Raw genomic sequence first — 53,439 nt, forward strand, 5'->3', positions numbered from 1 at the left:
GCACACGTACACCGCCTGGTTGCCACGCATCTTCTGGAAGCGCACCCAGATGTCGGTCTGGATGTACTCCAGCATGTGACCCAGGTGGATCGAACCATTGGCGTAGGGCAGGGCGCTGGTGACGAGGATCTTGCGGGCTTCGGACATGATGATCGGCCGTTCCGGTTAAAACGAGGGAATCGGCAACTATATAGGGGCGGGGCGAAATTTTCATCCGTGGCCCGCTTGGCTGTAAGGGCTGATTCACCTTTGAGCATCAGGCGCTCGGGCTGTTCGCGAGCAAGCTCGCTCCTACAGTCCGGGCTCGCGCAAGGCTGCTCTTAGTAGGGGCGAGCTTGCTCGCGAACCTCGCCTACCCCCGATGATCCCGAGCAAGGCGGCGGCGAGAGGCGTACTATGCCCGCCTATTCTGCTCAGTCTTTCATCGGGAGTACCCATGGGCGCCGCCAACCGAGCCACGGTGGAAAACCTTCTCCGCCAGATCAACGACCCTCACACCGGCCAGAACCTGCTGGACGCCGGCTACCTGCGCGAGCTGGACATCCAGGGCGGGCGCATTTCGCTGACCCTGGAGCTGGGCTACGCCGCCGGGCTGTTCAAGAACGGCCTGGCGCAGACCGTGCAGATGGCCCTGGAAGCGCTGGACGGCGTCGACTCGGCCCAGGTCAAGGTGGAAACCCACATCGCCGCGCACAAGGCCCAGGCGCAGGTGCCGGGCATGAGCAACGTCAAGAACATCATTGCCGTGGCCTCCGGCAAGGGCGGCGTGGGCAAGTCCACCACCGCCGCCAACCTCGCGCTGGCGCTGGCCCGCGAAGGTGCCAAGGTCGGCATCCTCGACGCCGACATCTATGGTCCGAGCCAGGGCATCATGTTCGGCATCCCCGAAGGCACCCGGCCGAAGATCCGCGACCAGAAGTGGTTCATCCCGCTGGAAGCCCACGGCGTGGAAGTCATGTCCATGGCCTTCCTCACCGACGACAACACCCCGGTGGTGTGGCGCGGCCCGATGGTCTCCGGCGCGCTGCTGCAGCTGATTACCCAGACCGCCTGGAACGACCTGGATTACCTGGTCATCGACATGCCGCCGGGCACCGGCGACATCCAGCTGACCCTGGCGCAGAAAGTTCCGGTGGCCGGCTCGGTGATCGTCACCACCCCGCAGGACCTGGCCCTGCTCGACGCGAAGAAAGGCGTGGAGATGTTCCGCAAGGTCAACATCCCGGTGCTGGGTGTGGTCGAGAACATGGCCGTGCACATCTGCTCCAACTGCGGCCACGCCGAGCACCTGTTCGGCGAAGGCGGCGGCGAGAAGCTGGCCGCGCAGTACGGCGTGGAGCTGCTGGCGTCGCTGCCGCTGTCCATGGCCATCCGCATGCAGGCTGACGGCGGCAAGCCCACCGTGATCGCCGACCCGGAAAGCCAACTGGCGATGATCTACCAGGAAATGGCCCGCTGCGTCGGCGCGCGCATCGCCTTGAGCGAGAAGGCCGCGCCGGACATGCCGAACATCTCCATCAGCGACGACTGATACGCAGGGACTGCCATGCGCAAGGATGCGAAACGCGCCGCCGGCTGGCTGTTGGCGGCGTGCCTGGGCCTCGTCGGCTCAGTGGCCTGGGGCGCCGACGAGGACTCCGCCAGCTGGCAGGCCCCGTGCGTGATCGGCGGCCAGCCGGTGACCCTGGACTTTCGTTCCGCCTCGGGCGATGCCTTCGAGGACGACATGGCCGTGCAGGCGCGCCGGGCCGACGGCTCCAGCATGACCCTGCCGCTGCCGCCAGCCCTCTACCACGCCACCGGCCTGCTCGGCAGCCCGACGAGCGCCTGCGACCCAGTGCCGCTGCTGGACATGGGCAATGGCCTCGGTCTGCTGCTCGTGGTGCGCGACAACCGCCCCGGCCTGCCGGTGGTGGATGCGCTGCTGCTGGACCTCGCCACGCTCCAGGTGGTGGACAAGCGCCTGGGCGATCCCGGTGCGGTGGAAGGCCTGCTGAAAACCGCCAGTCTGGTGCTGCGCCAGTCGCCACAAGGCGTCGACCTGCGCCTGGTGCGCGAGGCCGTGCCCGGCGCCGAGTGCGATTGCGCCGACGGCTATGCCGAAGACTGGCTGCGTTTCTCGGTGGACCAGCGCAAGCTGCGCACGCACTGGCTGCCCTGAGGGCTTACGGAAACCATTCCGTCCCGGCACCGGCGGGAAACTGACCGCTGCGCAATTCGTCCTGGGTGAGCTCGCGCCCGGTCCAGAGGCGCACCTTGCGCGCTCCGGCCCCGCGGCAGAGCTCATACAGCCCGCGGACTTCCACCTGCGTCAGGCCGCCTTCGAGGAGTTCCTGCGGGTGCAGGATCAGCACTGGCGCGGCCTTGAGCAGAGACCTGGGCACGAGTCGGCCGACCAGCAGCTTCAGGGTCATCTCGGCGAAGGAGAAATTGGCCAGCAAGGAGCGGGGATGGTCGAAGCCGTTTACGATTTCGACGCCCTCCTGGCCCTGGAGCTGCTGGGCGGCCTCGCCGGACGCCAGGACCCTGGGTTTGCCATCCTCGTAGCGCAGGGCCAGCAGGGGCGGTTCGCCAAATACTTCGCCGGCAGGGAGCGCCACGCCGCTGATCCACTGTCGGGAGAGTTTCAGGTACAGGGTGGACGAAAAATGATCAAGCATAGGCGGCCTCTTCCATGAGTCGATGCACAGCAGGTTACGCAAATCCACGCTTGAGCGTCGACCATCCGGCCGCACCCTTTGCCGGAAATTGTGACGCCCGGTAAGATTCGCCTTCTTTTTTCAACCGCCGCACAGGACACCCGCCATGAGCATCAAATCGGACAAGTGGATTCGCCGCATGGCTCAGGAACACGGCATGATCGAGCCGTTCGTCGAGCGCCAGATTCGCGGTGCCGATGACAGCCGGGTGATTTCCTACGGTGTTTCCAGCTACGGCTACGACGTACGCTGCGCCGCCGAATTCAAGGTGTTCACCAACATCCACTCGGCCGTGGTCGATCCGAAGAACTTCGACGAGAAGAGCTTCGTGGACATCAACAGCGACGTCTGCATCATCCCGCCGAACTCCTTCGCCCTGGCCCGCACCGTCGAGTACTTCCGCATCCCGCGCGACGTGCTGACCATCTGCCTGGGCAAGAGCACCTACGCGCGTTGCGGCATCATCGTCAACGTGACCCCGCTGGAACCCGAGTGGGAAGGCCACGTGACCCTGGAATTCTCCAACACCACCAACCTGCCGGCGAAGATCTACGCCCACGAAGGCGTGGCGCAGATGCTGTTCCTGCAGTCGGACGAAGCCTGCGAAGTGTCCTACCGCGATCGCGGCGGCAAGTACCAGGGCCAGACCGGCGTCACCCTGCCCAAGGCCTGATCGCGCCGCACAGAGAGAAACGGACATGACCTCGCAAGGATTGCGGGGCCTGCTTTGCGCCCTGTTGCTGGGCGCCAGCGGCCATCTGACGGCAGCCGAACTCAACGTCACTCCCGGTGGCGAAGTGTTCGGCCTGCCGTCCAACGCTCCCCTGAGCCAATTCGTCGAGCGCCTGGGCGAGCCCACGGCGCGCTTGCCCATGCGTGGCGGTGAGCAGGGCCTGCTCTACGGCAACGCCACGCTGCTGGTGTTCAAGAACCAGCGCCTCACGCAGGTTCGCTGCTGGCTGCACAGCCGATTCACTCCTTCGCTGTTCCTTGGTTGGCTGGATCAGGTCGAGCCGGGCAAGGACCCGCTGACCTTCGCCGTGGAGGGCACGCTGCATCTGGGGCAGGAGCGCGGTGCCGCCTCCGGCTGGCTCAATGGCCACGAAGGTGACGGCGACGAGCTGTCCGATGTCCGCATGAGTGGCAACAGCGAAGTCTGGCTGGGCTATGGCAACTCCGACGACTACGGCATCCAGGGCGAGAGCCGTCAGGTCGTGGTGTCCCTCAGCGTGAGTATTCCCGAACCGCCTGCCGCTGCTGCCTCAATGGGCGTGATGAACCGTCCCTAGGACTTCCAGCACAAAGGCCGCTCGTTCCTCCAGGCCCGCGAGCGGCAAGCGCACGACTCGATATCCCCACTGCTCGTACACCTCGGCCATCACCGCCGCCGTTCGCTGCGCTTCGATGAAGTCCTGCCGGCGTTCGGCGTCGTTGCGGTAGATGGCTTCCCACGCTGGCGCCAGGAACACGGTCCGCCGGTAGCGCAGTGCCTCGGCAGCGGTTTGCAGCGCTTCGGGAACCGGCAGGCCGCAGAGCCGCGCATAGCCCAGCACATCCGGCAGGCCGCGATCGAACAGCCATAGTCCACCCGCAGCGAGCGCTTGCTCGCGGGTCGTCAATGCGTGCTCGAACATTTTCCGGCAGTAGGCCTCCCGGTCTGCCCACGGCAGTGCATCGCCGCCATGGGCCAGTTGCTCGCGGATGATAGCCCGACCGCCTTCCTCGACGACGTTCAGGTCGTGATGCTGGTGCAGATGGTCGAGCAGCGTGCTCTTGCCGGCGCCGGGGCCGCCGGTGATGACGATGAGGGATTCGGACATGGCGATGACTCCTGTAGGAAAGGATGCGAGGGAGTACCAGCCGGGGAAGGGGGTGCGAAGGGAGGTGCAGCGGAAACGGGGCGGGGAAAAAAGAAAGGCACCCAGAGGGTGCCTGAAAATGATCATGGAGTAAGTCGACAAATCTGATTCCGGGGCGGGAGCCAAGTTCCCGGCTCCCCGGAATATTTTTCAGATCATCACTTCTCCGGTACCAGCGTCAGGCGTTTCACGCCGTAGACCTTCTCCAGGTTCTGCGACTGGAAGGGGAAGCTCATGTAGTTGCCCTTCAGCCAGGCATCGATGCCGTCGGCGTAGTGCGGGCTGGCCGGGTTGCCGGACTGGCCGCTGCTGTTGAGGCCCATCATCGGCTCGCTCTGGCCGAAGTCGACGACGAGGCGCATGGCCGGGATCAGCCAGGTGTTGAAGTCCTGGCCCCAGTGGTAGGCCGAGACGTTCAGCGTGCTGTGGTCGCCGCCGGCCGGGTAGGGGCCACGGTCCAGGTAGCCCTTGATCGCGCCCAGGCTGGCGCGGTCGCCGGCGCTCAGGTTCGGCGCCATCTTGGTGCTGTCGCTGACCCACTCGTAGGTGTGCAGCTTGCCCCACTGCCAGGCGTGGCGGTCGCTGCCCAGCTTCTGCTCGCAGAAGGCGGTGGCGGCGGCCAGGCTGCGGGCGAGGATCGCCGGCTTGTCTTCCTTCTGCGGGGTGCGGGTGTCATCCCAGAACGGGCTGTCGTCGCGGCCCAGCAGGTGGTCGGCCTGGGCCGAGTAGGAGAGGTTGGCAGTCTCGACGAAGGCCTTCCAGGACGGGCTGTCTTCCGGGCCCAGTTCGTCGAGGAAGATCTGTTTGGTGCTTTCCTGCAGGAAGGCTTCGTAGAGCGCGGCATCACCGGAGGTGGCCGAGAGCTTGCCGTCGAAGGCCATGATCCGGTCCAGCGCTTCGCGGGCGCGGGCGCGCTGGTCGGCGGGCAGGGCGTCGATGGCTTTCTTCAGCGGCTGCGCCATGCCCGGCGCGTCCAGCATCGACTGCAGCTTGCCGGCGAACGGCGTGGTCTGGTCGTACTGCATGGCGATCATGCTGCGGTAGTCGTGGCTCTTGCTGCCGCCGGCGAGCTGGGCGATGCGCTCGTAGCGCTCCGGGTAGTACCAGGAGCTGGACAGCTGCGCGCCGTAGCCCGGCTGCACGCTGCGGTGGTTGGCGGTGCCCAGCCAGCCCTGCGCTGGGTCCTGGTCGGACGGGTGCAGGATCGGGTCGGCGTAGCCGTCCCAGTCATAGCGACCGTCCCAGCCGGGGGAGGGCAGCAGGCCGCGGCCTTCCTTGCGGTTGGGGAAGCGCCCGGTGACCTGCCAGCCGATGTGCTTCTCGTCGGCGAACACGATGTTCAGCGCCATCGCGCGCACGTCGCGGGTGGCGTCGAAGGCCTGCTCGACGTTCTTCGCGCGGGACAGGTCGAAGAAGGCGTCGAGGGTGCGGTCGGTTTCGCCCTGGATGCTCTGGTAGGCGATGCCGTAGCCGCTGGACAGCGGCAGCGGTTGCAGGTCGTGCTTGCGCTCGCCCAGCGCGCTGTTGAGCAGCGGGCCGTGGCGGGTCTCGTAGATGACTTCGCGGATCGGGCTCTGACCCTTGATGAAGAAGGTCTCGTTGCGCTCGATGGCGGGCTTCCACTGGCCGTCGGCGAGGTAGTAGAGCTTGCTGCCCTGGCGCTTCACCTGCTCGAGGAAGAGGTCCTGGTTGTCGCCCATGACCATGGTCATGCCCCAGGCCAGCTTGCCGTTGAAGCCGGCGACCACGCCCGGCACGCCGGCGATGGAGACACCCGCGGCGTTGTACTTGGGCGAGCGGATCTGCACGTAGTTCCACACCGAGGGCATGGACAGCGGCAGGTGGGTGTCGTTGGCCAGGATGCTCTTGCCGCTGCGCGTGCGCTGCGGGGCGATGGCCCAGTTGTTGGAGGCGGCGACGCCCATCATCTGCAGCGAGGCGACTTGCCCGGCGGCGCGGTCGAGGGCGTCGAGGCCGGCGATGCTGCCGTCCAGGCGCAGGCCCTTGAGTTTCTCGGCTTCCTCGAAGGGCAGCGCTTCGTCCGGGTAGATCGGCGTCAGCCAGGGCAGCTTGTCGGCGCCGACCTTCTGCGCGAGCACCAGGGAAGCGATCTCCTCCTGCAGGTTCACCGCCAGGCCGAAGTTCAGCAGGCTGAAGACCAGCGCGGAGTCTTCGGCCTTCCAGTACTCGGGACGGTAGCCGGACTCGGCGAGGTCCATCGGCAGCTTGTCGCGGTAGCGGTACAGGTAGGCGTTGACGCCGCGCGCGTAGGTCTCGAAGAAGCGCTTCAGGCGTGGCGAGGAGCCGGCATAGAGCGCATCGGCGGCCTTCTTCAGGTTCACCGTGCGCATGAAACGGTCGGTCTCCAGGGCGCCGGGGCCGACCATCTCGGACAGGCGACCCTGGGCCATCAGGCGCAGGCCGACCATCTGGCTGATGCGGTCGCTGGCATGCACGTAGCCCAGGGTGAACAGCGCATCGTGGAAGGTGCTGGTCTCGATCAGCGGCATCCCCAGGCTGTTGCGGCGGATCGACACGTTGTCTGCCAGGCCCTTGATCGGCTGCACGCCGTAGCTCGGCGGCAGACTGCCTGCATAGCGGTCGTTGAGCCAGCCCTGGCAGCCGGTGAGGCTGACAGCGGCGCTGAGGGTGGCGGCAAGGCCGAAGCTGGGAAGCCGGCGGAAGGCTCGCGGGGCCATGGGGATGTGCTCCTGCACGAAGAGGGTCGCGGAAAAGGCGCTACGTTAGTGAGCCGAGGATAGCTGCGCAAGCCGCGCGCGACGGGATTTTCAGCAGCCGACGAATAGTGAGGCCGGACAGCAGAAGGCCCGCGCTGGGCGGGCCTTCTTCGCAGTGCTCGGGGCCTGGGTCAGGCGCCGTGGCACTTCTTGTACTTGCTGCCGCTGCCGCAGGGGCAAGGATCGTTGCGGCCCACATCCTTGAGCGGGTTACGCGCCGGCTCCTGGCTGTGGTTGCAGTGCGGGCCGTGCACGTGGCCGTGATCATGGTGGTGGTCATGATCGTGGTCGTGGTTGCAGTTCGGACCGTGTACGTGGGGTTCCTGGCTCATGGTGACGCTCACTCGGGGATGAAATCGCCGGGAATTATCTCGCCATTGCGGGCGATGTGCACGCTCTGTCCGAAGAGCAGGCCGGTCTTCACTTCACCGTCGAGGCGATAGCGGATCGGCTTGTCCGGGTCTTCCAGCAGCTTGACGATGTACTTCATGTGCCGCCACAGGTTGGTGGTCACCGGTACTTCGAAGGTTTCGTGGCCGTTGGCGGGCACTGTGAACCAGTTATTCGACTCGCCTTCGGCCAGGTCGATATCGTTCAACTTGACCTTGTAGGCCAGGCCGCGAACCGGAAGGCTGAAGTCGTTCGGGTTGTCGATGCGGAAATGCAGGACGAACTCCTGCTCCAGCAAACGAGCTTTCACGACGTCTACTTTTTGCAGCTTCACGTCGGGTTGCTCGAAATTGCCTGACATCCAGCCGCAGCCGGAGACGAGGCTGAACAGCCAGAGCAGGCTGAGAATTCTTATCATTTGCGCCTGATAATTCATGTCTACCCCTCAAGACGCCCCAGTGTACCAAGCACCTGCTCGGCCGCAAGTTGTTGTTACGTTAAAAGAAGCTGCACCATACTGGCCGAATGTAACCGGCGGGTTAACACAGGAGAGTGAAGATGAGCCGCTATGAGATTGCCTTTTCGGGACAGACTGTCCCGGGTGCTCAGCTCGAGACGGTGAAAGCCAACCTGGCCAGGCTGTTCCAGGCCGACGCACAGCGCATCGAACTGCTGTTCTCCGGTCGCCGCATGGTGATCAAGAACAACCTCGATGCCGAGGCCGCGGAAAAGTACCGCAGTGTGATCGAGCGCGCCGGCGCTGTCGTCGAAGTGGTCGACATGGACGCCCAGATCGAGGAGATCGAGCTGGCCCCGCCGCCGCCCGCCGAGCCTGTCAGCGCACCGGTACAGCCGGCAGCGTCGCAGGGGCGCCTGACGGTGGCGCCGCGTGACGAGTACATGGCCGCTTTCGCCGATGTGGATGCGCCGGACTTCGGCCTGGCCCCGGTGGGCACCGACCTGCAGGACGAGAAGCCCGAGGCCCAGGCGCCACGGGTGGACCTCAGCCAGTTCAGCGTCGCCCCGGTAGGCAGCGACATGGGCCAGGCCAAGCCGGAGCCGGCAGCGCCTGCGCCGGACACCAGCCACCTCAAGCTGCAGGACTGATCAGTCGCCCTGGTGCGGGTCGTCCTTGTAGACGAACTTGGGCATTTCCCAGCGGAAACGGATCGCCAGCATGCGGAACAGGAAGCCGGAGAACAGGGTGATCAGCATGGCCTGCTCCTTGGGCAGGTCGATCTGCAGGCAGATCAGGTAGCACCAGGCGCTGGCGAAGGACACGCTGGCGTACAGCTCGCGGCGGAAGATCAGCGGCACGTCGTTGCAGAAGATGTCCCGCAGGATGCCGCCGAACACCCCGGTGATCACCCCGCTCACGGCGGCGATCAGCAGACTGTGGCCCATCTCCAGGCTGACCTGGCAACCGATCAGGGTGAAGGCCACCAGACCCACGGCGTCCAGCGCGAGGAACATCGAGCGCAGGTGGCGCATCAGCGGGGCGATGAACACGGTGAACAGCGCGGCGCCAGCCGTCAGTGCCAGGTACTCCGGGTGACGCACCCAGGTCAGCGGGTAGTGCCCCAGCAGCATGTCGCGCACCGAACCGCCGCCCAGGGCGGTGACGCAGGCCACCAGCACCACGCCAAACAGGTCCATGCTCCGCCGGCCGGCGGACAGCGCGCCGGTCATGGCTTCGGCGGTGATGGCGATGATGTAGAGAACGGTCAGCAGCATGGCGAGGTCCGGCAGGGGTAGCCGGTGCGGCAAAACTCCGCCGCCCCGGAAAAAAGCGCGGATTCTAGCCCAGACACCGAACGCCCCCAAGTGGGGCGAGTTCGCGCCTCACTCGATGCTGTCCTACTCAATCCAGGGCCCGCAGCATTTCTTCAGCTTGCCGCCGGCGCCGCAGGGGCACGGGTCGTTGCGTCCCAGCTTCATCGCTACGGTGGGGTCGAGGAAGTACCAGCGCCCGTCGCGCTGGACGAATCCCGAACACTCGCGGTGGCTGTGTTCGCCGCCGGCATCGTGCCAGCGTGCAATGAAGGTCACTCGTGCATGTTCCGGCTGGCCGCCGAGCACTTCATGGCTCACCACTTCCAGGCCCAGCCAGGTGCTGCCCAGGCTCCAGGTGCGGATCGCGTCGAGGTCCAGGCCCTGTTGCTGGGCGGGCAGCGTCGTGTCGCGCAGGTAATCCACCAGGCCCAGCGCGTAGGCGCTGTAGCGCGAGCGCATCAGCGCCTCGGCGGTGGGCGCCGCGACGCCGGCATGGAAGCGCCCGCAGCAGTCGGGCAATGGGCGGCCACTGCCGCAGGGGCAGGTCGGTTCGATCATGGTCACCACCAGTACTTGCCGAAGTTTTCCGGGTTGGCCCAGAACTTCGCGTTGAGCCAGTCCGGGACCTGTTTGTATTCGTGCAGATCGTAGGTGAACAGGGTGATCACCTGGGCGTCGCGCTGGAAGCGCTCGCTGGCCTGCATGGCCAGGGCGTAGAAGTCGGCGTCCTGCGCCTGGGCGGCGTCGAGGTCGACCAGCACGGCCACGCGGCTGCTGTTGAGGTTGCGGATGCCGCCCACCAGTTGCTGCGCTTCGCGGCGCGGCAGGTGTTCCAGGCAGTCGGCCAGCAGCGCGAGGTCATAGCGCTGGCCGGCGAGTTCCGCCGGCAGGCCGCCGGCGTCGGCGTGAAACAGCTCGCAATCCGGATGCGCCGCGAGGAAGGCGTCCACCGCCGGGATCTGGCTGGCACCCACCAGCAGGAGGCGCTGCGGCGCGTAGCGATCGAGCAGGGCGGCAAGGGCTTGTTGCGGCGTGCGTGTCGAAATCATGAGGCTCGTCGAAGGCGAAAAATAATGAACGAAGACTAGCGTGTGACACCCATATGGCCTAGTGCTGGCGCATTCTGTCAGTCACGTCTTTACTCGGTAATTGTCGGTCAAGACCCGATCATTAGAGGAGACATAACTTTATGAGCATCACAAGGACCGCTTTACCCCTGCTGCTGGTAAGCACGTTGCTCACCGGCTGCGCAGGGTTGCAGAAGTCCGATTGGCCAACCTGCGCCGTGGTTGGCGGTGTCGGCGGCGCCGGTCTGGGTTCCATCGAAAGCAGCGCCTGGGCCGGTTGGGGGGCCCTGATTGGTGGTGTGCTGGGGGCGTCCTACTGCTGGGTGCATGGCGCCGAGGAGCAAGTGGCCGAAGTTCCGCCGCCTGCACCGGCTCCTGAGCCTGCTCCGGCTCCGCTGCCCAAGGAAGAGACCATCGTGGTGCGTGACCTGCACTTCGCCTTCGACTCGTCGAAGATCGATGCGCAGGACAAGGACAAGCTCGACACCATCGCTACCCGCCTGAAGGGTGAGGCCGCGAGCACCGAGCTGAACATCGGCGGTCACACCGACAGCATCGGTACCGACGCCTACAACCAGAAACTGTCCGAACGCCGCGCCAACGCCGTATCCAACTACCTGGTCGACTCTGGCGTACCTGCCAGCAGCATCAAGTCGGTCGTCGGTTATGGCGAGAGCCAGCCGGTTGCGGACAACAAGACCAAGGAAGGCCGCGCCGAGAACCGTCGCGTGGAAATCAAGATCACCCGTCAGTAAGTCCGGCGTGATCTGCGCAAAGGGGGCCCTCGTGGCCCCCTTTGTCATTCCCGGTTGCCACTGGCACAGGCCGGAGCAGAGGCGTATGTTCCCCGGCAAAGAAAAACACGGGGGCATTTCATGAAAGCGTTGTTGGGGCTGGGCAAACTGATTGCCCTGTTGTTCTGGCTGGCGGTGCTGGCGAACCTGATCCAACCCTTCGCACATCCCTTCGCGCTGCTGCTCAATGCGGCGGGTGCGCTGATCCTGCTGATCCACATTGTCGAAGTCGCGGCGCTGCGCAAGCGTCTGCAGGGCCGCCCGCATCCGGGCATGGACCGCCTGCAGATCCTGCTGTTCGGCGTCTTCCATTTCGCTACCCTGCCGCAGCCGGCAGCGGCGCAACCGGCATCCGCAAAAGTAGAAGGAGATACCCATGCGTAAGTCGTTGCTGGGCCTGGCGCTGTTCGCCCCGCTGGCGTGTTCGGCCGCCGGCACTGTCTCGGTGGAGGCCAATACCGTGCTGCGCCTGCCGGTGAAGGGTGAGAGCCTGAGCCTGGACCGTATCAGCGTCGGCCCGGAAGGCGCGCTGCTGATCCCTTCGCGGGTCAAGGAGCTGAAGATCGGCGAGCTGGACCTGGCGAAGAATGCGCGGATCGGCGTGTTCCCCGGCGACGATGCGCTGGAGATCGAAGTGCAGCACGGCAACCTTGCCGACGGCAGCGTGATCGCCGCGCAAGGCAGTTCCGGCAGCTTCGAGAAGACCGCCAGCGGCGGCCGCAACCTGGTGCTGCGGCTGCAGGATGTGGCGGTGGAAAACCTGCTGATCGACGTCCGCGGTGGCGTCGGCGCGCCGGGCTATGACGGCCTGGACGGCGGCAGCGCGCAGACTTCCGGGTGCCTGTGGGGCAGCGGGAAGTCCGCCGGTGACGGCCAGAACGGCGCCGACGGCCAGACTGGCGCCTCCGGCGGCGTGGTGCGTCTGGAAGTGCCGGAGCAGTTCGACGTCGAGAAGGTCCGCGTGCGCCTGGAAGGCGGCGCTGGCGGAGCCGGCGGCAAGCCCGGCAAGGCCGGTCCGCGCAGTAGCGAGAAGGGCTGCTGGTTCTATTCGGTGGCGGGCGAGAAACCCGGCGCGGAAGGTCAGGGCGGAGCGGAAGGCTCCAAGGGCAGCGAAGGCCGCCTGGACGTGAAGCGCTTCTGAATCGACGTGCCTGAAAAAAAGCCCGCCCGGTAACCGGGCGGGCTTTTTTTTGCGGTGCGGGTCTTACCAGTGCGGGCGCGCGGCGACGAATGCCACCAGCGCCATGCCGATCAGCAGGTTCAGGCCCACGGTCTTGCGGATCTTGCCCAGCGCGGCGCCGCCGGCCGGCCAGTCCTCTGCGCCCACCGCGCGGCGCAGTTCCGGCAGCTGCAGCGCCTGGATGCGCAGGAACAGCGCGAGCATCGCCACGTACAGGCCCATCATCACCTGCACATAGCGCGGTGCGCCGGCCATGCCGTTGAAGCTCAGGTGCAGCATGCCCACCCCGGTCACCGGCAGCAGGATCACCGCCGCCCACACCCAGCGGAAGAAGCGCGGGAACACCTCCAGCCACAGCTTCAGCCGGGGCGGTGCCTCCAGCGCGGCGACGGCGGCCGGGCGCAGGATCATCCAGGCGAAGAACATGCCGCCCACCCAGACCAGGGCGGCCAGGACGTGCAGGGCATAGACGAAGGCAAAGGGTGTCATTCGGACGATCTCCGCTGGCGATTGAAGTCAAGCGCGCTATCATAGCCGCCGATTCGAACCACTGAAAATTTATCCAGCATCCGGATGTGTCCTCAAGGCACGCTCCGGGGCCCGGGAAGTCCATGCTCAGCACCGAACTCAAGGCCACGATCCAGGGCGCCTACTCGCGCTTCCTCGAGGCCAAGGAACTCAAGCCGCGCTACGGCCAGCGCCTGATGATCGCCGAAGTCGCCAAGGTCCTGGGGACCATCGCCAGCGACGAAGAAGGCCATCGCCTGGGCGATGCCGCCGTGGTCGCCGTGGAAGCCGGCACCGGCACCGGCAAGACCGTCGCCTACAGCCTCGCCGCCATCGCCTGCGCCAAGGCCGCCGGCAAGCGTCTTGTAGTCGCCACCGCCACCGTCGCCCTGCAGGAGCAGATCGTCCACAAGGACCTGCCCGACCTGCTGCGCAACTCCGGGCTGTCGTTCAGCTTCGCCCTGGCCAAGGGACGCGGGCGCTACATGTGCCTGTCCAAGCTCGACCACCTGCTGCAGGAAGGCCAGGCGCAGAGCGCCACCGCCCAGCTGTTCGAGGAGGAAGGCTTCCGCATCGATGTGGACGAGACCTCCAGCAAGCTGTTCAACCAGATGATCGAGCGTCTGGCCGGCAACCGCTGGGACGGTGACCGCGACTCCTGGCCCGAGGCCATCGAGGACGCGCAGTGGGCGCAGGTCACCACCGACCACAGCCAGTGCACCAACCGCCATTGCCCGAACTTCCAGCAGTGCGCCTTCTACAAGGCGCGCGAAGGCATGACCAAGGTCGACGTGATCGTCACCAACCATGACCTGGTGCTGGCCGACCTCGCCCTGGGCGGCGGTGCGATCCTGCCGGACCCGCGTGAAACCCTCTACGTGTTCGACGAAGGCCACCACCTGCCGGACAAGGCCATCGGCCACTTCGCCCACTTCACCCGCCTGCGCGCCACCGCCGACTGGCTGGGCCAGGTGGAGAAGAACCTGACCAAGCTGCTGGCGCAGAACCCTCTGCCAGGCGACCTCGGCCGCCTGATCGAACAGGTGCCGGAACTGGCCCGCGAGCTGCGCACGCACCAGCAGTTCATGTTCACCGCCTGCGAGGAAGTCGGCGACTTCCGTGCGGGCGAGGACATGGAAGGCCGCGAGCGCCCACGCCATCGCTTCGAGGGTGGGGTGATCCCCGAGCACATCCGCGAGATGGGCATCGAGCTGAAGAAGGGCTTCTCCAAGCTCACCGACCTCTTCACCCGCCTCACCGAACTGCTCAAGGAAGCCATGGACGGGGAGGGCAGCGTCGGCATCGCCAGCCACCAGGCCGAGGAGTGGTACCCGCTGTTCGGCAGCCTGTTGTCCCGCGCCCAGGGCAACTGGGAGCTGTGGACCGCCTTCACCAGCGAGGACCCGGAAGACAGCCCGCCGATGGCGCGCTGGCTGACCCTCGCCGAGAGCGGCACCTTCTACGATATCGAGGCCAACGCCAGCCCGATACTCGCCGCCGAGACCCTGCGCCGCAACCTGTGGAACGTGGCCTACGGCGTGCTGGTGACCTCCGCGACCCTCACCGCGCTGGGCACCTTCGACCGCTATCGGATGCGTGCCGGCCTGCCGCGCGCGGCCGTCACCGCGGTGGTGCCGAGCCCGTTCCACCATGCCGACGCCGGCGTGCTGCGTGTGCCGGACCTCAAGGCCGACCCGCGCGATGCCGCCGCCCACACCGCGGCGATCATCCGCGAGCTGCCGCAGATCGTCGAAGGCTCGCGCGGTTCGCTGATCCTGTTCTCCTCGCGCAAGCAGATGCAGGAAGTCTTCGACGGTCTGGACCGCGACTGGCGCAAGCGCGTGCTGATCCAGGGCAACCTGTCCAAGCAGGAAACCCTGAACAAGCACCGCTCGCGGGTCGACGATGGTGAGCCGAGCGTGCTGTTCGGCCTGGCCAGCTTCTCCGAAGGCGTGGACCTGCCCGGCGCCTATTGCGAGCATGTGGTGATCGCCAAGATTCCCTTTGCCGTGCCGGATGACCCGGTGGAAGCGGCGCTGTCGGAATGGATCGAGGCGCGCGGCGGCAATCCCTTCATGGAGATCGCCGTGCCCGACGCCTCGCTGCGCCTGGTGCAGGCCTGCGGCCGCCTGCTGCGGACCGAGCAGGACCGCGGCACCATTACCCTGCTGGACCGCCGCGTGGTGACGCAGCGCTACGGCAAGGCCATTCTTAACGCGTTACCGCCGTTCCGCCGAGAAATCGCCTGATTGGAGTTTGATCAGCTGCGCGTCGGCGTAACTGCGTTGGAAGCTGGCCCGGAATGCTCATTTACTGCGTGTAAACTCCGCTCCCGGGCCAGCTTCCGCCTTGTTCTGCTCTAGCTCGCAAGATCCTTGAGTCCTGAGCGGAAAATGCTTCCTGGTTGAATTCAGCGCCCGCCTTGCGGCGGTGTGTAGTAAGGACAAGGACAAATGATTGCTCCACGTTGGCATCTGCCTCTGCTGCTCAGCCTGGCCATCGCCAGCGCCCCGGCCTGGTCGGCTGGCGGCAATGAAACCCTGTTCAACTTCGTCAAGCCGATGGCCGTGGTCAGCGTCACCACGCAGAACGCCGACCTGCCCAGTTCCACCGCCGAGGCCACGCCCGAAGGCGAAATCCTCCGCCGGGTGAACTTCAACCCCGCGCCGCAACCGACCCTGCGTCTTGCGCCTTCCACTGGCAGTTGGGACTGGTCCCAGGCCGACAGCGTCAGCCTGCGCCTGCAGAACGCCATGGACTGGGCCATCACCCTGGAAGTGGAAATCGAAGGCGTCGCCGGCGCTCCCGGCCTGCGCGCGAGCATCGCCCTGCCGCCGGGCCCGGCGCAGACCCTGGTGATCCCGCTGCACGCCATCGCCCCGGAAGACTTCGGCATGCGTGCCGGCGTGCCCATGCCCGTCACCCAGGACGGCCAGCGCCTGCTGCTGGCGAGCAAGGTCACGGGCGAGCTGAACCGCAGCCAGGTCGGTGCGGTGAAGTTGTTCCTCACCTCGCCCAAGGCGGCGCAGGACATCCTCGTCGGCCGCTTCGGCACCCGCGCCGGCAACGACGAATACCACAAGGCGTACACCGGTATCGTCGACGCTTTCGGCCAGTCCACCCGCAGCGACTGGCCGGAGAAGATGAAGAGCCCCGAACAACTGGCCAACGCCTGGAAAGCCGAAGGCGAGCAGTTGAAGAAGTGGCAGCCGGCGCCCGGCCGAGACGCCTTTGGCGGCCTGCTGGACGGCCCGGCCTTCGAGGGCACCGGCTTCTTCCGCACCGAAAAGCGCAACGGCCGCTGGTGGCTGGTGACGCCGGAAGGGCATTCGTTCTGGTCCATGGGCGTCAACGCGGTGAACGCCGACAGCAGCCAGACCTATGTGGAAGGCCGCGAGTACATGTTCGCCAGCCTGCCCAAGGAAGACGAGCCGCTGGCCACCTTCTACGGCCAGCGCGATGACCGCAGTGGCGTCGGCGCCCAGCAGGGCCGCGCGTTCGGCAACGGCCGCTGGTTCGACTTCTACGCCGCCAACCGCTTCCGTGCCGACGGTGGCCTGAGCGCTGACGCCGCGGCGGCGGCCTGGCGCGAGCGCACTGTGCAGCGCCTCGGTTCCTGGGGCTTCAATACCCTCGGCGACTGGAGCGATCCGGCCTTCGCCGACGATCCGCGCATGCCGTACAGCGTGCCGCTGTCCATCAGCGGCGACTACGCCACCGTCAGCACCGGCTACGACTGGTGGGGCGCCATGCCCGACCCGTTCGACCCGCGCTTCGCCATGGCCGCCGAACGCGCCATCGCCATCGCCGCCCGCGACCACCGCGAGGACGCCTGGCTGCTGGGTTACTACGCCGACAACGAACTGGCCTGGGCCGGTCGTGGCGACGATGACCAGGCGCACTTCGCCCTGGCTTTCGGCACGCTCAAGCTGTCCACCGACAGCCCGGCCAAGCGTGCCTTCATCAAGCAACTCAAGGACAAGTACGAGGATCACGATCAGCTCGCCGAGGCCTGGGGCGTGCAGCTGGGCTCCTGGGAGGACCTCGACGCGCCGGGCTACCAGGCGCCGGTGCCGAGCGAGGCGCACCCGGCCATCGCCCAGGACTACAGTGCCTTCCTGCGCCTGTACGCCGACCAGTACTTCAAGACCCTGAAAGACTCGCTGCAGTGGCACGCGCCCAACCACCTGCTGCTCGGCCCGCGCTTCGCCGTCAGCACGCCGGAAGCACTGGCCTCCTGTGCGCAGTACTGCGACATCCTCAGCTTCAACCTCTACGTGCCGCTGCCGCAGCAGGGGTTCGACGCCAACTACGTGCGCAGCCTGGACAAGCCGGTGCTGATCACCGAATTCCACTTCGGCTCCCGTGATCGCGGGCCGTTCTGGGGCGGTGTTGCCGAGGTGTACAACGAGCAGCAGCGGGGCGAGGCGTACCAGCGCTTCCTCGCCGAGGCCGCGAAGGAGCCGAACATCGTCGGTGCGCACTGGTTCCAGTACCTCGACCAGCCGGTGACCGGCCGCCTGCTCGACGGCGAGAACGGTCACATCGGCCTGGTCGGCATCACCGACCTGCCGTTCACCAGCTTCGTCGACGCCGTACGCAAGGCCAACCAGCAGACGCTCAAGGGCATCGACGAACAGGCCCGCGCCGCGGCCAAGGTGGCGCCGGAGCCGCAGCCCAAACCCGCGCCAGCCTCTGACGACAGCGACGACGAGGAACAGGCCTCGGAGCAATGATCCGTCATTCGTGAAGCCGCACTCTGCCTTCGGCAGGGTTCCCAGGGGCGGAGCGCGCTGAAAGAATGGCGTCTTCCGCACTTTCCGTCCCTGAGTATGTGCATTTCCGGAGCTTGAGATGACCCTGAACGGCCACTGTGATCCGCGCTTCACCCCCGTTGCCGATGCCTTCAGTGCGCTGTTCGAAGACCCGCAGGAGCGCGGCGCAGCGCTATGCATCCAGGTCGGCGGCGAAACCGTGGTCGATCTCTGGGCCGGCAGCGCGGGCAAGGAGCCGGGCCAGGACTGGCAGGCCGATACGCTGCTCAACCTGTTCTCTTGCACCAAGACCTTCGCCGCCGTCGCCGCGCTGCAACTGGTGGGCGAGGGGCGCCTGGAGCTGGACGCCCCGGTGGCCCGCTACTGGCCGGAGTTCGAGCAGGCCGGCAAACAGACCATCACCGTGCGCCAGCTGCTCTGCCATCGCGCGGGCCTGCCGGCGATCCGCCAGCCGCTGGCGCCCGAGGCGCTGTATGACTGGTCGACCATGACCGCCGCGCTGGCTGCCGAGACGCCTTGGTGGACGCCGGGCCTTGAGCACGGCTATGCCCCCATCACCTATGGTTGGCTGATCGGCGAAGTCATCCGCCGTGTCGACGGCCGCGAACCCGGAGCCGCCATCATCGCGCGCACCGCCGAGCCGTTGGGGCTGGATTTCCATATCGGCCTGGATGACAGCGAATTCCACCGCGTCGCGCACATCGCCCGGGGCAAGGGCAACCTGGGGGACGCTGCCGCGCAACGCCTGTTGCGGACCATGATGACCGATGCCGCCGCGCTCTCCACCCGCGCCTTCACCAATCCGCCTTCGGTGCTCACCAGCACCAACAAGCCCGAATGGCGGCGCATGTCGCAGCCGGCGGCCAACGGCCACGGCAATGCGCGCTCGCTGGCCGGCTTCTACACGGGCCTGCTGCAGGGCAAGTTGCTGGACGAAGCGCTGTTGGCCGAACTCACCCGTGAGCATGCCGTTGGCGAGGATCGAACCTTATTGACCTGTACGCGTTTCGGGTTGGGTTGCATGCTTGACCAGCCGAGCGTGGCCAACGCCACCTACGGCTTGGGCCCGCAGGCCTTCGGGCATCCGGGAGCCGGTGGCTCCATCGGTTTCGCCGACCCCGAGCGCGAGCTGGCCCTGGGCTTCGTCGTCAACACCCTTGGCCCCTACGTGCTGATGGACCCGCGCGCCCAGCGCCTGGCCCGCCTCGCCGGCGACTGCCTGTAACGACGAGCGGGAGGAACCTTCCTCCCGCTGCGCCTTCTTAAGGTCGTCCGCATTTGCCGTCGCGCTGGCCGCGACGGCCTTCTCCTGCGCACAGCCATGCGCCGCTCGTCAGTTCGGGAATAAAATCTCGTTCCAACTGAGTAAGTTATGTACAACTCTTAAGCTGATTGCTGAAGTCAGGATGCTGCTGCCTGCCAGCCGCACCCGGCCTCTCTTCATGTTCCGACTTTATGGAATCGCCCCCATGAACCTGCTGTTCTCGAATTCGCTGAAAGTCTCCACCCTTGCGCTGTGCGTCGGCCTTTCCGCCTGCAGCCAGTTCCAGTCTCAGGATCAGGCCAAGGACCCGGCGAAAACCACGGAAAGCGCTGCAGCCGCCGCCAAGCCGGGCACCGGCCACTGGTGGTGGCCCTTCGGTGGCGACGAGGAGGTGAGCGCTGCGGCTCCCGCGCCGGAGAAGAAGCCCGTCGAGGCGACCAAGGTCGCCGCCGCTGGCAGCCAGCAGCCCGGTGGCCACTGGTGGTGGCCGTTCGGCGTGAGCGACAGCAAGCCGGGCGCCGACAAGGCGGCCAAGCCGCAGGACACCAAGGTCAGCAAGGAATGGCTGGACCAGCATGAGCAGTCCCTGCGTGCCGCTGTCGCGGGCAGCAAGTTCACCGTCGAGCGCCGCGAGAACGCCCTGGTGCTGATCGCGCCGGTGGAAGGCTCGTTCAACCCCAAGCGTCCTGAACTGCTGCTGCCGATCACCCTGGCGCCGCTGGGCAACGTGGCGAAGATGCTGCAGAACGACCCGGAAAGTGGCGTGCTGGTGCTCGGCCACAGCGACAGCTCGGGCGACAAGGCGCTCAACGACAAGGTCAGCCTGCAGCGTGCCCAGGCGGTATCCTCGATCTTCCGCCTGAGCGGCCTGGGCGCCGACCGCCTGCGCCTGAAGGGCGTCGGCTCCAGCCTGCCGCGCGCCGACAACGCCAGTGCCGAAGGCCGTGCGCTGAACCGCCGCGTCGAAGTGCTGGTGACCCAGCGCACCAGCCTGCTGGCACTCGCCCAGGCCAACTGATCCCTTGCGCGCACAGCGTCATTCCAGCCGGAATGACGCTTGTCGTGGATCAAGCGCGAAGGCGCAACTCTGGATAAGCTTAAGGACTTCTTCTGCAGGAGATTTCCGATGGCTCAGACCCTGGCCGATATGCGCCGCGAATACACCCGTGACGGACTGACCGAGACCCAGGCACCCGCCGAACCCTTCAGCCTGTTCAACCAGTGGTTCGAGGACGCGGTGAAGACCGAGCAACTGCCGGTCGAACCCAACGCGATGATGCTCGCCACCGTGGACGCCGACGGCCAGCCGCACTGCCGCGTGCTCCTGCTCAAGGGCCTGGACGAGCGCGGCTTCACCTTCTTCAGCAACTACGAAAGCGCCAAGGGCCAGCAGCTCGGGGAAAACCCGCGCGCGGCCATGACCTTCTTCTGGCCGGCGCTGGAACGCCAGGTGCGCATCGAGGGACGGGTCGAGAAGGTCTCCAGCGAAGAGTCCGCTGCCTACTACCGTGTGCGCCCGCTGGGCAGCCGCCTGGGCGCCTGGGCATCGCCGCAGAGCCGGGTGATCGACGGCCGTGGCGAGCTGGAGCAGCTGCTGGCCGAGACCGAGCAACGCTTCGCCGACAGCGCGCCGAGCTGCCCGGACTTTTGGGGCGGCTACCGCCTGCTGCCGAGCCGCATCGAGTTCTGGCAGGGCCGCCCGAGTCGCCTGCACGACCGCCTCAATTTCCGCAACGAAGATGGCGCCTGGGTGCGCGAGCGCCTGGCGCCCTGAACCTTCGTCGAACGCCCGGCCCATTTGTAGGAGCGGGCCATGCCCGCGATCGCGCGCATGGCGCGCTCCTACAGTGAAACAGGCCCGCGCAGGGACATTGCCTACGCGGTTGGCGGTGTAGGATGCCCTGCATCCTCCCGCACAACGGACCTGTCCCCATGAAAGTCGTCATCGCTCCCGACTCCTTCAAGGAAAGCCTCTCCGCCCCCGAGGTCGCCGAGGCCATTTCCTGTGGCTGGCTGCGCGCGCGGCCAGCCGACGAAACCCTGCTGCGGCCCATGGCCGACGGCGGCGAAGGCACGGTGGACGCGGTGCTGGCGGCGCGGCCGGGCGAGCGCCGCGAGCTGGATGTCTGCGGCCCGCTGGAGCAGCCCGTGAAAGCCCACTGGGGCTGGCTGGAGGGCGCCACCGCGGTGATCGAGATGGCTGCCGCCAGTGGCCTGCACTGGGTCCCGGAAGGGCAGCGCGACGCCACCCGCACCACCAGCCGCGGCACCGGCGAGCTGATCCGCGAAGCGCTGGATGCGGGTGCGAAGAAGATCATCATCGGCCTGGGCGGCAGTGCAACAAACGACGGCGGCCTGGGCCTGCTGCAGGCGCTGGGTGTGAGTTTCCTCGATGGCCAGGGCAAGGAACTGGGTGCCGGTGGCGCGCGGCTCGCGGAACTGGACCGAATCGACCTGTCAAACCTCGACCCGCGACTGGCCTCAGTCGAGGTCGAAGTGGCCGCCGACGTGAACAATCCCCTTTGCGGCCCCCACGGCGCATCGTCCGTCTTCGGTCCGCAGAAGGGCGCGAACCCGGCGCAGGTGCAGCAGCTGGACGCCGCACTCAAACGTTTCGCCGAAGTTGCGGCGCTGGCCCTGGGGCAGGATCACAGCCTGTTCCCTGGCGTCGGTGCGGCGGGTGGCCTGGGCTTCGCCTGCCGGGCTTTCCTCAAGGCGCGCTTCCGTCCGGGCATCGAGCTGATCGCCGAGTTGTCGGAGCTGGAACCGGCGCTGGCTGGCGCATCGCTGGTCATCACCGGGGAAGGGCGGCTGGATGGCCAGAGCCTGCACGGCAAGACGCCGGTGGGCGTGGCCCATGTCGCCCGGCGCGTGGGCGTGCCGGTGATCGCGCTGGCGGGCAGCGTCGGCGAAGGGCTTGCCGAATTGCGTGAAGTGGGAATCGAAGCAGCGTTCAGCCTGGCGCCGGGGCCCATCACCCTGGCCGATGCCTGCGCCCGGGCGGCGCAGGAACTGGAAAACCGCGCCGAGGCGCTGGCGCGCTTCTGGTCGCTGGCTCAGGCCGCGCGGTAGGCGTCTGCGGCGCGCTGCAGCCAATCAGGCAGGTCGCGGCGCTTCACTTTCTCGCGCTTGGCATCGGCCAGGCGCTGCAACAGATAGATACGTTTCTGCGGATCATCGCCGGCCAGCGACAGCGCCAGGTCGCGGTCCATCCAGCGGCGGATGCGCCAGTAGATCCACCAGTGGAAATACAGGCCGGCGGCGGTGGTGACGACGATAATGAAATAGTCCATGGACGGCTGCTCCTTCTGCGGCTGCAAGGCTAACCCATCGTGCTGCACGAAAAACTGAGCCAGGGCAGGCGTTTTCCGAGGATCTGGCACAAACTGTACGAAAGCTGAATCGAGATCAGCATGTTTCATGACCTGGCGTGACAGGCGGGCTGCCGTCGGAGTCTAATAGCCGTAGCCCTACTCGGAGGTTCCCTAATGCGTAAAACTGCCCTGATCGCCGTGACTTTCGCGGCCCTGGCCATGACCCTCGGTGGTTGCCAGTCCAGTCTGACCGGCGACACCTACACCCGTGAAGAAGCACGTACCGTGCAGAACGTTCGCATGGGTACCATCCAGGCCCTGCGCCCGGTGAAGATCGAAGGCACCAAGACTCCCATCGGCTCCGTTGCCGGCGCCGCCGTTGGTGGTATCGGCGGCAGCGCCATCGGTGGCGGCAAGGGCAGCTATGTCACCGCGATCATCGGCGCCGTCGCCGGCGGCCTGCTCGGTGCGGCCACCGAAGAAGGCCTGACCCGCACCCAGGGTGTGGAAATCACCGTCCGCGAAGACGACGGCAGCACCCGCGCCTACGTCCAGCAGGTCGACGAAGGTGCCGTGTTCCGCGTCGGCGAGCGCGTGCGCATCCTGACCGTCAACGGTACCAGCCGCGTCGCTCACTGACCGGCATCGGCTGCCCAGCCGTGGCAGCCCGCGAAACCCAGCGCGCGACAGTCGACCCGACTGTCGCGCGCTATCGTTTGGGGCATAGGAAAATCTGCCGCAGCCCACTGCCGGCGCGGCGCAAGCTTGCAATTTCGTAATAATTCAATCCATGACGCGTAATCGATAGATATGGATAATCGTCGCCTTCGCAAGCCGGTCGCCTGTGCGCGGGGTTGCCTTTCTGAACACCGTCCGGCGGTGAAAAGGAGTGGGTCATGATGTTGGCGCTGATCATCGCGCTGCCTTTCCTCGGGGTATTGCTGCCGTTGCTGGCCGAGCGTTTCGGCCGTACTGCCTGCGCCGCCGCCACCGGGCTGGTGCCGCTGGCCGGGCTGATCCTGCTGCTGGGGCAGCGCTCGGTGCTGGGCGGCGAGCCGCAGGTGCAGCGCCTGGAGTGGCTGCCGGAACTGGGCCTGAACCTCAGCCTGCGCCTGGACGGCCTGGGTTTCCTGTTCGCCCTGCTGATCCTCGGCATCGGCCTGCTGGTGATCCTCTACGCCCGCTATTACCTGTCCGAGAAGGAGCCTGCCGGGCGCTTCTTCGCCTTCCTGCTGCTGTTCATGGGCGCCATGCTCGGCGTGGTGCTGAGTGAAAACCTGCTGCTGATGCTGGTGTTCTGGGAGCTGACCAGCCTGTCGTCGTTCCTGCTGATCGGCTTCTGGGGCTATCGCTCGGATGCGCGCAAGGGCGCGCGCATGGCATTGGCGGTCACCGGTGGCGGCGGCCTGGCGCTGCTCGCCGGTATCCTGCTGATCGGCCATGTGGTCGGCAGCTTCGAACTCTCCACGGTGCTGGGTGCCCGCGAGGTGTTGCAGGCCAGCCCGCTGTTCCCGCTGGCGCTGTGCCTGGTGCTGCTGGGCGTGTTCACCAAGTCCGCGCAGTTCCCGTTCCACTTCTGGCTGCCCCACGCGATGGCGGCGCCGACGCCGGTGTCGGCCTACCTGCACTCGGCGACCATGGTAAAGGCCGGCGTCTTCCTGCTGGCGCGCCTGTACCCGCTGCTGTCGGGCAACGACCTGTGGTTCTACCTGGTCAGCCTGACGGGGCTTGCGACCCTGCTGATGGGCGCCTTCATGGCGCTGTTCCAGAACGACCTCAAAGGCCTGCTGGCCTACTCGACCATCAGCCACCTGGGCCTGATTACCCTGCTGTTCGGCCTGGATTCTCCCATGGCCAACGTCGCGGCGATCTTCCACATCATCAACCACGCCACCTTCAAGGCCTCGCTGTTCATGGCCGCCGGGATCATCGACCACGAGACCGGCAGCCGCGATATGCGCCGCATCAACGGCATGTGGAAGTACATGCCGCACACCGCCGTGCTGGCGATGGTGGCGTCGGCATCCATGGCCGGCGTGCCGCTGCTCAACGGCTTCCTCAGCAAGGAAATGTTCTTCGGCGAGACCCTGGCGCAGAACATGATGGGCAGCTTCAACTGGGTGATCCCGGCGCTGGCGACCGTGGGCGCGCTGTTCTCGGTGAGCTATTCGGTGCGCTTCATCCACGACGTGTTCTTCAACGGCGAGCCGATCAACCTGCCTAACCCGCACCCCCACGAGCCGCCGCGCTACATGAAGGTGCCGGTGGAAATCCTCGTGCTGATCTGCCTGCTGGTGGGTGTCATGCCGGGGGTTATCGTCGGCCCGCTGCTGGCCGGTGCCGCCGCATCGAGCCTGAATAGCGCGCCGCCCGAGTACAGCCTGGCGATCTGGCACGGCTTCAATGCGCCGCTGGCGATGAGCTTCGTCGCCACTGCCGGCGGCGTGCTGCTCTACGTGCTGCGCAAACCGCTGTTCGACTGGTACGCCGGGCTGCCGGCAATGGACGCCAAGCTGGTGTTCGAACAGCAGGTGCAGCGTGTGGTGCGCTTTGCTACACGAGTGACTGGCTACCTGGAGAACGGCTCGCTGCAGCGCTACGCCATGCTGCTGGTGCTGGCCGCCGTGGTGGTGGTGTTCGCCGGTCTTGCACCGCTGCCGGGCATTGCCGGTGATAGGGCGCAGACCCCGCTGGATGGCATCACCGCGCTGGGACTGATCCTGCTGGCCATCGCCGGGCCGCTCACCGTCTGGTTCCATCGCCAGCGCCTGACCGCGCTGGTGATCCTCAGCATCGCCGGGTTACTGGTGGCGCTGGCCTTCGCCCGCTTCGCCGCACCGGACCTGGCGCTGACGCAGTTGTCGGTGGAAGTGGTGACCATCGTCCTGCTGATGCTGGCGCTTTACTACCTCCCGGCACGCACGCCCAAGACCTCCAGCAGCCTGCGCCGCCTGCGCGATTTCGTGATCGCCATTGGCGCCGGCGTGATGGTCACGCTGCTGACCTACGCCGTGCTCACCCGTCCCTACGACAGCATCGCCGGCTACTACCTGGAGAACAGCGTCTCCGGTGGCGGCGGGCACAACGTGGTGAACGTGATCCTGGTGGACTTCCGCGGCTTCGATACCCTCGGCGAGATCACCGTGCTGGCGATTGCCGCGGTCGGCATCTTCGCGTTGCTCGACGGCCTGCGCCTGCTGCGCCGCGAGAGTGACGACGAAGGCCGTGCGTGGGCGAAGGACCGCTTCCCGCCGATCCTCGCCACGCTGTCGCGCCTGCTGCTGCCGCTGGCGCTGCTGGTCTCGGTGTTCATCTTCCTGCGCGGCCACAACCTGCCGGGCGGCGGCTTCATCGCCGGATTGATCACCTCGGTGGCTCTGATTCTCCAGTACATCGCCTGCGGCAGCCGCTGGGTGAGCACGCGCCTGCCGCTGGACTACAGCCGTCTCGCCGGCCTCGGCGTGCTGATCGCCGGGCTGACCGGGCTGGGCGCGTGGTTCTTCGGCTTCCCGTTCCTCACCTCGGCGTTTGGCCACTTCCACATTCCGCTGGTGGGCGACATAGAACTGGCCACGGCCATGCTCTTCGACCTGGGCGTGTACTTCACCGTGGTTGGCGCGACGCTGCTGATTCTTTCCGGGTTGGGTTCGGTCACTGCGCCGCCCCCCTCGTTAGAGCTGAGAGAGCCGCTGTTGTCCAAGGAGGCGCCCTGATGGAAGCGCTGTTCGCCATCGCCCTCGGCCTGCTGACCGCCAGCGGCGTCTATCTGCTGCTGCGTGCGCGCACCTTCCCAGTGGTGCTGGGGCTGACCCTGCTGTCCTACGCGGTCAACCTGTTCCTCTTCGCCATGGGCCGGCTGGCCGGCGACCCGGCGGTGATCGGCAAGGTCGCCAACGCCGGTGACCCGATCCCCCAGGCGCTGGTGCTGACGGCCATCGTCATCGGCTTTGCCATGACGGCCTTCGTCATCGTGCTGGCCCTGCGAGGGCTGGCGGATACCGGTGGTGATCATGTCGATGGCGGCGAAGGGGAGGACGGTCGATGAACCACTGGCTGATCCTTCCGGTCCTGCTGCCGCTGTTCGCCGGCTGCGCACTGCTGCTCGTGGGCGAGCGCCTGCAACGCGGCCTGTCGCTGCTCGCCACCCTGGCGCTGCTGCCGCTTTCCGCCGTGCTGCTGCAACAGGCCGACAGCGGCGTGGTGCAGTTCTACGCGCTGGGCAACTGGCAGCCGCCGTTCGGCATCATCCTGGTGCTGGACCGCCTCAGCGCGCTGATGATCGCTGCCACCGCGCTGCTCGCCAGCCTGTCGCTGATCTACGCGGTGCGCGGGGATGACCGGCGCGGCAAGCGCTTCCACGCGCTGTTCCAGTTCCAGTTGCTCGGGTTGAACGGGGCGTTCCTCACCGGCGATCTGTTCAACCTCTTCGTATTCTTCGAGATCCTGCTGATCGCCTCGTACGCGCTGCTGCTGCATGGCGGCGGGGCAGGGCGGGTACGCGCGGGTGTGCATTACGTGGTGCTCAATCTCGTCGGCTCGGCGTTCTTCCTCCTCGCGGTAGGCACGCTCTACGGCATTACCGGCACCCTGAACATGGCGCACATGGCTGAGCGTGTGGCGCAGTTGAGCACCGAGCAGGCGCCGCTGGTGCGCGCGGCAGCGTTGCTGCTGCTGGTGGTGTTCGGCCTGAAGGCCGCTCTGCTGCCGCTGTACTTCTGGTTGCCCAAAGCCTATGCCGAGGCCAGCGCGCCAGTGGCGGCGCTGTTCTCGATCATGACCAAGGTGGGCATCTACTCGATCCTGCGGGTCTACACGCTGATCTTCGGCGACCAGGCCGGCGAGTTGGCGAACCTCGCGCAGGCCTGGCTGTGGCCGCTGGCGCTGGCCGGGATAGTCGCCGGGGCGCTGGGTGCGCTGGCGGCGACCACGTTGCAAGGCCTGCTGTCGTACCTGGTGGTGGTCTCCGCTGGCACGCTGCTGGCGGCCATTGCGTTGGGCACGCCGGAGGCGCTGTCCGCCGCGCTCTATTACCTGCTGCACAGCATCTGGGTGGCTGGCGGCCTGTTCCTGCTGGCCGACCTGATTGCCCGCCAGCGCGGCGAGAAGACTGGCCGACTGGTGCAGGGCCCGGCGTTGCTACAGCCGCACTTGCTGGGCGGCGCGTTCTTCTTCGGCGCCATCGCCGTTGCCGGCCTGCCGCCGCTGTCGGGCTTCCTCGGCAAGCTGATGCTGCTGCGCTCGGTCAGCGGGGGCAGCGAAGCCATCGCGCTGTGGAGCGCGGTGCTGGTCAGCGGGCTGGTCACCATCGTCGCGCTGAGTCGCGCCGGCAGCACGCTGTTCTGGCGTACCGGCCTGAGCGTGCTGGGCAGCGCCAATCGTGAACCGGTGAAGATGCTGGCGTGCTTCGGTCTGCTGGCGAGCGCGCCGCTGATGGTGGTCGCCGCGCGGCCGCTGATCACTTATGCACAGGCCACGGCGGCGCAGTTGCTCGACGCCGGGCTCTACCGTCAGGCGATCCTGCTGGGAGGTGGCGCATGATCCGGCGCATCCTTCCGCACCCGCTGCTCAGCGGCGTGCTGCTGCTGAGCTGGCTGTTGCTGGTCAACGACTTCTCCCTCGGCCACTGGCTGCTCGGCGCCTTCCTCGGCCTGACGATCCCGCTGCTGTGCCGCAATCTGCTGCTGGCCGCGCCGCGCATCCAGCGGCCGGGCCTGCTGCTGCGCTTCATCGGGCTGGTGCTCTACGACATAGTCGTGGCCAACCTGCAGGTGGCGAAGCTGGTGCTGGGACCGAAAGCGAAGCTGCAGCCGGGCTTCGTCGAGATTCCCCTGGAGCTGACCGATGACCTGGCCATCAGCATCCTCGCCAGCGTCATCACCCTGACCCCGGGCACCTGTTCCGCCGACCTCTCCGCCGACCGTCGCACGCTGCTGGTCCACGGCATCGACGTGCCGGACCCGCAGGCGCTGGTGGCAGACATCAAGGCGCGCTACGAGGCGCCGCTGAAGGAGGTGTTCCCGTGCTCGGCATCGTGATCCCGATCTGCCTGGCGCTGCTGGGTATCGCCGTGCTGCTCACCGTGGCGCGGCTGGTTCGCGGGCCCTCGGTGGCGGACCGCATCCTCGCGCTGGACACCCTGTCGGTGGAAGCCATCGCGCTGATCGTGCTGTTCGGCATCTGGAAGGGCAGCGGCCTGTACTTCGAGGCGGCGCTGCTGATCGCGGTGATGGGCTTCGTCAGCACCGTGGCCCTGTGCAAGTTCCTGCTGCGCGGAGACATCATCGAATGAATGGCGACATGATCGTTGAGGCGCTGGTCTGCCTGTTGTTGCTGGCCGGGAGCCTGTTTGCCCTGCTTGGTGCTATTGGCCTGTACCGGCTGCCGGACTTCTACACGCGTCTGCACGCGCCGACCAAGGCTTCGACGCTGGGCGTGGGCGGGGTGGTGTTGGCCTCGCTGCTGTACTTCAGCACGCGCGGCGAAGGCGTCAGCCTGCATGAGATCCTGATCACTGTGTTCCTCTTCATCACCGCGCCGGTGAGCGCGCACCTGCTGGCCAAGGCGGCGATGCAGCAGCGGGTTCCGGTGGAGCGGGGGACCAAGGGCAAGCCCTGGGACTGATTTCGAGTCTTGTTGGCGATGCTTCTGGATTGGGTGTTCTGCGTCGCTTCGGCGTGCGCGTCAGCTTCTTGTTTCGCCCCCTCGGGCGAGTCCCTTTTGGCAAACGCCCCAAAAGGAACCAAAAGGTCTTGCCCCGGACATCCGGTTTTTCGCCTAGGCGAAAAATACCCTCGTTGAAGCGGAGTTTCAGGGGCACGCGCTGACGGGCCATCCATGGCCCGACAGCGCTCTCGCGACATCCATGTCGCTCAACCCCTGAAACTCCGCTTCAACGAGGCCTCCTGAACGGGGCATTCGGCGTGCGCGGATATTTCCCTGGAAGTCCTCAAGAGCCAACGCCAAAGCCGGATCGGTGTGGAGCGGGCTCTTCGTAGGACCGAGGGGGACGCCTAGTCCTTGCTCGCGAACCGATTGGCGCCGATGTTTCCTTGTAGGAGCGGGCCATGCCCGCGATCCGTCGGCAGGGCCGACGTTTCAAACAGGGGCTCGACGTCACCGGGAGTACCTGAATCAACCTGCAGGAGCCCATACAGTTTCCCCACGATTCTGTACCTGTCGGCCGCCGGTGCGCGCCTCCTATACTCCGGGGACCTTTTGACTGGAGCGTCCCGTGCAGCAATCCCGGCCGTTCGCCCTCGCGTGCCTGGTGCTGGCCATGGCGCTCTGGGGCAGTTCCTTCATCGCGTTGAAGTTCGCCTTCCAGGAAATGCCGGCCATGTGGGTGATCTTCGCCCGTATGGCGCTGGGCAGCCTGATCTTCCTCGCCGCCTGGCGCTGGCGCGGGCGCATCGACTACCGCCCCGGCGACTGGAAGTGGCTGCTCGCGCTGGCCGCCTGCGAGCCCTGCCTGTACTTCATCTTCGAATCCCTTGCGTTGCAGCAGACCAGCGCCGCGCAGGCCGGAATGATCACCGCTCTGCTGCCCCTGCTGGTGGCGGTCGGCGCGTTCTTCCTGCTGCATGAGAAGATCGCCCGCAACACCTGGCTGGGCTTTGCCCTGGCGGTGCTCGGCTCGCTCTGGCTGACGCTGGCCAGCGAGCCGGACCGCCACGCGCCCAATCCGTTGCTGGGCAATTTCTACGAACTGGTGGCAATGCTCTGCGCCACCGGCTACACCCTGTTGCTCAAGCACCTGTCGGCGCGCTACTCGCCCTTTATCCTCACTGCGATGCAGGCATTCATCGGCTCGCTGTTCTTCCTGCCGCTGGCGCTGGCGACTTCAGGCCTGCCGGCGGCGCCCGGCCCGACCGGCTGGTTCGCCCTGGTCTACCTGGGCAGCGTGGTCACCGTCGGCGCCTATGGTTTGTACAACTTCGGCGTCAGCCGCCTGCCGGCGAGCCAGGCGACCGGCTTCATCAACCTGATCCCGGTGTTCACCCTGATCTTCGCCGCGCTGCTGCTCGGCGAGGTGCTCAGCGGCCAGCAGGCGCTGGCCGCCGGCCTGGTGTTCATCGGCGTCGCCCTCAGCCAGTGGCGCAGCGCGCCGCCCACATCGCCCGCCGGTGTGCTGGACTGAATCCATTGAACCGCTTGCCCTGCCAGGAGAACGACACGATGGCCACCCAGGAACGCAACTGGACCCGTGAGGCGATCCGCATCATCGAAGCGGATTTCCAGCGCAGCGCCGATACTCACCTGATCCCCCTGGACATGCCTGGCCTGCCGGGCGTGGACCTGTATTTCAAGGACGAGTCGAGCCACCCCACCGGCAGCCTCAAGCACCGCCTGGCGCGCTCGCTGTTCCTCTATGCGTTGTGCAACGGCTGGCTGAAGCCGGGCGCGCCGGTGATCGAGGCGTCCAGCGGCTCGACGGCGATCTCCGAGGCGTACTTCGCACGGCTGCTCGGCCTGCCGTTCATTGCCGTGGTGCCGGCCAGCACCTCGAAGGAGAAGATCGCGCAGATCGCCTTCTACGGCGGCCAGGCGCACCTGGTCGACGACCCGACGCAGATCTACGCCGAGTCCGAGCGCCTGGCGAAGGAAACCGGCGGCCATTTCATGGACCAGTTCACCTACGCCGAGCGCGCCACCGACTGGCGGGCGAACAACAACATCGCCGAGTCGATCTTCCAGCAGATGCGCCACGAGCGTTTCCCCGAGCCGGCCTGGCTGGTCTCCAGCCCCGGCACCGGCGGTACCCTGGCGACCCTGGGGCGCTTCGCCCGCTACCGCCGGCATGACACCCGCGTGCTCTGCGCCGACGCCGAGCGCTCGGTGTTCTTCGAGTCCTACAAGACCGGCGACCGCGACCTGACTCTGAGCTACGGTTCGCGCATCGAAGGCATCGGCCGCCCGCGCGTGGAAGCCTCGTTCCTGCCCAACGTGCTCGACGCCTGCTGCAAGGTGCCGGACGACCTGTCGCTGGCGGCCATGCACTACCTGGCCCGGCGCCTGGGCCGGCATGTCGGCGGCTCCAGCGGCACCAACCTGATCGGCGCGCTGCTGGTGGCGCGGCAGATGGTGGCGCGGCGCGAGAGCGGCTCGGTGGTGGCGATCCTCTGCGACAGCGGCGAGCGCTACGAGACCACCTACTACAACCCGCTGTGGCTGATTTCCCAGGGCTTCGACCTCGATCCGCTGATCGAGGCCGTACGCCAGTGCGCCGAGCACGGCGCGGCGCTGCCCGGTGATCTGCCCTGCATCGGACTGGACTGATCCCATGGAGGGACGCATGAAAACCATCGGCCTGATCGGCGGCATGAGCTGGGAATCGACCATTCCCTACTACCGGCAGATCAACGAACGCATCAAGGAACGCCTGGGCGGCCTGCACTCGGCGAAGGTCGCGCTGTACAGCGTGGACTTCCACGAGATCGAGCGCCTGCAGCACGCTGGCGACTGGGAGGCCGCCGGCCGTGTGCTGGCTGACGCGGCCCGTTCGCTGAAGGCAGCGGGCGCGGACTTCCTCGTGCTCTGTACCAACACCATGCACAAGGTGGCGCCGGCCATCGAGGCGGCGGTGGACATCCCGCTGCTGCACATCGCCGACCCGACCGCCCAGGCGATCCGCACGGCCGGTGTTGCCACGGTCGGCCTGCTGGGCACGCGCTTCACCATGGAGCAGGCGTTCTACAAGGATCGCCTGGTGGACAGGTTCGGGCTGAAGGTACTGACGCCGAACGAAGCCGACCGCCAGGTGGTGCATCGGATCATCTACGAGGAACTGTGCCTGGGGCGGATTCGCGACGAATCTCGGGAAGAGTACCGGCGCATCATTGCCGCGCTGGTGGAGCAGGGCGCCGAGGCGGTGATCCTCGGCTGCACGGAGATTTCCCTGCTGGTCGGCCCGGCGGACGCCGCGGTGCCGCTGTTCGACACCACGGCACTGCATGCCCTGCACGCGGCCGACGCGGCCATTTGAGGAGGACTCACCGCATGAGCTTCATCAGCCTGAGGGTACGCGCGGCGTTCATCATGCACGGCTACGACGAGCAGAACCGCGAGGTGATCGAGCAGGTCGCCGACCCGGATTTCGTCGAGAAGCTGGTGCGCATCGAGCGCATCCAGTCGATCAGCGAGAAGTACGTGCTGGTGACCGCCAGCGATGGCCGGCTGGCCTATTGGGAATACGATGGGGAATTCGCCGTGCTGAAGGCGCGGCTGGTGGCGGCGGGTTTACTGGTCTGACGCCGCTCTGTAGGGCGCATAACGAGCCAGCGTTATCCGCCGCGACGGGTTCGGCGGATAACCTGTTCCAGGTTATGCGCCCTACGGTCTGCTCTTCGCACGAGCGGACCTTGTCCGCGAATCCAACCGGCGCGCTCCGGTGCTTTGCGTTTGTGTAGGGCGAATAACGCGTCAGCGTAATCCGCCGCAGGAGCAGGCGCCAGCGTAATCAATCGCCGCTGGAACCGCCCGGATAGGCGCAGCCGCGCATGACCTTGTTGTCCAGGCGCAGCTCGGCCGACAGGTTGCTCAGTGCGCCGCTCATGCTGTCCTGGCAGCGTGCCGGAGCGACCCACAGCTCGACCTTCTCGCCGTTGGCCTCGCTGGAGTAACTGGTGCTGCCGTCAGGCACGCCTTCGGCGATGTACGGCAGCGCCAGCGACTCCTTGCCCGGCTGCTCGATCAGCATGCCCTGGCTGTTCACCAGCACGCTCCAGCCCGGCTCGTTGCCGTGGGCGCGGACGACCGCGCGCTTGAAGTTCGGGTCGTCGCAGCCGGAGCCTTCGTTCTGCAGGCGATAGACCTTGGCCACTTCCAGCTTGCCATCGGTGCCCTGGGCGCTGCTGCCGCTGAAGCTGCCGCGCAGGTCGGCGTACAGCGAGGTGGCGCCGTCGTTGAACATCTCCAGCGCATCGCGGGGGAGGCCGGTGTTGCCGGTGTCCTCGATGCTGAAGCGGCGCTGCTCGGTGCAGCTGCGGAACACCAGCTTGCCGTCCTGACGGGTCAGTTCGCCCTGCAGGCGAGTGGAGGCGTTAAGATCGGTCTTGTTCGGCGTCCACACCTGGCAGGCGGCGAACAGGGGCAGCAGGCTGAACAGAATGAAACGGCTGGATCGCATGGAACGGGCTCCCTCGAAAGTGCGCCCACGTTACCCAGCGAAGCCGGCCACCTCAAGCTGACACGGAGGATTTCGGATGATTCGTTGCAAGCGCGCCTATGAACCGGCGGCGAAGGAAGACGGCCAGCGGGTGCTGGTGGACCGCCTGTGGCCACGGGGGATTCGCAAGGAAGACCTGCACATGGAGCAGTGGGCCAAGGAGGCGTCGCCGTCCAACGAACTGCGCCAGCGCTTCCATCACGACCCGAGTCTGTTCGAGGTCTTCCGCAAGGCCTACCACGGCGAGCTGAATGCCCATCCGGAACACTGGATGGGACTGCTGGACCTCGCACGCAAGGGCACGCTGACGCTGCTCTATGCGGCCAGGGACGAGGAGCACAACAACGCGCAGGTGCTGGCGGAGTTCCTCGAGGACGAGCTGGAGAAGCAGGGCGAGGGCAGTTCCCCGGTCTGCTATGCCGGCAAGACCGAGTAGGGGGCTTGCTCGCGAACCAAGGGAAATCGTCACCGGAGTCGTAGGGCGGATAACGCGCCAGCGTTATCCGCCCTGACGGGTTCGGCGGATAACCTGTTCCAGGTTATGCGCCCTACGAGGAAGTCCCGTTACTAGATCTTGTACACCTGCCCGCTCTGCTTGCCTTCCACGCTGCGGGCGAAGCCCAGGGCGGCGTCGGCGGCCGGCACCGGCTTGAAGCCGCGGAAGAACGGGCCGTAGCCTTCCATCGATTCCACCAGCACGTTCGGGCTCACCGCGTTGATCCGCTGGCCGCGCGGCAGTTCCAGGGCGGCGCTGCGCACGAAGCCTTCCACCGCGCCGTTGACCAGGCTGGCCGAGCTGCCCAGCACGATGGGCTGTTCGCTGAGGATGCCGGTGGTGAGGGTGAAGGAAGCGCCGTCGTTGGCGTACTGGCTGCCGATCAGCACCAGGTTCACCTGGCCCATCAGCTTGTCCTTCAGCCCCACGGCCATTTCCGCCTCGCCCATTTCGGCAAGTGCGCCGAAATGCACCTTGCCGGCGGCGCTGATCAGCGCATCGAAGCCTCCGACCTGCTCGAACAGCGCGCGGATCGAGGCGCTGTCGGTGATGTCCACGCGGTAGTCGCCGCTGTTGCGACCGACGCGGATGATCTCGTGGCGCTGGCCCAGTTCGTTGGCGACGGCCTGGCCGAGGGTGCCGCTGGCACCGATCAGGATGATTTTCATGAAGGCTCCGAAGGGATTTGGCTGAAGACGGCTTCAGAGTAGAGTGGTCTCCTGTTTAGATAATCACGCCAATCGATAACCTTTGGTTTTCATATGGAAACAATCGCCAGCGACCTGGAAGACCTTTCCGCCTTCGCCGTGCTGCTCGAATGCGGCAGCTTCACCCGTGCGGCGGAGAAGCTCGGCTGCAGCAAGGGCCAGCTGTCCAAGCGGATTTCCGCGCTGGAGCAGGCCCTGGGCGCGACCCTGGTGCACCGCACCACCCGACGTCTATCACTGACCGCCGCGGGCGCCGCGCTGTTGCCCGAGGCCCAGGCGCTCAACGCCCAGGCCGCGCGGGCGCGGCAGGCGGTGCTGGCATTGCAGGAGGAGGCGCAGGGCAAGGTGCGGCTGAGCGTACCGGTGTCCCTGGGCGAGACCTTCTTCGATGCCTGGCTGATGGAGTTCTCCCGCCAGTACCCCGACATCCGCCTGGAGCTGGACCTGTCCAACGAACGCCGCGATCTGGTGGCCGATGGCTTCGACCTGGCGATCCGCTCCGGCAGCCTGGCGGTGGACGAACGCCTGGTGGCGCGGCCGCTGTTCGCCCTGCAGGAGCTGACCTGCGCCACGCCGGACTACCTGGCCGAGCACGGTGTACCGGAAGTGCCGGCGGAGCTGGCCGGGCATTCCTGCCTGCAGAACACCCATTATCAGGACAGCGACGTCTGGCTCTACCAGCGCCACCACGAACTGTTCCGGGTGACGGTGAGCGGCCTGCTGGCGAGCAACCACTACACCCTGCTGAAGAAGGCGGCGCTGGCGGGCGCGGGAATCAGCCGGCTGCCCTCCTACATGATTCAGCAGGAATTGGCTGAAGGCAGTCTCGTCTGGCTGCTGCGCGACTACCAGACCCGGACCCAGCCGGTGTTCCTCATCCACGCCTACCAGAGCCGCCTGCCGCGCCGCACGCAGCTGCTGGCGGACTACCTGCTGCGCTGGTTCGAGCGCAGCCGGATGCAACTGGTCGCGCTGGAAGGCTGACAGCTGTCAGTAAATTCATTCAGTCGTTCAGCTTCGTTCAGCATTGGTTCAGAGAGGGTTCAGGAGGAGTTCAGGGACCGATCGTTAGGCTTTCACCATCACTTTTGAGAGCCTTCCGAGGTCAACATCATGAACCGTCCCACTCTGCTTCTGACTGCCCTGTTTGCCAGCGCCGCTCTGCTGAGCGGCTGCGCTTCCAACCTGTCGGGTTCTTCCTACTCCCGCGCTGACGCCCGCGCCGTGCAGAACGTGCGCATGGGCACCATCGAATCGCTGCGCCCGGTACAGATCGAAGGCACCAAGACGCCCATCGGCACCCTGGCCGGCGCGGCAGTCGGCGGCATCGCCGGCAGCTCCATCGGTGGCGGTCGCGGCAAGGCCATCACGACCATTCTCGGCGGCGTCGCGGGCGGCGCGGCGGGCTCGGCGGTGGAAGAGGGCATCACCCGCACCCAGGGCGTGGAAATCGTGGTCCGCGAGGATGACGGCGGCACCCGCGCCTATGTCCAGGCGGTGGATGCGAACCAGCAGTTCCGCATCGGTGATCGCGTCCGCATCATGACCGTCAACGGCGCCAGCCGCGTCACCATCTGAACGGAGGACGCCCCATGCGCCGCCTGTTGATTGCCGCGCTGGCCCTGCTCGGCTGTGGCATAGCCATGGCCGACGACGGGGGCTTCTGGTACCTGCAGACCAGCGTCTACACCACCCACTGGAACCATGACCCGGACCACAACAACCACCAGGAGCTGATTGGCCTGGAGCGCAACCGCGCCGATGGTGTGGTCTGGGGCGGTGCGACCTTCAAGAACTCCTTCAGCCAGCGCTCCAACTATGTCTACGCCGGCAAGCGCTTCGACTGGGAAGGCACGCCTTTCTACGCCAAGGTCACCGGCGGCGCGCTGCAGGGGTATCGCGGCGAGTACCGCGACAAGATCCCGCTGAACCACCTGGGCGTGGCGCCGGCGATCATCCCTTCGGTCGGCGCGCACTTCGGGCCGGTCGGCGCCGAACTCGTGGTACTGGGCAACGCCGCCGCGATGGTCAACGTCGGCGTACGCTTCTGATTTTTCCTTCAGCCGAAATGCAACGGGCCGCGATGAGTGTTCATCGCGGCCCGCTTCGTTTCTGAAGGAGGAAAGTGTCAGGCAGTGACGTCCTTCAGCGACTTGTCCAGGCAGTCGATGAACAGCTCGGCATGTTCCTGCTCGAAGGCCAGCAGCGGACGGATCTTCAGGATGTTCTCCAGTGGCCCGGCGGCGCTGATCAGCACGCCGCGCTCGCGCATGCTGTTGACCACCTGGCGGGTCTGGTTGGCGGCGGGCGACTTCGACGCGCGGTCGGTGACCAGTTCGACGCCGAGGAACAGGCCCGCGCCGCGTACGTCGCCGATCAGTTCATGGCGCTCGGCCAACTGGCGGATGCCGTCGGCGAGGAAGGTGCCTATGCGCTGGGAGCGCTCCTGCAGTTTCTCGTCGCGGATCACGTCGAGCACTGCCTGGGCCGCGGCGCAGGACACCGGGTTGCCGCCGAAGGTGTTGAAGTAGCGCACCTCGCGGCCGAAGCTTTCGAGGATTTCCGGGCGCACCACCACGCCGGCGATGGGCTGGCCGTTGCCCATGGGTTTGCCGAGGGTGACCAGGTCCGGCTGCACGCCGTGGCGCTGGAAGCCCCACATGGCGTCGCCGGTGCGGGCGAAGCCGCTTTGCACTTCGTCGGCGATGTAGAGCAGGCCTTCGTCCTGGGCGACCTTCACGGATTCGGCGAGGAAGCCGGCGGGGCCGGCCAGCACGCCGTCGCTGGCGAAGATGCCATCGAGCAGCAGTGCGGCGGGTTTGATGCCGTGGGCGCGCATATCGGCGATGGCGGCGCGCACGTCATCGGCGAACCGCTTGCCGACGTTTTCCGCACCCAGCCGGTAGGCGTCTGGCGCAATCACGGTGCGCGCGTGGGCGGGGAGGGTGATGCCGGAACCGAGGGACGGCGACAGCTCGGAAATGCTGCCGGTGACGCCGTGGTAGGCGAAGCGGGTGATGATCACCCCGGTGCCACCGGTGTACTGGCGGGTGATGCGCAGGGCGAGGTCGTTCGCCTCGCTGCCGGTGCAGGTGAACATCACCTGGTCCAGGCCGTCGGGGAAGGTGGCGAGCAGGTCTTCAGCGTAGTCGAGGATGCCTTCCTGCAGGTAGCGCGTGTGGGTGTTCAGCACTGCCGCCTGGCTGGCGATGGCTTGCACCACGCGCGGATGGCAGTGGCCGATGGAGGCAACGTTGTTGTAGGCGTCGAGGTAGCGGTTGCCCTGATTGTCGTAGAGCCACACGCCTTCGCCGCGCACGGTGTGCAGCGGGCGCTCGTAGAACAGCCGGTAGGCCGGGCCGAGCAGGCGCGCGCGGCGTTCGATCAGGCGGCGCTCCTGTTCGCTCAGGCGCTCGGCGTCGGCGGCGCTGAATCCGTTGGGCATGGTCATGGGCGGGGCTCCTGTTGATTCGCGCTGGAGGGGTTGCAGGCGGCGGCGATCTGCTCCTGCGCCTGTTCCCGGCTGAGGCCGGCCAGGCCTTGCAGGCTCTGCCAGGCGTGGCGGGTATTGCGCAGGATGTAGTCGCGGTTCTCGGGGTGCAGGCTGGCGCGCCAGGCGGTGATGCTCAGGGTCATGATCAGCCGCGTGGCGATCAGGTCGGGGAGGATTTCCTGTTCCTCGGCCAGCAGCGGGCAGCGGCGATGGTAGGCGGCGATCATCTCGCAGGCGGTGGCCAGCGGTGCGTCCGGCTCGCCCACCTGGTAGGCGGCGGCGACGCCGAGATCGTTGATCAGAGGGGCGTGAACCATGTCGCCGAAGTCGAGGATGTTGCGCACCTGGTCGGGGTGCTGCGCGTCGACGATGACGTTGTGCGGGTTCAGGTCGTTGTGGATGACCTGGGCGCGCAGCGTCGCCTGGCGCGGCAGGGCGTGACGCTCGAAGTTGTCGAGGAAGCGTTCGACCAGAGCGCGTTGCTCGCGGTCCTCGATGTAAGTCAGCAGGTTGCGCAGGCGCGAGGCGTGCTTGAGGTCCCAGAGCAGTTCGTGGCCGGCGGTGGCCGGGTGCTCGAAACCCTTGAGCGCCAGGCCCAGGCGGGCCAGGTCGTCGCCCAGGTTCTCGCGCAGGGCACGGCTGCGTTGCGCGACGCGATGCAGCGGGACACCGTCGACGAAGGAGAACAGCCGGGCAATCATCGGCTGACCGTCTACGACCAGGGGAATCTGGTGCTCGCCGTTCAGCGAGGGGTAGACGCGCTGTACTGCCAGGGTCGGGTCCTGCGCTTCGACGCGGAGCAGGGCGCGGGTCTGGAAGTCCACGACCTGCGGGTCTTCCAGCGGGTGGGAGAGCTTCAGCAGGCGGTCGTCGCCATGGCCGTGGGCGATGTGGAAGTTCAGGTCGCGCTCGCCGGCGAGGCGGTGCAGCGTGCCGTGCTGGCCGAAGTATTCCTCGGCGATCGCAGCGGCCTGGGCGTCGCTCACCTGGGCGGGGGCCGCTTCCAGCAGGTGGTCGTGGACGGGAGCGGTATTGAGGGGCACGGGTACTTCTCCAGCAGAGATAACGGGTCCAGCAGAGATAACAGGTCCAGCAGAGATAACGGGTCAAGCAGGGTTCAGCGGTAGAACGGTCTTGCGGTGTTACAGCGAGGCGGTTGCTCCCGCCCGACTCGGGGTCGGGCGGGAGTCGCCGGTGTTACTTGCTCGCCCAGGCGTTGAAGCGTTGTTCCAGTTCCTCGCCGTGGTCGATCCAGAACTCGGTGTCCATGGCGCGCGCGTTTGCCAGGTTCTGCGGCGCGGTGGGCAGCTTCGGCGCGATGGCCGGGTCGATCAGCGGGATGGTGTTCTTGTTGGTCGGGCCGTAGGGAATGTTCTCGGCGAAGACCTTCTGGTGCTCGGGCTTGTTGGCCAGCGCGATGAACTGCTCGGAGAGTTCCTTCTTCGGGCTGCCCTTGACGATGGCCCAGTGGTCCAGGTCGTAGATGCTGCCGTCCCACTGCATGGCGAAGTCGCGGCCTTCCTTCTGCGCGGTGGCGACGCGGCCGTTGTAGGCGCTGGTCATCACCACGTCACCGGCGGCCAGCCACTGCAGCGGTTGCGCACCGGCTTCCCACCACTGGATGTACGGCTTGATCTCGTCGAGCTTCTTGAACGCACGGTCCACGCCTTCCTTGGTGCCCAGCACCTTGTACAGGTCGGCCTGTTTCACGCCGTCGGCTTCCAGGGCGAACTCCAGGGTGAACTTGGCGCCGCGACGGAGGCCGCGCTTGCCGGGGAATTTCTTCACGTCCCAGAAATCGGCCCAGCCGGTGGGGGCGCTGGCGAGCTTCTTGGCGTCGTAGGTGAGCACCGTGGACCAGATGAAGATGCCCACGCCGCAGTCGCTCACGGCGGCGTCGAGGAAGTCTTCGCGCTTGCCCAGCTTCGACCAGTCGAGCTGCTCGAACAGGCCTTCGCTGCAACCGCGCATCAGTTCCGGGGATTCCACCTCGACCACGTCCCAGCTGGTCTTGCCGGTGTCGGCCATGACCTTGATCTTGGCCATCTCGCCGTTGTACTCGGCGCCCTGGACGGTGACCTTGGCCTGTTGCTCGAAGGGTTTGTAGAAGGCCTTTTCCTGGGCCACCTTGTTGTCTCCACCGAAGGACACCACGGTGAGTGTTTCAGCGTGCAGCTGGGCGGCGCCGCCGGCCAGCATCATCAGTGCTATGGCTTTCTTGAACATGCGATGACTCCTGAGCGGGCCAATCCGGCCCATGAATAAGAGGGCAGCTTCAAGAGTGGGGCGCTGCGCCAGGCCAAGCTGAAAGGCCGGCTGATACGCCCTCGGACATCAGGGAGAGGAACGGGCGGAACTGGTGAGGTCGATCATGGGAATGTGCTCCGTTTCTTGTTGTTGTTCGGATAGCTCGTTGTAGGACCAAGCTGAGCCGATTAAAACACCTTCCAAAACATGATGCATCATGTTTTTATTGGCGCCATCGCTTCACGGATGTTCACAGATCGCGCGCCCCGATGAGTGGCGCAGACAGCGGCTCAGACTTGAGAGGGAAGCACCATGAACCAGACCCGCACCCTGCTGCTCACCGGCGCCAGCCGCGGCATCGGCCATGCCACGGTGAAGCACTTCAACGCCGCCGGCTGGCGTGTGTTCACCGCCTCGCGCCAGGACTGGAGCGCCGAATGTCCCTGGGCCGAAGGGCTGATCAACCACATCCACCTGGACCTGGAGGACATCGACAGCGTCCAGGCCAGCCTGCCGATGATCCGCGAGAAGCTCGGCGGCTCCCTGCATGCGCTGGTGAACAACGCCGGCATCTCGCCCAAGGGCCCGGAAGGCGAGCGCCTGGGCGTGCTGGGCAGCGACTACGGCACCTGGCTCAAGGTGTTCAACGTCAACCTGTTCTCCACGGCGCTATTGGCGCGCGGGCTGTTCGATGAGCTGAAGGCCGCCAAGGGCTCGGTGATCAACGTCACCTCCATCGCCGGCTCCCGCGTGCATCCGTTCGCCGGTGCCGCCTACGCTTGCTCGAAGGCCGCGCTGGCGGCGCTGACCCGCGAGATGGCCCACGACTTCGGCCCGCACGGCGTACGCGTCAACGCCATCGCGCCGGGGGAGATCGATACGGCCATCCTGTCCTCGGGCACCGAGCTGATCGTCGAGCGCGACATTCCCATGCACCGCCTGGGCAAGCCGGAGGAGGTCGCCTCGCTGATCCACTTCCTCTGCACCAGCGGCGCGTCCTACGTGAATGGCGCGGAAATCCACGTCAACGGCGGCCAGCATGTGTGATCCCGCTGGCATCCAGCGCGCTCAATCCGCATCATGCGCGCCGGAAATGCCGCAGCACGCGATGAGAAAGCGATGAACTACCCGATCGAAGGCCTGAATCACTCCTACCTTGGCAGCGGCGTCTACGCGCTGCTGCGCGAGGCTTTGATCACCGGTCGCTTCAAGCCGGACGACCGCCTGCGCATTCGCGACCTGGCCCAGCAGCTGGGCACCAGCGTCACCCCGGTGCGCGACGCCATCCTGCAACTGGCCAAGGAACAGGCGCTGGTACTCAAGACCCCACGCGACATCCGTGTGCCGCTGCTCACCCGCGAGCAGTACCTGGAGATCCGCAGCATCCGCGTGGCGCTCGAAGGTCTGGCCGCCGAGACCGCGGCCGAGCGCGCGAGCGACGGGCAGCTGGACGAGCTGGAAGCCAACATCCGCGAGAACCTCGACGCGATCCACGCCGATGACCTGGAATTGGCGCTCAAGCTCAACCAGGCCTTCCACTTCGCCCTGGCCGACATCGCCGGCATGCCGCTGCTGCGTGCGTTCCTCGACAGCCTGTGGATGCGCACCGGTCCGCTGATCGCCCAGGCCTACGCCGACTTCAACGAACGCATGGCCATCGAGCACCACTGGGATGTCCTGCGTGCCTTGCGCGAACGTAACGGCGGCGCCGCCCGCGAGGCGATCCATGCCGACCTGCTGGACGGCAGCGAGAAAATGTTGGAGTTCATCGCCCAGACCGAAGAGCCGGAGCAGGAAGCGGGCTGAGCTTACGCGATCACTTGTAGGAGCGGGCCACGCCCGCGATCGCGTGCATGGCACGCTCCTACAGGTTTGGATGTCAGACCGCCCCATCCTTGCGCAGCGCCGCGATGGCTGCTGCGTCGTAACCCAGCCCACTCAGCACCTCATCCGTATGCTCGCCCAGCTTGGGGCCGATCCACTCGGCGCTGCCGGGGGTGTCGGAGAGCTTGGGGACGATGCCGGGCATGCGGAAGGATTTGCCGTCCGGCAGCTTGGCGGAGAGGAACATCTCCCGCGCGAGGAATTGCGGGTCGCTGAACATGTCCTCGGCGGAGAAGATGCGACTGGCCGGCACCTCGGCTTCGGTGAGCACCTTGAGCACGGTATCCAGCGATTCGGAGCGCGCCCAGCGGTCGATGATGCCGTACAGCTCGTCACGGCGCGCATCGCGGCCGTCGTTACTGGCCAGGGTCGGGTCCTCGGCGAGGTCGAGGCGGCCGATGGCGGTCATGAAGCGGCGGAAGATGGCGTCACCGTTGGCGGCGATCTGCACGTGCCTGCCGTCGGCCGTGGTGTGCACGGAGGAGGGGGTGATGCCGGGCATGATGTTGCCGGTGCGTTCGCGGATGAAGCCGAACACATCGAACTCCGGGACCATGGATTCCATCATGGCGAACACCGCTTCGTAGAGCGCCACGTCGACCACCTGCCCGGCTCCGCCGTTCACCTCGCGATGACGCAGGGCCATCAGCGCGCCGATCACGCCCCACAGCGCGGCGATGGAGTCGCCGATGGAGATGCCGGTGCGTACCGGGGGGCGGTCCTCGAAGCCGGTGATATAGCGCAGCCCGCCCATCGACTCGCCGACCGCACCGAAGCCCGGCTGGTCCTTGTAGGGGCCGCTCTGGCCGAAGCCGGACAGGCGCACCATCACCAGCTTCGGGTTCAGCGCGTGGATCACGTCCCAGCCCAGGCCGAGCTTCTCCAGCACGCCGGGGCGGAAGTTCTCGATCAGGATGTCGGCCTCGGCCAGCAGCTTCTTCAGCACCTCGCGGCCGGACTCGTGCTTGAGGTTCAGGGTCAGCGAACGCTTGTTGCGCGCCTGCACGAACCACCACAGCGACGTGCCCTCGTAGAGCTTGCGCCACTTGCGCAGCGGATCGCCGCCATCGGGCGATTCGACCTTGATGACTTCGGCGCCGAATTCCGCGCACAGGCGCGAGGCGAAGGGGCCGGCGATCAGGGTGCCGAGTTCGATGACCTTGAGGCCGGCGAGGGGTTTGGCGGTGCTGTTCATCGGTTTGTCCGATCAGAGAGGAATCGCCGGACTCTAACGCTTGTGCACCGCTTCGAACAGGCCGCCGGGCAGACGCCTGGCAACGGTGCTTTGCGCCGACCTTTGGCGCGCGTAGAGTAGCGACATTCAGGGATGTTTCTTACTTCAGCTCGCCGGTTTTCGGACAGGTATACCGTGATGCGCTCGCCCACTTCCAGACAGCCCTTTGGCCTGGCGGCATTCCCCGACGAATGCGCGCAGGCGGGTGGCGAGGGGGCTGCATGACGTTGAACCTGCCGACGCTGGTAGTCGTCGACCTCTACGTGCTGACCCTGGTCGGTGTGCTGATGGCTTTCGCCTGGCACAGCGGCCGCCGCGACCCCACCCTGGGCTATATGAGCGCCGCGCTGCTACTGGGCGCCGTTGGCACCTTGCTCGCCACCCTGCGCGGCATGGGCATCGACTGGGTGGCAATCCTGCTGGGCAACGTCGTCCTGCACCTGTGTTCGGCCATGACCTGGACGGCCATGCGGGTGTTTGCCGGACGCAAGCCGAACTGGCCGTTGATCGGCGCAGGTGCGGCGTTCTGGGCGGTGCTCTGCCTCGTCCCGGCCTTCTATGAATCCCTCGCGGCGCGGGTGCTGGTCAGCACGGCGATCACCATCGTCTATTGCCTGGCGTCCATTGCCGAACTCTGGCGCAGCCGCCTCAAGCTGGAAGTGGAGCTGCGCCCGACCCTGGCGCTGCTGATCTTCCACACCCTGGTCTACGGCGTGCGCCTGGTGGTGGACCGCGGCATGCCGTTCCAGAGTGTGGCGGACAATGGCCAGGGCTCGACCTTCTTCACCTTCATGGTCTTCGAGACCATGCTGTTCGCCATCGGTATTGCCTTCGCCACCCTGGCGATGGTCAAGGAGCGCGCCGAGCTGCAGTTCCGCAGCGCCGCCCTGAGCGACCCGCTGACCGGCGTGGGCAACCGCCGAGCCTTCATGGAGACCGGCGAGCGCCTGCTGCGCCTGTGCGTCGAGCGCGGCGAGCAGGCCTCGCTGCTGCTCTGCGACCTGGACAACTTCAAGCGGCTCAACGATTCCTTTGGCCATCCGGCCGGCGACCGCGTGCTGGTGGAGTTCAGCCGCATCACCGCCTCGCGGATGCGCAAGCACGACCAGTTCGCCCGCATTGGCGGGGAAGAGTTCGCCTGCCTGCTGGTAGCGGCCGACACCGAGGGCGCCTGCCAGGTCGCCGAGCGGGTGCGCCGAGAGTTCGCCGAACTGCCGTTCATGGCCGAGGGCCAGCTCAGCGTCAGCATCGGCATCGCCACCACGCGCGAGGCCGGGCATGACCTGCTGCGCCTGCTGTCGCTGGCCGACCAGGCGCTCTACGCCGCCAAGGCCAAGGGCCGCAATCGCATCGAACTGGCCGCGCCGGAGCCGGGAGCCGACCGGCGTCCACGGACATAAGCCACGGCGCCCGTGCTTTCGCGGTAGACTTGCCGCCTTCGAAAATTCGCCGGGAACCCCCATGGCCCTGTCCGCCACGCCCTACAAAGCCGATATCAGCCTGACCGACCTCGACCGTGGGGTCTACGAGACCCTGCGCTTCACCGTCGCCCGCCATCCCTCGGAAACCGAGGAGCGCCTGGCGGTGCGCCTGCTCGCCTACGTCATCTGGTACAACGAGCAGCTGGCTTTCGGACGCGGCCTGTCGGACGTGGAAGAGCCCTCGCTCTGGGAAAAGAGCCTGGACGACCGCGTGCTGCACTGGATCGAAGTCGGCCAGCCCGACGCCGACCGCCTGACCTGGTGCTCGCGCCGCTGCGAGAAGCTGACCCTCGTCGCCTACGGCAACCTGCGCGTGTGGACCACCAAGGTGCTCGACAGCGTGCGCCACCTGAAGAACCTCAACGTCGTCGCCATGCCCCAGGAGGCGCTGGAGGAAATCTCCCGCGACCTGCCGCGCTCGATCAACTGGACCGTGATGATCAGCGAAGGAACCATCTTCGTGACCGACGAGCGCGGCCAGCACGAGCTGCAAGTGGAGTGGCTGATGGGCGAGCGCTGATCGCTCGTTGTACCTGCTGTAACCAGGGCGCCGGGATCGGCGCCTGAATGAATCGACTGGAACACCCATGCGCATCGAATCCCGCCCCCTCCCGCCAACCCTGCCCAACCTGGGCGACCTGCCGCCGCTGCTGACCCGTCTCTACGCCGCCCGTGGCGTGCAGAGCGCCGCCGAGCTGGACAAGGGGCTGGCGCGGCTGATCCCGTACCAGCAGCTCAAGGGCGTGGACGCGGCGGTGGAACTGCTGGTCGATGCGCTGGAGAAGGGCCAGAGGATTCTCTACGTCGGCGACTTCGACGCCGACGGCGCCACCGCCAGCAGCGTCGGCGTGCTGGCGCTGCGCATGCTCGGCGCGGCCTGGGTCGATTACCTGGTGCCCAACCGCTTCGAGTACGGCTACGGCCTGACTCCGGAAATCGTCGCGGTGGCGCTGGAGAAGCGCCCGGAGCTGCTGGTTACCGTGGACAACGGCATCTCCAGCATCGACGGCGTCGCCGCTGCCAAGGCCGCCGGCCTGCGCGTGCTGGTCACCGACCACCACCTGCCGGGGCAGGAACTGCCCGCTGCCGACGCCATCGTCAACCCGAACCAGCCCGGCTGCGATTTCCCCAGCAAGGCCATGGCCGGTGTCGGCGTGATCTTCTACGTGATGCTCGCCCTGCGCGCCCGCCTGCGTGAGCGCGGCTGGTTCGCCGCGCGTGGCATCGCCGAGCCGAACCTCGCCGAGCTGCTCGACCTGGTGTCGCTGGGCAGCGTCGCCGACGTGGTGCCGCTGGACGCCAACAACCGCATCCTGGTGCACCAGGGCCTCGCGCGCATCCGTGCCGGCCGCGCCCGTCCGGGCCTGCGTGCGCTGCTGGAAGTGGCCGGGCGCGATTGCCGGCGGATCACCTCCACCGACCTGGGCTTCATCCTCGGGCCGCGTCTGAACGCCGCCGGCCGCCTGGACGACATGTCCCTGGGGATCGAGCTGCTGCTCTGCGAGGACGAAAGCGTCGCCCGCGACATGGCGGTGCAGCTCGACCAGCTCAACCAGGACCGCAAGGCCATCGAGCAGGGCATGCAGCGCGAAGCGCTGGCGCAGCTCAAGGAACTGCCGGTGGAGGAGATGCCCTTCGGCCTGTGCCTGTTCGACCCGGAATGGCATCAGGGCGTGATCGGTATCCTCGCTTCGCGGCTGAAGGAGCGTTACCACCGCCCGACCATCGCCTTCGCCGATGCCGGCGACGGCACGCTCAAGGGCTCGGCGCGTTCGGTGCCGGGCTTCCATATCCGCGACGCGCTGGACGCCGTGGCCGCCCGTCATTCGGGGCTGATCAGCAAGTTCGGCGGCCACGCCATGGCCGCCGGCCTGTCGCTGCCGCAGGAGAACTTCGGTGCCTTCGCCGCCGCTTTCGACGCCGAAGTGCGCCGCCAGCTGGATGAAGAAGACCTCACCGGCCGCCTGCTCTCCGACGGCCAGCTGGGTGCCGAGGAGTTCCACCTGGAACTGGCCCGCGCCCTGCGTCAGGCCGGCCCCTGGGGCCAGCATTTCCCCGAGCCGCTGTTCCACGGCATCTTCCAGATCGTCCAGCAGCGCGTGGTTGGCGAGCGTCACCTGAAGCTGGTGCTCAAGACCGAATGTGGCTCGCTGCAGCTGGACGCCATTGCCTTCAACATCGACCGCGAAATCTGGCCGAACCCCACCGTGCGCTGGGCGGAAGTGGCCTACAAGCTGGACGTCAACGAGTTCCGCGGCAACGAGACGGTGCAGTTGATGGTGGCGCATATCGCGCCGCGCTGAGTTCCGTTCGAAGTTCCCTGTAGGAGCGCCCCGTGGGCGCGATCGCGCCCACAACGCCTTTCTAGAAAGAGGCCCGCTCCTACAGGTGACGCGCGTCAGATGCCTTTGATCTCGCTCGGATCGACCTCGACCATGTACCCCGGCCCGACGTCGAAGAGAATGTAGAAATCCCCGCTCGGGCGCTTGAAGGTCAGGCTGGAGTCCGCGCCCAGCTTGCCGGGGATCAGTATCTGGTTGTCGGCGCCCATCACGTCCAGGGTCACGCCCGGTGCGGCGCTGCCGTCGGTGAAGCCGCCGATGCAGCGGATGGTATCAGCGTCCAGCGCCGTACATTCGCAGAAGGGCGCGTGGGCGAGGGCGCCGGCGCTGGCGCTCAGGCCGAGCAGCAGGGCGCTGTACTTGAAGATCGCTTTCATTGTTTGCTCCGGGTCTTTTCCAGCCAGGCCACCAGCGAGGGCGAGGCCTTGTCGAGAGGGACCTGCGCCTGGTGCACCGCGCCGTCCCAGCCTTCCACGGTCAGCCACAGCTCGTCGGTCGGGGTGACGCGGGTCGGGATCGTGACCTCGGCGAACTGCTGGTGGCGCGCACCGGCGAACAGCCCGCCGGCGGCGCGCAGGCTGCGCGGTTGGCCGATGCGCAGGTAGGCGGCCTTCACCTGTGGATAACAGCTGTCGCAGAAGACCAGGGTGAATGCCTTGACGAAGCCGGCGCGGCCTTCGTCCTCGGGCTCGCCGACTTCCCACTCGGCCATGCGCGCGGTCCACGGGCCGACCTGCACGGCGCCGATCTCGCGTTCGCCAAGCCCGCGCAGGCCGCGGTCGAGCTTCGCCTCGTGGAAGTAGTGGGGCATGAAGCCCAGGGGGATCAGCACCAGCAGGGCACTGAGGTGGAATCGCCAGCGCAGCCACAGGCGACGCAGCTTGCTGTTGCCGCTCATTGGCTGGCCTCCGGGGTGGCTGCGACGCTGATCCGCTCGCGGGCCTTCTGCTTCTTCAGTTCCTTGGCGGTGGCGATCAGGGTGCGCTTGCTCCAGATCATCAGGCCGCTGAGCACCATCATGCTGAGGATCAGGCCGAACACGAACCAGATCAGCTTGACCCACACGCCGCCGAAATCGCCGGTGTGCAGCGGGCGCATGGACTCGGTGACGAACTCCAGGCCCGAGCGGTCGCCCAGCAGGCGGGTCGAGGCCACGCTGCCGTCATAGGGGTTCACCTGGGCGCTTTCGAACATCAGCGGATACCAGGCCTTGCCGAAGATGGTCACCGGGTCGTAGGCGCTGGAGGGCAGGCGGAAGAAGTTTGGCTCGAAGCCGGGAATGCGCTGCTGGGCAACCAGCACGGCGGCGTCCAGGCCGATGCGCGGCGGCGCCTTGCCGTCTGCGCTCACGGGGATGCTGTCGCGCTGGATGATGGTCGGCACGCCCTCGCTGGAGATGGAGATGCTGTTGTCGAACAGCGTCGCCTGGATCAGGAACCAGGTGCCGGTGATGGAGATCACCGCGATGAACCAGATCGACCAGATGCCCATCAGCCGGTGCATGTCGCCCCAGAAGATGCGCGCGCCCTGGCGCAGGCGCAGGGTCGGCTTGAGGAAGCCACGCCAGAAGCGCTTGTACACCACCAGCCCGGTGACCAGAGACGCCAGCATCGGCAGGCCGAGCAGCGAGACCAGGTACCAGCCCCAGCTGAAGCCATGGTTGAACGGCACCAGCCACCAGCCGTGCAGCGCGCGGGTGAACTGGCGGAAGTCGAACAGCGGCATCTTGCCCTGGATGACCCCGGTGTAGGGATTCACGTAGAGCATGGCGGTAGCGCTGTCCGGATAGGTGACGCTGACCCGTAGGGCGAAATGCGTTTCGCTGGGCGCGCTGATCATGCGCACGGCGGCCTGCGGTTGCTGCTGGGCCATGGCCGCGAGCACCTGGTCGTAGCCCAGGCGCTGGGCGTCGTCGTCTGGCGGGTTGGCACGCACGGAGGGGTCGGCGAGCCAGATGATTTCCTGGCTCACGGTGGCCAGGGTGCCGGTGATGCACACCAGGAAGACGAAGAACCAGATGGGCAGGGCCAGCCAGCTGTGGACCAGGAACCAGAGCCTGGAGCGGGATTTCTTGGACATGGGAATCACGGCCACGCAAAAGGGGACAAAGGAAAAGGCCCCCCGCCGGACAGGGCCGACGAGGCGCGAAGACACCAAAGGAGCAGCGGTGTTCTAGGAGTAAGGACGGATGAGATCGAAAAACCGGCCATGTGCAGTTGCAAATAAATGTTTCGGCGCAGGTTTCCCGGCCTTTTCGATTTCTTTACACAATTTCTGTGCGTGTTTTTCGCGGCTCATCCGTCTTGTTATGTGAAAGCGATCGATTCGCAACGGAAGCGAGCGACGTTTCGTTCGAGTAGTGCCCCAGACAGGAGAATCCCCCGCATGAACGTTTCCCTTCGCCAGCCCGTGCTGCTGGCCCTGGCGCTGAGCTGCGCGCCATTGGCCAACGCGGACTACCTGTGGCTGGAGCGCAGTGCAGGCCAGAGCGCGAAAAGCTATTTCAGCGAAGTGCAGCCCGGCGAACACCTGCCGGTGGCCCAGTTGCAGAACCCCCGCGTCGTGCTGGGTGAGGGCAAGACCGCGCCAATGCAGGCCGGCATCGATTCCTTCGAGATCGGCAACGCTTCGGCGGGCGACCTGCGGGTCGCCGCCCAGCGAGCCGAGGGTGGCACTTTGACCATCTATCAGGCGCGCGAGGGGAGGACCGAAACCCGGGCGCAGAATGATCTTGAACTGGTGCCCACCACTCCCGGCGGCAACACCTTCGCCCTGCACTGGAAAGGCACTGTGGTGCCGGCCTCGCAGGTCAACGTGTACACCTCCGAGCAGTGGACCCGCAGCCTGAAGCCGGCGGCGGACGGCACGGTGACCCTGATCACGCCGTTCCCGGCGCGCTACGTGCTGGAGGTCTCCGCCCAGGTCAATGGCGGCGCCAGCATCGAGGGCAAGCGCTATGACAGCGTGATCCATGTTTCCACACTGTCTTTCGAGGTGCGCCCATGAGAGTTGCGATGAAGGTCAGTACCCCGCCACAGCCGCGTCTGCCGCGCCCGGCCCGCCAACTGCTGGAGCACGCCGGCCTGCGCAGCAGCCTGCCACGGCTGAATATCCTCGATGCGTTGGTGATCTGCGGCAAGGCGACCGCGGTCGAACTGCACGCCTACCTGGAGGAGCCGGGCCTGCCCATCTCCCTCAGCTGCGTCAGCCAGACCCTGCGTCGGCTGCACCTCTCCGGCCTGCTCGAACGCGACACGAACAAGCGCTACAGTCTGGCCCCCGGCGCTGTGGCCGCCATGGGAAAGTCCAACGAGCTGCACTGACAGCGGCGATGCTCCCTGTAAGAGCACGCCATGCCCGCGATCGCGCGCATGGCGCGCTCCTACAAGGGGGCCGGCGTTTCCGTCCGGTTGCAGGGGGCCCGGCTGCGACGGAGCCACCTATCATCTGGGCCTATCCTTAGGCGATCCCGGTCTACAGTTGTAGGACAAGATCTGAAGACCAGAGAGGGAGTGCCACCATGAGCCAGTTGTTCGAGCCCCTGACCCTGCGCCAGCTGACCCTGTCCAACCGCATTGCTGTTTCCCCCATGTGCCAGTACTCCGCCCAGGACGGCATGGCCAACGACTGGCACCTGGTGCACCTGGGCAGCCGCGCCGTGGGTGGCGCCGGTCTGGTGATAGTCGAGGCCACGGCGGTCGCCCCGGAAGGGCGGATCAGCGCCGAGGACCTGGGCATCTGGAATGACGAACAGGTCGAGCCGCTGCGGCGCATCACCCGCTTCATCGAATCCCAGGGCGCGGTGGCCGGCGTGCAGCTGGCCCACGCCGGACGCAAGGCGAGCACCTGGGCGCCGTGGCTGGGCAAGCACGGCTCGGTGCCGATCAGCGAAGGCGGCTGGACGCCGGTGGCGCCCTCGGCCATCGCCTTCGACCCGCAGCACACCGCGCCCATTGCCCTGAGCGAAGAGCAGATGGCGACCATCAAGCACCAGTTCGTGCGCGGCGCCGAGCGCGCCCTGGCCGCCGGCTTCAAGATCGCCGAGGTGCATGCCGCCCATGGCTACCTGCTGCACCAGTTCCTCTCGCCGCTTTCCAACCAGCGCCGCGATCAGTACGGCACCTGCTTCGAGAACCGCATCCGCTTCCTTCTGGAAGTGACCGAAGCCGTACGCGCGGTCTGGCCGCAGGAGCTGCCGCTGTTCGTCCGCCTGTCCGCCACCGACTGGGTGGAGGACGGCTGGAACCCCGACGAGACCGTGGAGCTGGCGCGCCGCCTGAAGAACCTGGGCGTGGACCTGATCGACGTGTCCTCCGGCGGTACCGCTGTGAACGCCGAGATTCCCGTGGGGCCGGGCTACCAGACGCAGTTCGCCGAGCGCGTGCGCAAGGAAGCGGGCGTCGCCAGCGGCACCGTGGGGATGATCACCGAGCCGGTGCAGGCCGAGCACATCCTGCGCACCGGGCAGGCCGACCTGATCCTGCTGGCTCGCGAACTGCTGCGTGACCCGTACTGGCCGCTGCACGCCGCTGATGAGCTGGGTGGCCAGCAGGTGCCGTGGCCGGCGCAGTACCTGCGCGCTGCGCAACGTGGCACGCCCAAGCGCAAGGCCTACGGGCAGGTTTGATTGACTCTACGGGGCACTCGCGCTTGCCGAGTGCCCCTGAATCCCGAATCCAATTCCTGACCTGTCGCAGTGCACCCGCCACGTGCCCATGGGCGGGTGCGCGATTCATGTCTGCGTCATCAATTCAGCGACCAACCACCTCTTCGAAAACCGGCCCCCACAGAGGATGCCCCGCTTCGGCTCTTTCGAGACGGAACGAAGGGTTGATCTGCACCGCGCGTTCGAAGGCGAAACGACATTGATTCGGGCGCTCGGTCACGCAGTAGCTGAATGCCAGGTACTTGAGCGCCTGCACCTGCAGCGGTGAATCGACGCTCCAGAGCTTCGGGGTAAGAAATTGCTCCTCAGCCGCGGCGTAGTCCCCTGCTTCGTATGATCGCGTGGCTTCGTCGAAGGCTTGCTGTGCCTGTGCCTGTGCCTGGTCGGCGTCCGCGGGCGCTTCCGCGAAGTGGTGTTTGCAGCCTGATGCAACAATGGCCAGGCAGGCGATCAACAGAGGCGTCGAGAGTGGGCGCGGAGACTTCATGGCTTGGTCCGTGTAAGGAAAGGAGGCCGCTGCGCTTACGGAAAGCTGTGCCGCAGCGTCACCGACTGGCCGGTGGCTATCTGCACCTTCTGGCTGTAGCTGGGCAGGTCGGGGTTGCGCAGTTCGACGGTGTAGAGGCCCGGCGGCAGTTGCAGCTTGAACAGCGGTGGGCTGATGCCGCGCTTGCGACCATCGATCCAGACCTCGGCCCACGGCTGCACGGCGACGATCAGCGTGCCGACTGTGGCGGGCGTCGGCGTGCTGCGCGTTTTATCCGGGCTGGCCGGTTTCGTGCTGGTTACCGCAGGCAAAATGGGCGGCGGCTGCCTGCGTTCTGTGTGCATGTGCGCCGAAACCGGTGCTGGAGACGATCCTGTTGCAGGTGCAGGTGCAGGTGCAGGTGCAGCTGTCGGTTTTTCAACACTCTGCGTGGCGGGCGCTGCTTGCGTGGCAGTGTCGGGTGAGAGCTGGTGGTCATAAGCCGCCGGGTCGGGCAGTTCGTCCAACGCAGGCTCGGAGGGCGCAGGCAGCACCGGCTCGTCGTCCATGGGCTCCTGGGTAACGGTCACGGTGCTTTCTGACGGAGTGTCGGTGGGCTGCGTTTGCGCAGGAGGCTGAGTGCTCGGCTCGTGGTCTGCAGGGGTTACGACGGTGTCGTCGAATGCTCCGGCCTTCCACAGCGCCACCAGCAGCGCACAGGCGGCAATGCCGACGATCAGCAACCCGCTCGCGATTGGTCCCGGTATGCGCCGGGGGGCGCTGGCCGCTGGCATAGCCTGGGGTGGCTCCTGCGGCGCGGTCTGAGCAGATGGCCGAGCGGGGGGCGGTGAAGAAACCGCGGGGCGCGGCATCACGGTATAGGCGGTGCCCGGACCGTC

Annotated in this window: 59 protein-coding genes (1 of these 59 only partly in view); 37 read left to right on the forward strand and 22 right to left on the reverse strand. The window is 66.6% G+C overall.

Annotated features, from left to right (window positions below; translation table 11 throughout):
- Positions 1-147 carry the 5' end (the start) of a methionine--tRNA ligase gene (metG, locus tag ABKS89_RS07625; protein WP_348587817.1) on the reverse strand. The gene continues 1,887 nt to the left of window position 1, outside the view, so the window shows 147 of its 2,034 coding nt (coding positions 1-147); its start codon is at positions 145-147; its stop codon lies off the left edge, out of view.
- A 289-nt stretch (positions 148-436) separates the two neighbouring features.
- Between metG and apbC the strand changes: the two genes are divergently transcribed.
- Positions 437-1,531 (forward strand): iron-sulfur cluster carrier protein ApbC, encoded by a 1,095-nt coding sequence (gene apbC, locus ABKS89_RS07630; protein WP_138212531.1) that lies wholly within the window; start codon positions 437-439, stop codon positions 1,529-1,531.
- A gap of 15 nt (positions 1,532-1,546) precedes the next feature.
- Positions 1,547-2,161, forward strand: a complete 615-nt coding sequence (locus ABKS89_RS07635; RefSeq protein WP_348587816.1) for a hypothetical protein — start codon at positions 1,547-1,549, stop codon at positions 2,159-2,161.
- A 4-nt stretch (positions 2,162-2,165) separates the two neighbouring features.
- Here ABKS89_RS07635 and ABKS89_RS07640 read toward each other — a convergent pair whose 3' ends face one another.
- Positions 2,166-2,708, reverse strand: coding sequence for a rod shape-determining protein (locus ABKS89_RS07640; RefSeq protein WP_348587815.1), 543 nt, complete (start codon positions 2,706-2,708; stop codon positions 2,166-2,168).
- Between the two features lie 97 nt (positions 2,709-2,805).
- Between ABKS89_RS07640 and dcd the strand changes: the two genes are divergently transcribed.
- Entirely contained in the window at positions 2,806-3,372 is a 567-nt protein-coding gene (gene dcd / locus ABKS89_RS07645; protein ID WP_017521037.1) for a dCTP deaminase, read from the forward strand.
- A gap of 25 nt (positions 3,373-3,397) precedes the next feature.
- Positions 3,398-3,988 (forward strand): hypothetical protein, encoded by a 591-nt coding sequence (locus tag ABKS89_RS07650; protein ID WP_348587814.1) that lies wholly within the window; start codon positions 3,398-3,400, stop codon positions 3,986-3,988.
- On the opposite strand, the gene ABKS89_RS07655 is transcribed toward ABKS89_RS07650, so the two are convergent.
- The 4 genes from ABKS89_RS07655 to ABKS89_RS07670 all read right to left on the reverse strand — a co-directional run bounded on the left by ABKS89_RS07655 (position 3,962) and on the right by ABKS89_RS07670 (position 8,122).
- On the reverse strand, positions 3,962-4,519 hold the full coding sequence (locus ABKS89_RS07655) for an AAA family ATPase (RefSeq protein WP_348587813.1): 558 nt from the start codon (positions 4,517-4,519) through the stop codon (positions 3,962-3,964). The genes ABKS89_RS07650 and ABKS89_RS07655 overlap by 27 nt on opposite strands.
- A gap of 197 nt (positions 4,520-4,716) precedes the next feature.
- The gene (locus ABKS89_RS07660; RefSeq protein WP_348587812.1) at positions 4,717-7,257 is read right to left on the reverse strand and encodes a penicillin acylase family protein; all 2,541 of its coding nucleotides are present in this window, start codon (positions 7,255-7,257) and stop codon (positions 4,717-4,719) included.
- 170 nt (positions 7,258-7,427) lie between these two features.
- Positions 7,428-7,628: an SEC-C metal-binding domain-containing protein gene (locus ABKS89_RS07665; protein WP_045209858.1), complete on the reverse strand. Its 201-nt coding sequence runs from the start codon at positions 7,626-7,628 to the stop codon at positions 7,428-7,430.
- An 8-nt stretch (positions 7,629-7,636) separates the two neighbouring features.
- Positions 7,637-8,122 (reverse strand): LEA/WHy family protein, encoded by a 486-nt coding sequence (locus tag ABKS89_RS07670; RefSeq protein WP_348587811.1) that lies wholly within the window; start codon positions 8,120-8,122, stop codon positions 7,637-7,639.
- A 122-nt stretch (positions 8,123-8,244) separates the two neighbouring features.
- On the opposite strand from ABKS89_RS07670, the gene ABKS89_RS07675 reads away from it, so the two are divergent.
- Positions 8,245-8,793, forward strand: a complete 549-nt coding sequence (locus ABKS89_RS07675) for a hypothetical protein (protein ID WP_348587810.1) — start codon at positions 8,245-8,247, stop codon at positions 8,791-8,793.
- On the opposite strand, the gene ABKS89_RS07680 is transcribed toward ABKS89_RS07675, so the two are convergent.
- The 3 genes from ABKS89_RS07680 to ABKS89_RS07690 all read right to left on the reverse strand — a co-directional run bounded on the left by ABKS89_RS07680 (position 8,794) and on the right by ABKS89_RS07690 (position 10,508).
- On the reverse strand, positions 8,794-9,420 hold the full coding sequence (locus ABKS89_RS07680) for a trimeric intracellular cation channel family protein (RefSeq protein WP_138212538.1): 627 nt from the start codon (positions 9,418-9,420) through the stop codon (positions 8,794-8,796).
- Positions 9,421-9,543: 123 nt separating this feature from the next.
- Positions 9,544-10,017: a YchJ family protein gene (locus ABKS89_RS07685; protein WP_138212539.1), complete on the reverse strand. Its 474-nt coding sequence runs from the start codon at positions 10,015-10,017 to the stop codon at positions 9,544-9,546.
- Between the two features lie 2 nt (positions 10,018-10,019).
- On the reverse strand, positions 10,020-10,508 hold the full coding sequence (locus tag ABKS89_RS07690; RefSeq protein ID WP_348587809.1) for a DUF6231 family protein: 489 nt from the start codon (positions 10,506-10,508) through the stop codon (positions 10,020-10,022).
- Between the two features lie 140 nt (positions 10,509-10,648).
- Between ABKS89_RS07690 and ABKS89_RS07695 the strand changes: the two genes are divergently transcribed.
- The 3 genes from ABKS89_RS07695 to ABKS89_RS07705 all read left to right on the forward strand — a co-directional run bounded on the left by ABKS89_RS07695 (position 10,649) and on the right by ABKS89_RS07705 (position 12,461).
- Entirely contained in the window at positions 10,649-11,281 is a 633-nt protein-coding gene (locus ABKS89_RS07695; protein WP_081517735.1) for an OmpA family protein, read from the forward strand.
- A gap of 120 nt (positions 11,282-11,401) precedes the next feature.
- Positions 11,402-11,704, forward strand: coding sequence for a DUF1145 domain-containing protein (locus tag ABKS89_RS07700; RefSeq protein ID WP_138212541.1), 303 nt, complete (start codon positions 11,402-11,404; stop codon positions 11,702-11,704).
- Entirely contained in the window at positions 11,697-12,461 is a 765-nt protein-coding gene (locus tag ABKS89_RS07705; protein ID WP_348587808.1) for a collagen-like protein, read from the forward strand. Before ABKS89_RS07700 ends, ABKS89_RS07705 begins: the two co-directional genes overlap by 8 nt.
- 63 nt (positions 12,462-12,524) lie before the next feature.
- Here the strand turns inward: ABKS89_RS07705 and ABKS89_RS07710 are convergent, their stop codons facing one another.
- Positions 12,525-12,989 (reverse strand): CopD family protein, encoded by a 465-nt coding sequence (locus ABKS89_RS07710; protein ID WP_348587807.1) that lies wholly within the window; start codon positions 12,987-12,989, stop codon positions 12,525-12,527.
- Between the two features lie 122 nt (positions 12,990-13,111).
- Here ABKS89_RS07710 and dinG point away from each other — a divergent pair, with 122 nt between their 5' ends.
- The 6 genes from dinG (at position 13,112) to ABKS89_RS07740 (ending at position 22,118) form a co-directional block, all read left to right on the forward strand.
- Positions 13,112-15,256 carry an ATP-dependent DNA helicase DinG gene (gene dinG / locus ABKS89_RS07715; RefSeq protein WP_348587806.1) on the forward strand — a complete coding sequence of 715 codons (2,145 nt, stop codon included), beginning with the start codon at positions 13,112-13,114 and terminating at the stop codon, positions 15,254-15,256.
- Positions 15,257-15,460: 204 nt separating this feature from the next.
- Positions 15,461-17,743 carry a beta-galactosidase gene (locus ABKS89_RS07720; RefSeq protein WP_348587805.1) on the forward strand — a complete coding sequence of 761 codons (2,283 nt, stop codon included), beginning with the start codon at positions 15,461-15,463 and terminating at the stop codon, positions 17,741-17,743.
- 118 nt (positions 17,744-17,861) lie between these two features.
- A complete protein-coding gene (locus tag ABKS89_RS07725; protein WP_348587804.1) occupies positions 17,862-19,007 on the forward strand; it encodes a serine hydrolase domain-containing protein in 1,146 nt (381 codons plus the stop codon).
- Positions 19,008-19,251: 244 nt separating this feature from the next.
- A complete protein-coding gene (locus ABKS89_RS07730) occupies positions 19,252-20,064 on the forward strand; it encodes an OmpA family protein (RefSeq protein WP_138212547.1) in 813 nt (270 codons plus the stop codon).
- A 108-nt stretch (positions 20,065-20,172) separates the two neighbouring features.
- Entirely contained in the window at positions 20,173-20,820 is a 648-nt protein-coding gene (pdxH, locus tag ABKS89_RS07735; protein WP_138212548.1) for a pyridoxamine 5'-phosphate oxidase, read from the forward strand.
- A gap of 158 nt (positions 20,821-20,978) precedes the next feature.
- The gene (locus ABKS89_RS07740) at positions 20,979-22,118 is read left to right on the forward strand and encodes a glycerate kinase (RefSeq protein WP_348587803.1); all 1,140 of its coding nucleotides are present in this window, start codon (positions 20,979-20,981) and stop codon (positions 22,116-22,118) included.
- On the opposite strand, the gene ABKS89_RS07745 is transcribed toward ABKS89_RS07740, so the two are convergent.
- The gene (locus ABKS89_RS07745) at positions 22,103-22,339 is read right to left on the reverse strand and encodes a hypothetical protein (RefSeq protein ID WP_138212550.1); all 237 of its coding nucleotides are present in this window, start codon (positions 22,337-22,339) and stop codon (positions 22,103-22,105) included. The two genes, ABKS89_RS07740 and ABKS89_RS07745, sit on opposite strands and share 16 nt — an antisense overlap.
- 195 nt (positions 22,340-22,534) lie before the next feature.
- Here ABKS89_RS07745 and ABKS89_RS07750 point away from each other — a divergent pair, with 195 nt between their 5' ends.
- The 11 genes from ABKS89_RS07750 (at position 22,535) to ABKS89_RS07800 (ending at position 32,608) form a co-directional block, all read left to right on the forward strand.
- A complete protein-coding gene (locus ABKS89_RS07750; RefSeq protein WP_045209875.1) occupies positions 22,535-22,999 on the forward strand; it encodes an outer membrane lipoprotein in 465 nt (154 codons plus the stop codon).
- Between the two features lie 257 nt (positions 23,000-23,256).
- Complete coding sequence (locus ABKS89_RS07755) at positions 23,257-26,073, forward strand: monovalent cation/H+ antiporter subunit A (protein WP_348587802.1); 2,817 nt, start codon at positions 23,257-23,259, stop codon at positions 26,071-26,073.
- Positions 26,073-26,405 (forward strand): Na+/H+ antiporter subunit C, encoded by a 333-nt coding sequence (locus ABKS89_RS07760; RefSeq protein WP_192289560.1) that lies wholly within the window; start codon positions 26,073-26,075, stop codon positions 26,403-26,405. The genes ABKS89_RS07755 and ABKS89_RS07760 overlap by 1 nt, the downstream gene beginning before the upstream one ends.
- Positions 26,402-27,898 carry a monovalent cation/H+ antiporter subunit D gene (locus ABKS89_RS07765; protein ID WP_348587801.1) on the forward strand — a complete coding sequence of 499 codons (1,497 nt, stop codon included), beginning with the start codon at positions 26,402-26,404 and terminating at the stop codon, positions 27,896-27,898. Before ABKS89_RS07760 ends, ABKS89_RS07765 begins: the two co-directional genes overlap by 4 nt.
- Complete coding sequence (locus tag ABKS89_RS07770) at positions 27,895-28,395, forward strand: Na+/H+ antiporter subunit E (protein ID WP_138212554.1); 501 nt, start codon at positions 27,895-27,897, stop codon at positions 28,393-28,395. Before ABKS89_RS07765 ends, ABKS89_RS07770 begins: the two co-directional genes overlap by 4 nt.
- A complete protein-coding gene (locus ABKS89_RS07775; protein ID WP_138212555.1) occupies positions 28,380-28,649 on the forward strand; it encodes a K+/H+ antiporter subunit F in 270 nt (89 codons plus the stop codon). The genes ABKS89_RS07770 and ABKS89_RS07775 overlap by 16 nt, the downstream gene beginning before the upstream one ends.
- Positions 28,646-28,981, forward strand: coding sequence for a Na+/H+ antiporter subunit G (locus ABKS89_RS07780; protein WP_348587800.1), 336 nt, complete (start codon positions 28,646-28,648; stop codon positions 28,979-28,981). Before ABKS89_RS07775 ends, ABKS89_RS07780 begins: the two co-directional genes overlap by 4 nt.
- Before the next feature lie 655 nt (positions 28,982-29,636).
- A complete protein-coding gene (locus ABKS89_RS07785) occupies positions 29,637-30,497 on the forward strand; it encodes an EamA family transporter (protein WP_518301033.1) in 861 nt (286 codons plus the stop codon).
- Positions 30,498-30,535: 38 nt separating this feature from the next.
- Positions 30,536-31,636, forward strand: coding sequence for a PLP-dependent cysteine synthase family protein (locus ABKS89_RS07790; protein WP_138212558.1), 1,101 nt, complete (start codon positions 30,536-30,538; stop codon positions 31,634-31,636).
- A gap of 16 nt (positions 31,637-31,652) precedes the next feature.
- Positions 31,653-32,342, forward strand: a complete 690-nt coding sequence (locus ABKS89_RS07795) for an aspartate/glutamate racemase family protein (RefSeq protein ID WP_138212559.1) — start codon at positions 31,653-31,655, stop codon at positions 32,340-32,342.
- A gap of 14 nt (positions 32,343-32,356) precedes the next feature.
- On the forward strand, positions 32,357-32,608 hold the full coding sequence (locus ABKS89_RS07800) for a hypothetical protein (RefSeq protein WP_081517755.1): 252 nt from the start codon (positions 32,357-32,359) through the stop codon (positions 32,606-32,608).
- Between the two features lie 208 nt (positions 32,609-32,816).
- Here ABKS89_RS07800 and ABKS89_RS07805 read toward each other — a convergent pair whose 3' ends face one another.
- Entirely contained in the window at positions 32,817-33,485 is a 669-nt protein-coding gene (locus ABKS89_RS07805; RefSeq protein WP_017521068.1) for a COG3650 family protein, read from the reverse strand.
- 76 nt (positions 33,486-33,561) lie between these two features.
- On the opposite strand from ABKS89_RS07805, the gene ABKS89_RS07810 reads away from it, so the two are divergent.
- Positions 33,562-33,960, forward strand: coding sequence for a DUF488 domain-containing protein (locus ABKS89_RS07810; RefSeq protein WP_348587799.1), 399 nt, complete (start codon positions 33,562-33,564; stop codon positions 33,958-33,960).
- A 131-nt stretch (positions 33,961-34,091) separates the two neighbouring features.
- Here ABKS89_RS07810 and ABKS89_RS07815 read toward each other — a convergent pair whose 3' ends face one another.
- Positions 34,092-34,688: a short chain dehydrogenase gene (locus ABKS89_RS07815; protein ID WP_348587798.1), complete on the reverse strand. Its 597-nt coding sequence runs from the start codon at positions 34,686-34,688 to the stop codon at positions 34,092-34,094.
- A 93-nt stretch (positions 34,689-34,781) separates the two neighbouring features.
- Between ABKS89_RS07815 and ABKS89_RS07820 the strand changes: the two genes are divergently transcribed.
- From ABKS89_RS07820 to ABKS89_RS07830, 3 genes are all read left to right on the forward strand, one after another.
- Positions 34,782-35,711, forward strand: coding sequence for a LysR family transcriptional regulator (locus ABKS89_RS07820; protein ID WP_192210075.1), 930 nt, complete (start codon positions 34,782-34,784; stop codon positions 35,709-35,711).
- Between the two features lie 129 nt (positions 35,712-35,840).
- Positions 35,841-36,305, forward strand: coding sequence for an outer membrane lipoprotein (locus ABKS89_RS07825; RefSeq protein ID WP_138212563.1), 465 nt, complete (start codon positions 35,841-35,843; stop codon positions 36,303-36,305).
- Positions 36,306-36,319: 14 nt separating this feature from the next.
- On the forward strand, positions 36,320-36,778 hold the full coding sequence (locus ABKS89_RS07830) for a sn-glycerol-3-phosphate transporter (RefSeq protein ID WP_138212564.1): 459 nt from the start codon (positions 36,320-36,322) through the stop codon (positions 36,776-36,778).
- 77 nt (positions 36,779-36,855) lie between these two features.
- On the opposite strand, the gene ABKS89_RS07835 is transcribed toward ABKS89_RS07830, so the two are convergent.
- The 3 genes from ABKS89_RS07835 to ABKS89_RS07845 form a co-directional block, all read right to left on the reverse strand.
- A complete protein-coding gene (locus tag ABKS89_RS07835) occupies positions 36,856-38,178 on the reverse strand; it encodes an aspartate aminotransferase family protein (protein ID WP_348587797.1) in 1,323 nt (440 codons plus the stop codon).
- Positions 38,175-39,263, reverse strand: coding sequence for a phosphotransferase (locus tag ABKS89_RS07840; protein WP_348587796.1), 1,089 nt, complete (start codon positions 39,261-39,263; stop codon positions 38,175-38,177). The genes ABKS89_RS07835 and ABKS89_RS07840 overlap by 4 nt, the downstream gene beginning before the upstream one ends.
- 154 nt (positions 39,264-39,417) lie before the next feature.
- Positions 39,418-40,446, reverse strand: coding sequence for an ABC transporter substrate-binding protein (locus tag ABKS89_RS07845; protein ID WP_151186205.1), 1,029 nt, complete (start codon positions 40,444-40,446; stop codon positions 39,418-39,420).
- Between the two features lie 333 nt (positions 40,447-40,779).
- Here ABKS89_RS07845 and ABKS89_RS07850 point away from each other — a divergent pair, with 333 nt between their 5' ends.
- Entirely contained in the window at positions 40,780-41,514 is a 735-nt protein-coding gene (locus tag ABKS89_RS07850; protein WP_045209895.1) for an SDR family NAD(P)-dependent oxidoreductase, read from the forward strand.
- A 72-nt stretch (positions 41,515-41,586) separates the two neighbouring features.
- Complete coding sequence (locus tag ABKS89_RS07855; RefSeq protein ID WP_138212568.1) at positions 41,587-42,273, forward strand: GntR family transcriptional regulator; 687 nt, start codon at positions 41,587-41,589, stop codon at positions 42,271-42,273.
- Positions 42,274-42,346: 73 nt separating this feature from the next.
- Here ABKS89_RS07855 and ABKS89_RS07860 read toward each other — a convergent pair whose 3' ends face one another.
- Positions 42,347-43,546 (reverse strand): CaiB/BaiF CoA transferase family protein, encoded by a 1,200-nt coding sequence (locus tag ABKS89_RS07860; protein ID WP_348587795.1) that lies wholly within the window; start codon positions 43,544-43,546, stop codon positions 42,347-42,349.
- 260 nt (positions 43,547-43,806) lie between these two features.
- Here ABKS89_RS07860 and ABKS89_RS07865 point away from each other — a divergent pair, with 260 nt between their 5' ends.
- The 3 genes from ABKS89_RS07865 to recJ all read left to right on the forward strand — a co-directional run bounded on the left by ABKS89_RS07865 (position 43,807) and on the right by recJ (position 47,369).
- Complete coding sequence (locus tag ABKS89_RS07865) at positions 43,807-44,985, forward strand: GGDEF domain-containing protein (protein WP_138212570.1); 1,179 nt, start codon at positions 43,807-43,809, stop codon at positions 44,983-44,985.
- Between the two features lie 61 nt (positions 44,986-45,046).
- The gene (locus ABKS89_RS07870) at positions 45,047-45,586 is read left to right on the forward strand and encodes a YaeQ family protein (RefSeq protein ID WP_045209899.1); all 540 of its coding nucleotides are present in this window, start codon (positions 45,047-45,049) and stop codon (positions 45,584-45,586) included.
- 67 nt (positions 45,587-45,653) lie between these two features.
- Complete coding sequence (recJ, locus tag ABKS89_RS07875; protein ID WP_138212571.1) at positions 45,654-47,369, forward strand: single-stranded-DNA-specific exonuclease RecJ; 1,716 nt, start codon at positions 45,654-45,656, stop codon at positions 47,367-47,369.
- 95 nt (positions 47,370-47,464) lie between these two features.
- On the opposite strand, the gene ABKS89_RS07880 is transcribed toward recJ, so the two are convergent.
- Genes ABKS89_RS07880 through ABKS89_RS07890 form a run of 3 tightly spaced genes read right to left on the reverse strand, consistent with a single transcriptional unit; the run spans position 47,465 to position 49,487 of the window.
- Positions 47,465-47,785 carry a hypothetical protein gene (locus ABKS89_RS07880; protein ID WP_348587794.1) on the reverse strand — a complete coding sequence of 107 codons (321 nt, stop codon included), beginning with the start codon at positions 47,783-47,785 and terminating at the stop codon, positions 47,465-47,467.
- Entirely contained in the window at positions 47,782-48,306 is a 525-nt protein-coding gene (locus tag ABKS89_RS07885; RefSeq protein WP_348587793.1) for a PA2404 family protein, read from the reverse strand. Before ABKS89_RS07885 ends, ABKS89_RS07880 begins: the two co-directional genes overlap by 4 nt.
- Positions 48,303-49,487 carry a PepSY-associated TM helix domain-containing protein gene (locus tag ABKS89_RS07890; protein WP_138212574.1) on the reverse strand — a complete coding sequence of 395 codons (1,185 nt, stop codon included), beginning with the start codon at positions 49,485-49,487 and terminating at the stop codon, positions 48,303-48,305. Before ABKS89_RS07890 ends, ABKS89_RS07885 begins: the two co-directional genes overlap by 4 nt.
- A 306-nt stretch (positions 49,488-49,793) precedes the next feature.
- Between ABKS89_RS07890 and ABKS89_RS07895 the strand changes: the two genes are divergently transcribed.
- The 3 genes from ABKS89_RS07895 (at position 49,794) to ABKS89_RS07905 (ending at position 52,035) form a co-directional block, all read left to right on the forward strand.
- Complete coding sequence (locus tag ABKS89_RS07895) at positions 49,794-50,414, forward strand: hypothetical protein (RefSeq protein ID WP_138212575.1); 621 nt, start codon at positions 49,794-49,796, stop codon at positions 50,412-50,414.
- Between the two features lie 8 nt (positions 50,415-50,422).
- Positions 50,423-50,731 carry a transcriptional repressor gene (locus tag ABKS89_RS07900; protein ID WP_138212576.1) on the forward strand — a complete coding sequence of 103 codons (309 nt, stop codon included), beginning with the start codon at positions 50,423-50,425 and terminating at the stop codon, positions 50,729-50,731.
- 197 nt (positions 50,732-50,928) lie between these two features.
- Positions 50,929-52,035, forward strand: a complete 1,107-nt coding sequence (locus ABKS89_RS07905; protein ID WP_138212577.1) for an NADH:flavin oxidoreductase/NADH oxidase — start codon at positions 50,929-50,931, stop codon at positions 52,033-52,035.
- A 124-nt stretch (positions 52,036-52,159) separates the two neighbouring features.
- Here ABKS89_RS07905 and ABKS89_RS07910 read toward each other — a convergent pair whose 3' ends face one another.
- The gene (locus ABKS89_RS07910) at positions 52,160-52,561 is read right to left on the reverse strand and encodes a TssQ family T6SS-associated lipoprotein (protein ID WP_348587791.1); all 402 of its coding nucleotides are present in this window, start codon (positions 52,559-52,561) and stop codon (positions 52,160-52,162) included.
- Positions 52,562-52,596: 35 nt separating this feature from the next.
- Entirely contained in the window at positions 52,597-53,283 is a 687-nt protein-coding gene (locus ABKS89_RS07915; protein WP_348587790.1) for a hypothetical protein, read from the reverse strand.
- Positions 53,284-53,439 lie beyond the last annotated feature (156 nt).

It is taken from the genome of Pseudomonas sp. LABIM340, assembly GCF_040017195.2.
Taxonomy (GTDB): Bacteria; Pseudomonadota; Gammaproteobacteria; order Pseudomonadales; family Pseudomonadaceae; genus Pseudomonas.

Bases quoted from the DNA above. Each gene is read 5' to 3' on its own strand.
- apbC (WP_138212531.1), top strand. From the start codon at position 437: ATGGGCGCCGCCAACCGAGCCACGGTGGAAAACCTTCTCCGCCAGATC.
- ABKS89_RS07635 (WP_348587816.1), top strand. From the start codon at position 1,547: ATGCGCAAGGATGCGAAACGCGCCGCCGGCTGGCTGTTGGCGGCGTGC.
- dcd (WP_017521037.1), top strand. From the start codon at position 2,806: ATGAGCATCAAATCGGACAAGTGGATTCGCCGCATGGCTCAGGAACAC.
- ABKS89_RS07650 (WP_348587814.1), top strand. From the start codon at position 3,398: ATGACCTCGCAAGGATTGCGGGGCCTGCTTTGCGCCCTGTTGCTGGGC.
- ABKS89_RS07655 (WP_348587813.1), bottom strand. From the start codon at position 4,519: ATGTCCGAATCCCTCATCGTCATCACCGGCGGCCCCGGCGCCGGCAAG.
- ABKS89_RS07660 (WP_348587812.1), bottom strand. From the start codon at position 7,257: ATGGCCCCGCGAGCCTTCCGCCGGCTTCCCAGCTTCGGCCTTGCCGCC.
- ABKS89_RS07665 (WP_045209858.1), bottom strand. From the start codon at position 7,628: ATGAGCCAGGAACCCCACGTACACGGTCCGAACTGCAACCACGACCAC.
- ABKS89_RS07670 (WP_348587811.1), bottom strand. From the start codon at position 8,122: ATGAATTATCAGGCGCAAATGATAAGAATTCTCAGCCTGCTCTGGCTG.
- ABKS89_RS07675 (WP_348587810.1), top strand. From the start codon at position 8,245: ATGAGCCGCTATGAGATTGCCTTTTCGGGACAGACTGTCCCGGGTGCT.
- ABKS89_RS07680 (WP_138212538.1), bottom strand. From the start codon at position 9,420: ATGCTGCTGACCGTTCTCTACATCATCGCCATCACCGCCGAAGCCATG.
- ABKS89_RS07685 (WP_138212539.1), bottom strand. From the start codon at position 10,017: ATGATCGAACCGACCTGCCCCTGCGGCAGTGGCCGCCCATTGCCCGAC.
- ABKS89_RS07690 (WP_348587809.1), bottom strand. From the start codon at position 10,508: ATGATTTCGACACGCACGCCGCAACAAGCCCTTGCCGCCCTGCTCGAT.
- ABKS89_RS07695 (WP_081517735.1), top strand. From the start codon at position 10,649: ATGAGCATCACAAGGACCGCTTTACCCCTGCTGCTGGTAAGCACGTTG.
- ABKS89_RS07700 (WP_138212541.1), top strand. From the start codon at position 11,402: ATGAAAGCGTTGTTGGGGCTGGGCAAACTGATTGCCCTGTTGTTCTGG.
- ABKS89_RS07705 (WP_348587808.1), top strand. From the start codon at position 11,697: ATGCGTAAGTCGTTGCTGGGCCTGGCGCTGTTCGCCCCGCTGGCGTGT.
- ABKS89_RS07710 (WP_348587807.1), bottom strand. From the start codon at position 12,989: ATGACACCCTTTGCCTTCGTCTATGCCCTGCACGTCCTGGCCGCCCTG.
- dinG (WP_348587806.1), top strand. From the start codon at position 13,112: ATGCTCAGCACCGAACTCAAGGCCACGATCCAGGGCGCCTACTCGCGC.
- ABKS89_RS07720 (WP_348587805.1), top strand. From the start codon at position 15,461: ATGATTGCTCCACGTTGGCATCTGCCTCTGCTGCTCAGCCTGGCCATC.
- ABKS89_RS07725 (WP_348587804.1), top strand. From the start codon at position 17,862: ATGACCCTGAACGGCCACTGTGATCCGCGCTTCACCCCCGTTGCCGAT.
- ABKS89_RS07730 (WP_138212547.1), top strand. From the start codon at position 19,252: ATGAACCTGCTGTTCTCGAATTCGCTGAAAGTCTCCACCCTTGCGCTG.
- pdxH (WP_138212548.1), top strand. From the start codon at position 20,173: ATGGCTCAGACCCTGGCCGATATGCGCCGCGAATACACCCGTGACGGA.
- ABKS89_RS07740 (WP_348587803.1), top strand. From the start codon at position 20,979: ATGAAAGTCGTCATCGCTCCCGACTCCTTCAAGGAAAGCCTCTCCGCC.
- ABKS89_RS07745 (WP_138212550.1), bottom strand. From the start codon at position 22,339: ATGGACTATTTCATTATCGTCGTCACCACCGCCGCCGGCCTGTATTTC.
- ABKS89_RS07750 (WP_045209875.1), top strand. From the start codon at position 22,535: ATGCGTAAAACTGCCCTGATCGCCGTGACTTTCGCGGCCCTGGCCATG.
- ABKS89_RS07755 (WP_348587802.1), top strand. From the start codon at position 23,257: ATGATGTTGGCGCTGATCATCGCGCTGCCTTTCCTCGGGGTATTGCTG.
- ABKS89_RS07760 (WP_192289560.1), top strand. From the start codon at position 26,073: ATGGAAGCGCTGTTCGCCATCGCCCTCGGCCTGCTGACCGCCAGCGGC.
- ABKS89_RS07765 (WP_348587801.1), top strand. From the start codon at position 26,402: ATGAACCACTGGCTGATCCTTCCGGTCCTGCTGCCGCTGTTCGCCGGC.
- ABKS89_RS07770 (WP_138212554.1), top strand. From the start codon at position 27,895: ATGATCCGGCGCATCCTTCCGCACCCGCTGCTCAGCGGCGTGCTGCTG.
- ABKS89_RS07780 (WP_348587800.1), top strand. From the start codon at position 28,646: ATGAATGGCGACATGATCGTTGAGGCGCTGGTCTGCCTGTTGTTGCTG.
- ABKS89_RS07785 (WP_518301033.1), top strand. From the start codon at position 29,637: ATGGCGCTCTGGGGCAGTTCCTTCATCGCGTTGAAGTTCGCCTTCCAG.
- ABKS89_RS07790 (WP_138212558.1), top strand. From the start codon at position 30,536: ATGGCCACCCAGGAACGCAACTGGACCCGTGAGGCGATCCGCATCATC.
- ABKS89_RS07795 (WP_138212559.1), top strand. From the start codon at position 31,653: ATGAAAACCATCGGCCTGATCGGCGGCATGAGCTGGGAATCGACCATT.
- ABKS89_RS07800 (WP_081517755.1), top strand. From the start codon at position 32,357: ATGAGCTTCATCAGCCTGAGGGTACGCGCGGCGTTCATCATGCACGGC.
- ABKS89_RS07805 (WP_017521068.1), bottom strand. From the start codon at position 33,485: ATGCGATCCAGCCGTTTCATTCTGTTCAGCCTGCTGCCCCTGTTCGCC.
- ABKS89_RS07810 (WP_348587799.1), top strand. From the start codon at position 33,562: ATGATTCGTTGCAAGCGCGCCTATGAACCGGCGGCGAAGGAAGACGGC.
- ABKS89_RS07815 (WP_348587798.1), bottom strand. From the start codon at position 34,688: ATGAAAATCATCCTGATCGGTGCCAGCGGCACCCTCGGCCAGGCCGTC.
- ABKS89_RS07820 (WP_192210075.1), top strand. From the start codon at position 34,782: ATGGAAACAATCGCCAGCGACCTGGAAGACCTTTCCGCCTTCGCCGTG.
- ABKS89_RS07825 (WP_138212563.1), top strand. From the start codon at position 35,841: ATGAACCGTCCCACTCTGCTTCTGACTGCCCTGTTTGCCAGCGCCGCT.
- ABKS89_RS07830 (WP_138212564.1), top strand. From the start codon at position 36,320: ATGCGCCGCCTGTTGATTGCCGCGCTGGCCCTGCTCGGCTGTGGCATA.
- ABKS89_RS07835 (WP_348587797.1), bottom strand. From the start codon at position 38,178: ATGACCATGCCCAACGGATTCAGCGCCGCCGACGCCGAGCGCCTGAGC.
- ABKS89_RS07845 (WP_151186205.1), bottom strand. From the start codon at position 40,446: ATGTTCAAGAAAGCCATAGCACTGATGATGCTGGCCGGCGGCGCCGCC.
- ABKS89_RS07850 (WP_045209895.1), top strand. From the start codon at position 40,780: ATGAACCAGACCCGCACCCTGCTGCTCACCGGCGCCAGCCGCGGCATC.
- ABKS89_RS07855 (WP_138212568.1), top strand. From the start codon at position 41,587: ATGAACTACCCGATCGAAGGCCTGAATCACTCCTACCTTGGCAGCGGC.
- ABKS89_RS07860 (WP_348587795.1), bottom strand. From the start codon at position 43,546: ATGAACAGCACCGCCAAACCCCTCGCCGGCCTCAAGGTCATCGAACTC.
- ABKS89_RS07865 (WP_138212570.1), top strand. From the start codon at position 43,807: ATGACGTTGAACCTGCCGACGCTGGTAGTCGTCGACCTCTACGTGCTG.
- ABKS89_RS07870 (WP_045209899.1), top strand. From the start codon at position 45,047: ATGGCCCTGTCCGCCACGCCCTACAAAGCCGATATCAGCCTGACCGAC.
- recJ (WP_138212571.1), top strand. From the start codon at position 45,654: ATGCGCATCGAATCCCGCCCCCTCCCGCCAACCCTGCCCAACCTGGGC.
- ABKS89_RS07880 (WP_348587794.1), bottom strand. From the start codon at position 47,785: ATGAAAGCGATCTTCAAGTACAGCGCCCTGCTGCTCGGCCTGAGCGCC.
- ABKS89_RS07885 (WP_348587793.1), bottom strand. From the start codon at position 48,306: ATGAGCGGCAACAGCAAGCTGCGTCGCCTGTGGCTGCGCTGGCGATTC.
- ABKS89_RS07890 (WP_138212574.1), bottom strand. From the start codon at position 49,487: ATGTCCAAGAAATCCCGCTCCAGGCTCTGGTTCCTGGTCCACAGCTGG.
- ABKS89_RS07895 (WP_138212575.1), top strand. From the start codon at position 49,794: ATGAACGTTTCCCTTCGCCAGCCCGTGCTGCTGGCCCTGGCGCTGAGC.
- ABKS89_RS07900 (WP_138212576.1), top strand. From the start codon at position 50,423: ATGAAGGTCAGTACCCCGCCACAGCCGCGTCTGCCGCGCCCGGCCCGC.
- ABKS89_RS07905 (WP_138212577.1), top strand. From the start codon at position 50,929: ATGAGCCAGTTGTTCGAGCCCCTGACCCTGCGCCAGCTGACCCTGTCC.
- ABKS89_RS07910 (WP_348587791.1), bottom strand. From the start codon at position 52,561: ATGAAGTCTCCGCGCCCACTCTCGACGCCTCTGTTGATCGCCTGCCTG.